The organism is Kangiella spongicola (assembly GCF_003194565.2).
Taxonomy (GTDB): Bacteria; Pseudomonadota; Gammaproteobacteria; order Enterobacterales; family Kangiellaceae; genus Kangiella; species Kangiella spongicola.
The window spans coordinates 403,701-461,371 of record NZ_QICH01000003.1 but is presented as its reverse complement, the minus strand read 5'-3'; the positions used below and the strand labels follow the sequence as shown (position 1 = coordinate 461,371).

The window sequence follows — 57,671 nt, the reverse complement described above, 5'->3', positions numbered from 1 at the left end:
CCCAAATCTGATTATTGTGCCGCCGAACTTTGACAAGTATCGCCATGACTCCAAGGTGATTCGCTCTATTTTTGCAAAGTATACACCGCTTATTGAGCCCCTATCTTTAGACGAAGCTTTTCTGGATGTGACCGAATCTTCGCACTATAAAGGAAGCGCCACTTATATTGCGCAAGCCATACGCCATGATATTTATCAAGAGCTCGAGTTAACGGCTTCAGCGGGCGTTGCGCCGAATAAATTTTTGGCTAAAGTGGCATCTGATTGGAAAAAGCCAAATGGACAGTTTGTTATAGAGCCCTCGGCAGTCGACTCCTTTATGCTCGATTTGGAGGTGAAGAAAATCCCTGGGGTTGGCAAAAAGACCACAGAAAAGCTTCATAACATGGGTATTTATACTTGTAAGGATTTGCAATCGCTTGAGTTATTGGAACTTACGCGAAAGTTTGGCGCTTTTGGTCGCAGTTTGTATTATTTATCGCGCGGAATTGATAACCGAGCTGTGATTACGCATTATCCACGTAAGTCGCTAAGCGTCGAAAATACCTACGATAAAGATTTATACACGCTCGACGATTGTCAGTCTGAAATCCCTAAATTATTGACCACATTAAAGCAACGTCTGGCTCGCTCAAAAGTCGATGCGCCAGTGAATAAAATGTTTGTTAAATTGAAGTTTAGTGACTTTACGGCAACCACTGTGGAGCGAACAAGCTTTGGAGTGAGCGATGAATTATTTTATGAATTAATGGATGAGGGCTTTCATCGTAGGGAGAAATCGGTTCGCTTATTAGGACTCGGAGTTCGCTTCCAAAACGCCGAATCTACTCACTTTGTGCAGCTGCCTCTGGAGTACTTAGACGGGGCTTTTGATGATGAATTTGATGAATAAAGTGACTAGCCAAGCATTTCTCATAGTGGTAAGGTTAGCCGATAATTTTAACTTATAAGTAGCATGGGGAAGATTTTTGGACATTATTGAAACAATTAAGAGTGGACTGGATTATCTAGACGGATTTCTTGGTTCAGCGGATTACTTTCCGTTTTTATTAATTGGCGTCGGTTTATTTTTCACTATTTATCTAGGTTTACCGCAGGTTCGTTACTTCGGGCAAGCAGTCAGAATCGTAAAAGGTAAATACAGCAAGAGCTCAGATCCAGGCGATACGTCTCACTTCGCCGCCTTATCAACAGCGCTATCAGGCACCGTTGGTACGGGTAATATCGGTGGCGTTGCACTGGCTATCTTTATGGGTGGTCCTGCGGCGATTTTCTGGATGTGGGTTACTGCGTTTTTAGGTATGACCACGAAGTTTGTTGAGGTTACCTTATCTCACAAATACCGTGAAAAAACTGAAGACGGCACCATGGCTGGTGGCCCGATGTACTATATGGAAAAGAAACTGAATATGAAGTGGTTAGCGGTGATTTTCGCGCTAGCGACGATTATCAGTTCTTTTGGTACGGGTAACATGCCACAGATTAACAACATTGCTCAGGTAATGAACGATACTTTCTTGATCCCAAACTGGATCACTGGTGTGGTTCTCGCGATTTTGCTAGCGATGGTGATTATTGGTGGTATTAAACGTATTGCTAAAGTGGCGGAAAGAGTCGTACCTTTCATGGCAGTTCTTTACGTTATCGGTGCATTGCTGGTTATTATCTATAACTATCAAAACATCGTTCCTTCTTTCTCAGCTATTATCGGAAGTGTTTTCTCCGGCTCAGCTGCGGTTGGTGGTTTCTTAGGCGCTAGCTTTGCTTACGCCATGCAGCGTGGTGTTAACCGTGGCTTATTCTCGAACGAAGCGGGTCAAGGTTCAGCAGCAATTGCGCACTCAGCGGCGAAGGGCAAAGAGCCAGCGTCAGAAGGTATGGTGTCATTGCTTGAACCGTTTATTGATACGCTGATTATTTGTACTTTGACGGCACTAGTAATTCTTTCGTCGGGGGTTTGGAAAGACAAGCATCAAAATACCTTTGATCGAAACGATATGATCTTTGTCGCAGGCGAGTACTCTGACTCCAGTGAGAGTGACGTAAAACAGTTACAAATATTCCTTGACCGCAAGACTGAGAAAACGTCCGAAGTGAAGCGCTTTAACGGCAGTATCTCTATTCAAGACGGTGTGGCGATCTCAGATGGCTTTACATTAATCAATGCTCGCTCTATTGCTGAAGACGTAACTTATCACCAGTATGAAGATGAAAGTTTAAAGTCAACACCGATTACTGGCGAACTCACCGTCAAAGATGGACGATTGGAAAATCCTGAAATCGTGGTAGAAGGTAAGTCGCTACTCCATTCGGCAAGTTTAACAGCGGAAGCCTTTACACGAGGTTTCTTAGGCGAGAATGGTAAATACATCGTTTCACTAGGGCTATTGCTGTTCGCGTTTACGACGGCTATCGCTTGGTCCTATTATGGCGATAGAGCGGTAACCTATCTGTTTGGCTCTAAAGGTGTTCATGTTTATCGCGTCTTCTACGTTGCTATGTTCGCTTTAGCAGCGGTTGTCGATACGACTGTTGTGTGGGCGTTGGCCAACGTGGCTATTGTAATGATGACGATTCCGAACTTAATAGGAATCATGCTGTTACACAAAGATATGAAGAAAACGGTTAAAGATTATTGGTCTGATTTCCGCAAAGAGAATCCCAAATAATCTTCCTTAACTATTAATAGAAAGCCCTGACAATTGTTAGGGCTTTTTTTATGCAGCGCTATTTATTAGTAATCTAGGCTAGACAAGGGTAAATTATATTTCCTATACTAAGCTGGTCAGACCATAGCTTAAGTTATGGTCTTTATTGAATTCAAATAACCCGCAAGAGTAGGAGAAAGTATGCAATATCAAGCCCCTGTAGATGACATGATGTTTCTTGTTAGAGATGTCTTTTCACTGACAAAACGATTAGGCCATATTGCTGATTTTTCAGACTTTGACGAGGACTTATATCACGCCATTCTAGAAGAGGCGGGGAAGTTTGCCACTGGCGTATTGCAACCAATTAACCGCTCAGGTGATGAAGAAGGGTGTCACTTTGAAGATGGTGTTGTAACTACACCTAAAGGATTTAAAGAAGCCTATCAAGCGTATGTAGAGGGTGGCTGGCAGTCGATTACTGCCGATCCTAACTATGGTGGTCAGGGCTTACCTAAAGCGTTACACGTTCTTATCGAAGAAATGTTCTATTCGGCAAATACTTCATTTTGCCTATACGGCAGTTTAACTGGTGGCGCAACACAGCTCCTGCAAGCTCATGCCGATGATGCGACCAAAGAAAAATACTTACCCAATTTAATCAGCGGCAAATGGTCAGGCTCTATGTGTTTAACCGAAGCACACGCTGGCTCAGATCTGGGGCTGCTCAAAACCAAAGCAGAGCCGAATGATGATGGTAGTTACTCCATTGAGGGCTCTAAGATTTTTATTACTGGTGGCGAGCATGACATGTCAGAAAACATTATTCACTTAGTGTTAGCGCGCTTGCCTGATGCTCCTGCGGGCCCAAAAGGTATCAGTTTATTCTTAGTACCGAAGTTTTTAGTCAACGATGACGGCTCTCTAGGTGAACGAAACGGTATTGTTTGTGGTTCGATTGAGCATAAGATGGGCATTAAAGCATCATCGACTTGTGTTATGAACATGGATAACGCCAAAGGTTGGCTAATAGGCCCGCCACACCGCGGTCTAGCTTGTATGTTTACCATGATGAATCTCGAACGTTTATCTATCGGTATTCAAGGCATCGGTCTTGGCGAAATGTCGTATCAGCAGGCCAATACATATGCCAACGAACGCTTGCAGGGTAAGGCGACTGACGGTGAAGCTCCTGCACCATTAATCAAGCACGGTGATGTACAGCGTATGTTAAACACCATGGAATCTTTTAATAAAGGTGGTCGTGCGCTAGGTGTTTGGTTGGGTAGTTATTTAGATGTTGCTTTCCATAGCGAAGACAAAGAAGCCGTTAAGGTTGCAGATGTAATGTCGGCGTGGTTAACGCCTATTGCCAAAGCCTATTTTACCGATGCAGGCTATGAAACCTGTACCATTGGACAGCAAGTTTTCGGTGGCCACGGTTATGTCAGAGAGTGGGGCATGGAGCAGCATGTTCGCGACTGTCGAATTGCTCAAATCTACGAAGGCACTAACGGTATTCAAGCTTTAGATTTAGTCGGTCGAAAGCTGATTGGCAGTAAAGGTGAGTTTTTAGATACTTTCTTATCGGAAATCAATGCGGATTTAGAGTCGTTGCCAGCATCAGATCATAAAGATAAAGTCATTAGGCATTTAAGCGAGCTTAAAGAACTTTCGACGACTATTATCTCTAAAAGTGCTGATAAACCAGATATGCCACAGTTGATTGCGTGCGACTACTTGCACTATGTAGCACTTGTTACTTACGCCTACCTTTGGTTAAAGATGGAGGTTGCTGCTAAAGGCGAGCTTGACGATAAGTCTGACTTTTTCTTTAAGCGAGTCTTACCAAGAACATTGGGTCTTAAGGCGAGTATTGAAAGCGAACTTTACTAGTAAGCGATCATTGAGAGTTCCAAGTCATAACACTTCTAAAGCCTCACTCACGTGGGGCTTTTTCATGCCTTCATTGCATTTTCCACATTAATTCTGCACAAGAATTAACCTAACAGCTTGAATTACAGCAAAAATTACTAGGATTTATCCCGCACTACTTGAGTGATAAGTCTAAATATGGTGTTATTAGCGGCTAGGATCGGGTTCTAACAAAGATCTGTTACCCACTTTATAAAAAATTCTCGCTACTAAAGCGGGTCATAAAAGAGTTGTTAAATAGTGGTTCTATGAATATAAACGTTAACTAAGCTCGCTAGCGTGTGTCTTGTTTTTGGCTGACTACCCAATTATTGGCCATACTGAACAAGCATCCTCTGGGTTTATTTTCGTTAGCTCATTGTGTCATCGTTGATATCAAGGGCGTGAATAGAGTGTGTAACCGATCTAATAAAATCAAATTAAACGGTAGGCATAATGGCGACAAATAGTAGAGGTCAATTTAACTCTCGCTTAGGGTTTGTATTAGCTGCGGCTGGTTCGGCTGTAGGTCTTGGCAACATCTGGAAATTCCCATTCGAAGTAGGTGACGGTGGCGGTGCCGCTTTCGTAGTTATTTACTTGGCATTCTGCTTCTTGCTGTGCTTTCCAGTTATGATTTCTGAAATAGCAATCGGTCGTAAAACCCAGCTTAATGCGGTTGGCGCTTTTAAAAAGCTTGGCCATAAGAACTGGGCGTGGATTGGATTGCTAGGGATTCTAGCTGGTGTTTTCATTCTGTCATTCTATAACGTTGTTGCTGGTTGGGCTTTTGGTTACTTCCTAGAAATGGCTCAGGGCAACTTCGATTTTCAGTCTCCTGAAAAATTTGGTGCCTTTATTGCCGATTGGCATCATATTTTCCTTTATGGAATAGTGTTCATGGCAGTAACTGCTTTTATCGTTTCTCGCGGTATTAAAGGCGGGATTGAAAAAGCGGCTAAAATTTTGATGCCAAGCTTATTCGCCATGATCATTGGCTTGATGATTTACTCATTCACGCTTGATAACGCTATGGAAGGTATTAAGTATTACTTAGTACCAGACTTCTCAGCGATTACTGGCGAGGTGATTTATTCGGCACTAGGCCAAGCATTCTTCTCGTTATCTTTAGGTATGGGCGCCTTAATCACTTACGGCTCATACGTTTCACGCAAACAAGACATTGTTCGCTCGGCTGCTTTAATTACCATTACAGACGTTTCCGTTGCTTTCTTAGCTGGTCTTATGATTTTCCCATTCGTGGCTTTCTTAAGTGCAGGCAACATGGATGACGTGTCTGGCGGTGCTGGCTTAATTTTTATGACGCTACCAGGTGTTTTTGAAAGTTTAGGGCCATTGCTGGGTAAAGTTATCGGCGCTGTTTTCTTCTTGTTATTATCTTTTGCGGCTCTAACTTCAACGGTATCTTTATTAGAGGTTCCTGTTGCTTATTTGGTCGATGAAAAGAAAATTAAACGACCTGTAGCCGTATGGGGAACAGCTGGTTTTATCTTCTTGTTAGGTATTCCTTCATTACTTGGTCACGGTGCGGTTGATTGGTTGTCGAGCTTTATGACGCTCTATAAAGATGGTCAAGAAGCTAGCGCATCCTTCATGGACTTTGTGGAGTTAATCGCGAGTGATACTTTCCTTCCGCTTGGTGGTACCTTTATTGCTATTTTTACAGCATATATTTGGAAAAAGAATAATTTGAACGCAGAATTGATGGAAGGGCGAGCGACGCAAAGCAAATGGTTATTGAACTACATTAACTTTGCGGTAATGATTTTCTGCCCGCTAATTTTAGGGACTATTACTATAATAACTGTTTTAGAGAGATTCTTTGGAATCCAAGTCTTTTAATTCACTTTAGTTTTGGGATTATGTTTATGAAAGTAATGCAATTCTCAAAATCCTTCTTAGCAGCCTTTGTCGGGGCTGCTTTTTTGGTTGGATGTGGCGAAGATGAGCCAGCATCTCACCCGAAGGATTCTGATAGTCAGGCCTTTGTTTCACAGTATGAGGTACGTGAGTATCATCCTGTCTTAATTAAAAACGCGACCATTCTTACCGCAACCGGTGAAAAAATCGAAAACGGTAGCGTTTTATTCTCAGAGGGTGAAATTGTTGCCGTTGGGACTGACGTTGAAGCACCAAGCGACGATAATCTTGAAGTGATTGATGCTGAAGGTAAGTGGGTGACACCTGGTATTATCGATGTGCATTCGCACCTTGGTGTTTATCCAGCTCCCGGTGTACAGTCGAGTGCCGATGGTAATGAGATGACAGCTCCAGTGACTGCTGATGTTTGGGCTGAGCACTCAGTTTGGCCACAAGACCCGCAATTCCAGCTGGCATTGGCGGGTGGCGTTACGTCATTACAAATTTTACCGGGTTCTGCCAACTTAGTTGGTGGTCGCGGTGTGACTTTGAAAAATGTTCCTGGTCGCTCTGTGATGGAAATGAAGTTCCCAGAAGCGCCATACGGTTTAAAAATGGCCTGTGGTGAAAACCCTAAGCGTGTTTATGGCAGCAAAGGCCAAGCACCGATGACGCGTATGGGCAATGTCGCTGGATATCGTAAATCCTGGATCGCTGCTAAAGACTACATGGAAAAGTGGGATGAGTACGAGTCTGGTTTAGGTAATGGTAAGCCGCCAAAACGCGACCTGCGCTTAGAAAGCTTAGCTGGTGTACTTCGTGGTGAAATCCTTATTCAAAACCACTGTTACCGTGCTGACGAAATGCTGGTGATGATGGAAATTGCGAAAGAATTCGATTTTAAAGTCACAACTTTCCATCACGGTGTGGAAGCCTATAAGATCGCTGATAAGTTAGCTGAAAACGACGTTTGCTCGGCGCTATGGTCAGATTGGTGGGGCTTTAAGCAAGAAGCTTACGACATGGTTGAATCTAACGTTGCACTGGTTGATAAAGCAGATGCATGCGCAGTTGTTCACTCAGACTCTGCTACGGTAATTCAGCATTTGAATAAAGAAGCGGCAAAGGCCATGACTTCAGGCAATCGCCTGGGAATGGATATCAAGCCAGAGCACGCCATTAAGTGGATCACGATTAATGCTGCTAAAGCGATTGGTGTGGAAGAAAAGACCGGCTCACTAGAAGAGGGCAAGATGGCGGATATCGTTCTTTGGGACGGTAATCCATTCAGCGTCTACACTAAAGCTGAAAAAGTCTATGTCGATGGTGCCTTAATGTTTGATCGCAATAACGAGCAATTTCAGCCAGTTAGCGATTTCAAGCTGACCACTATTGATACTGAATCTAACTAACCAGGAGAGTTTATTATGAGCAAGTTATTAAAAAGCTTAGCCATTATGGCGCTGGTTGTTGGAGCAGGCAGCCACAACCAAGCACAGGCAGAAAGTATCCTTATTAAAGGTGCTAAAGTTTACACCATGACATCGGCGGGGACTCTCGAGAACGCTGATGTACTTATCGAAGACGGCCTTATTCGTAACATTGGCGAGGGAATCTCTGCTAGTGGTGCGAAAGTGGTTGATGGTAAAGGTAAAGTTGTTACCTCAGGTATTTTTGCATTAGAGAACCAAATTGGTTTGGTTGAAATTGGTGCGATTGAAGGTACTCGCGACTCAGGCACAGAACTTGAAAACAGCGGTGCATCGTTCAGAGTTAGCGATGTATTTAATGCCAAGTCGACGCTAATCCCAATGAACCGCGAAGGCGGTGTTACTCGTACTCTGATTAAGCCTTATAACGGCAAGTCTGTTTTTGCTGGTTATGGCGCGATCATGGATATGACGGGTGATTATGACTCGCTTATCCTGAGCGACGTTGCTATTTTTGCCACTTATGGTGAGCATGCTGCACACTTGTCAGGTGGTTCACGCGCTAGCGCGTTGCATGAGTTGAACAAATCTTTTGCCCAAGCAAAAGAATACGCTGTAAATAAAGAAGCAGTTAAGCGCGGGGAATATCGCCAACTTGATTATAGCTTGGCCGATTTGGAAGCATTAAATCGCGTTTTGACCAAAGAGATTCCTTTAGTCGTCAGCGTGAATAGAGCCAACGATATTTTAACCATGCTTGATTTCGCTAAGAGTCACAATATTTCACTAGTGCTTTCTGGTGTGGCAGAAGGTTGGAAAGTTGCTGACGAAATTGCTAAAGCAAATGTACCGGTTATTGTTGATCCAATGGACAATATTCCAAGCAGTTTTGAGTCACTCGGTAAGCGTTATGAAAATGCTGGCCTATTAAATAAAGCTGGTGTGAAAGTGATGTTCTCGACCTCTACACACAACGCTGACAACGTCCGTCAAGCTGCAGGAAACGCAGTCGCTTATGGCATGCCATACGATAAGGCACTTGCTGCAGTGACAAGCATACCGGCTAAAGTTTTCGGTGGCGCCAGTAATTACGGTAAATTAATGCCAGGCTTTAAAGCTGAGTTAGTCCTTTGGACGGGGGATCCGTTTGAAGTGACGACTTATGCTGATACCGTCATTATTGATGGGAAAGTACAGGACTTGTCTTCTCGTGCTAAGCGTTTAGAGCAACGCTATAAAGATATTAGCACTGATAACAACACTTTCTACCGAAAATAAGAGGTTTACATGGCTGATTCTTCGACCCGCCAACCGAGTATGCTGCAGGCCCTATTGCCGATAGGGTTGCTAGTAATATTATTAGCATTTTCTGTTTATCTATATGGCAGCGACTCGTCCTATGGCGCTAACCAAATAGCGCTAATTATTTGTGCCGCTGTTGCCTTGTTAGTGGGTTTGAAAAACGGACAAACCTGGCGAGAACTCGAAAAAGGTGTGGTCGATGGCATCAGCATAGCGCTCGGTGCTTTACTAATCTTGTTAATGGTAGGGGCCTTAATTGGTTCTTGGATTCTAGCCGGTACTGTACCGACCATGATTTATTATGGTCTACAGATCCTCTCGCCTGAATACTTTTATGTGGCAACTTGTGCTATTTGTGCCATTGTTGCGCTCAGTATTGGTAGTTCTTGGACCACTGCAGGAACCGTTGGTATTGGCTTAATTGGTGTATCGCAGGGCTTAGGTCTTTCGATGGAAATTACTGCTGGTGCGATTATTTCGGGAGCTTATTTTGGTGACAAAATGTCGCCACTTTCAGATACGACGAACCTAGCACCAGCCGTTACGGGTACAGACCTTTTTACTCATATTCGTCATATGATGTGGACTACAACGCCGGCACTCATTATTTCGTTTGTGATTTTTGCAATTATTGGATTCAATGCCGACGCAAACGAGCAGGTTCTGGTGCTAGAGGATACTTTGCAGTTATTGAATGATAACTTCAATATATCTCTGTGGACCTTAGTGCCAATGTTAGTCGTTTTCGTCCTAGCCTTTAAAAAAGTCCCTGCAATCGCGACAATTTTAGTGGGTGCCTTATTGGCTGCAGTATTCGCCGTTATATTTCAGTCTGATGTGATTGTTACCTTTGTGAATGAGCCAGAGTTGCAGACGGGCTTAGTTTACTTGAAAGGTGTTTGGACATCGCTCTTCTCAGGATTTTCGGTGAGCACGGGTAACGAAGTATATGACGAGTTACTATCGCGTGGCGGTATGACGAGTATGCTCAACACCATGTTCTTGATTATTACCGCTATGAGCTTTGGTGCGGCCATGGAAGTCACTGGGCTTCTACACAAATTGATTAAAACAGTTATTGGCGTAGCGAAGTCGACTGGCGCTTTGATCGGCTCAGTATTAGCGACTTGTATTGGTATGAACGTAATTACTGCTGATCAGTATATCTCGATTGTTTTACCGGGTCGGATGTATAAAGCGGAATTTAAGCGTCGTGGGCTTGATGCTAAAAATCTATCTCGAACGCTAGAAGATTCAGCTACCATCACTTCACCACTCATTCCATGGAACACTTGTGGTGCATACATGGCAGGAACACTAGGCGTAGCTACAGGTGCTTACTGGATTTATTGTTATTTCAATCTGATTACACCGTTTGTTTCCTTCATTTATGCTCTATTCAACTTCAAAATCACTCCTATCGAAGGCGATGAAGCAAGCGAATAGTCTTTTATCCATGCTGCTAAAACTCAGTTTTTTAGCAGCATGCTTCCTAGCTACCACTTCTTTCCTACCGTTTCACCGTTTATGGCAAGTTGACACCTTAAAACCCTTTACCGAATGGTTCCAGATAAACTGGCAGGGGCAGGTCGTTGGTTGGTCGAAATTTACTTTTGATGAAAACCCTACACACTATCTCGTTGGGCATGATGAGTATTTCGAGGGGCGGGTGCGCGGAAAGCGTATGCAGTTTTCCTATCGTTATGACTGGAAGTTCTCAAAGCAAGCACCGTTTAAACTTCTTGAGGGCAGAGCTATCCTACAAGAGCCTGCGCTAACGATGACAACAAGCTTTGAAAATTACGAGCAGCTTACGATCACACAGAAACGAAATCAGCGTCAAAATACCTTTGTAGAGGCGCCAATTAACTACACATTATCCGATGTTTTTGCTCACCGTCAGTTTATCGAATCTCAACCGAACAAAGGCGAGTCTATTGATTATATAAAGCTTGATCCTCACTCACTAGAAGCCTCACAAAACACATTTTCTGTGCTGGCGATTCCAAATAACAGACACCAACGCTACCTCTTAGCCAATCAAGCGCCAAACTCTGAGCTCTCAGCGATGACCTTTGACCTAGCTGGTAATACCTTAAAACAGTCAAGAGGGCGCGGTATCGAGCTAATTGCTAGCAATAAAAAACCAAGCTTTAACCCCGAAATGCAAACAGACTTGTATGCCAGTAATGGCTTAAAGGTGTTGCAACCGATTGGTGAGCTTGAGGCGATAAGCGCACTTAAACTCTCTATGCAGCCCAGAACGATAGATTGGCTACAGGTTCACCCAAGCGCGTCATTAGAAGGGAATATCATAACCACTCAAAGAGCTTCGACCTACAAAGCTGAACTGAATTTAGTCAGTGACTGGAAGTTTAGTCCGGTCAGTGAAAAGGTTAGAGCACTAATGCCTGCGGTGACAAAAGCTCAAAATAGGGAACAAACAGTCAAACAACTGCTAACTTTTACTCACAATTACTTATATTACAAAGCGACACCGACTAATTTTAGTATTGATGAAGTTATTGATAATGGGTATGGCGATTGCACTGAGTATACTCAGCTGATGCTCGCGCTGTTGAATGTCGCCAAAATACCGGCGCGTTCAGTCGGTGGCTATATTTATTTAGGCGATCAAGAGCAACAGTTTGGTGGCCATGAATGGGTTGAAGTGCTCATAGATGGCGAGTGGCGTGGTGTTGACCCAACCTGGAATATGATGCAGACAACAGCGGGGCACCTGCCTATTAGCCTCAGCGGCGAAAAAAATGCCACGGACTTGGTTTTTACTGTTGAACAGATACACTATAACTAATCACACATTAGACAGGTCTTTTTAGGTTTTATATGTCACATTCTTCTAGCTCAAAAACGTTCTATTCGATAAATGGCAATAGCCAGAAACTTGACGGCGGCGCCATGTTTGGTAATGCGCCAAAAGCGCTGTGGCAACGCTGGGTTGAAGTCGATGAGCTAAACCGCATTGATTTAGTTTGTCGTGCCATGTTGGTTCAAGATGGCGACAAAACTATTTTGTTTGAAACAGGGATAGGAGCTTTTTTTGAGCCTAAGTATAAGGATAGGTACGGTGTTCAAGAGTCACATCATGTTTTGCTTGATTCCCTAAAAGAAGCGGGTTTTAGTCATGAAGATATCGATATTGTGGTGCTTTCACACATGCATTTTGACCATGTAGGTGGCTTGCTTACCAGATGGCAAGAAGACAAAGCTCCTGAGCTATTATTTCCTAATGCACAATTTGTCGTAGGACAAGAAGCATGGGAAAGAGCACTAAACCCACATCCTCGGGATAGAGCCTCTTTTATCCCAGGGTTGACCGACTTGTTACTCGACACTAACCGATTACATATTATTAAGACTAATCAGGAAGGAACGGCAGAATCGTGTTCCTTGCTTGGTTCAGACTACAGCTTCCACATTTCAAATGGTCATACTCCAGGAATGCTGATAACTGAAGTTGCCACACCTACTGGCCCTGTGGTGTTTGCTGCAGACTTGATTCCGGGGGCTCCTTGGATGCACCTTCCAATCACCATGGGCTATGATCGCTTTCCTGAGAATTTGATTGATGAGAAGAAACGTTTACTAGATTCACTAAAAGAGCGAAAGGGTAAAGTGTTTCTCACTCACGACCCAGAAGTGGCTTTAGCAGACGTTGGTATTAATGAAAAAGGTAAGTACTTTGCAGACAATCCATTGAAGCAAGTTGTTAAAAAAGCTCTGTAACGCATTGTTATATAAGCAAAGAAGCCGCTTATATTTATAGGCTAAATTTTTTCTGTAATTCCTATAACTTTATGGAACTATTTTCACAAGAAGTGTTCAAAGGTTATACAAGTAGCAAATATGCACATTTTTAAATGCTTGCCTGTTTGTTGACTTGGTTGTCATTGTCACTTCTCTTTGATGAGTAAATTCTCATACCGGGCCATCACAAATGGCCCGTTTTTTATGCGTAAAATATTTTCGTTTGTTGAAGCTTTCTTAAAAATATGTCCAGATGTTAGTAAAAAGAAAGGTTAGATGCTTTTCTAAGTTAGACGCACATAGCGCTTCTTTTAAAAAGCTCAAAACAATCAATAAAATGTTATCATATCGTTATGACTTATCTTGTAAGTAGAATCAGTTAAAACATCATGCACTTTACATTTGATCGTGAGTATCAGTTAGAAATACAGAAAAACAAAATTAGTGTCGTAGAGTGGGGCAACCCGGAAGGCGAGCCTGTTCTGTGTCTGCATGGATGGCTTGATAACGCGGCGACTTTCCACTTTCTAGCGCCTTTGTTGACGAATAATACGAATTACCGCCTCATCGCCATTGAGTTTCCTGGTCATGGCCAATCTGAGCACCTACATCCAGCTGCTGACTACCAATTCATTTCAGGGATTTCTATCATCGACTGTGTGATTGATATTCTGAAGCTAGAGAAGCCTAAATTGTTGGCTCACTCCATGGGCGCAGCCTTATCAACTATCTATGCGGGAGTGTTCCCAGACAAGATCGACAGTATCGTTTCTATTGACGCGCTGGGTGCTCTTGTGACTTCGCCAGAGAATACGATTAAACAACTGGCAAAAGCTCTTGAACAACGCCGAGCAAAGCGTAGCCGCAAACGTTATTTTAAAGATTTAGAAACCGCAGCCAAGGCGCGCGCCCAAGTAAGTGAGTTGCCGGTGGATATCCTCCTGCCGTTAATCGAGCGTGGTGTGACTTTGTGTGAAGACGGTTATCAATGGTCAAGCGATTCACGTTTAAAACATCTGTCGTGGTTGCGATTGACGGAAGCACAGATGAAAGTCATTATGGAAACTATTACATGCCCTGTGCTCGTAATCATGGCGAAAGAAGGGCTGTATGAAGAGTATCCTGAAATTGAAAAGCGATTCGATTATTTAAAGAATGTAAAGCGCGTTGATCTCGATGGTGGGCACCATCTACACATGCAGTTTGCAGACAATGTTGCTGAAGAAATAATCAAATTTTGGTCGAATAGCTAGTTAAATGAAGCAAAGTGTTGGTAACTGGTCGGAATAGTTGCCTTGTGGCTTGGAATCATGTAATTTTCTTGTCCAACACTTAATAACAGATCCGCATACAGAGTAGGTTAGTTCATGGAAAAAGTCTGGTTAAAAAATTATCCCGAAAACGTCAAACATACGATTGATATTGATCAGTATGCGAATCTTAATGAGATTCTGGATGAAACTGTCGCCAATCATGGCGCAAGGCCAGCTGTTACTAACCTTGGTGTTACATTAACCTATGCGGAGTTGAATCAAAAAGCGACCGACTTCGCATCGTATTTACAGAACGATTTAGGCCTCAGTAAAGGCGATAAGCTAGCTTTGATGATGCCAAATCTGTTGCAATACCCAATTGCTTTGTTTGGCGCTTTAAAAGCCGGTTTAGCTGTGGTCAATGTTAACCCTTTATACACACCACGCGAATTATCCCACCAGTTAAACGATAGCGGCGCTAAATCACTGGTGATCCTTGCTAACTTTGCTGACACGCTTGAGGCGTCTTTAAAAGATGTTGAGTTGGATAATATTATCGTGACTCAGGTTGGCGATGTCTGCCCTCAGCCAAAGCGTTTCATCGTAAACTTTGTGGTCAAGTACTTTAAAAAAATGGTACCAAAAGCCACGATACCGACAACGGAAACCTTTGTTGGGGCACTAGAAAAGGGTGCGCAGAAGAAGTTTAAAACGGTTGAAGTGTCGCATTCCGATACAGCGTTTCTCCAGTATACCGGCGGCACTACTGGTGTTGCCAAAGGCGCGGTATTGAGCCACAAAAATATGGTGGCTAACGTTCTACAGACTTTTGCTTGGATGGGGCCTTTCCTTGATGAGGGTAATGAAACCATTATTACGGCATTACCGCTCTATCATATTTTCTCGCTTTGCGTGAACTGCTTGCTCTTCACTAAGGCTGCTGGCCACAATATATATGTCACAAACCCACGTGATATGAAGGATTTCTGTAATACGCTAGAGAAGCACCCGTTTACGGCTTTAACTGGGGTCAATACTTTGTTTAATGGTCTCTTAAACCAAGAACGTTTCCGAAATTTAAATTTTTCGAAATTAAAGCTCTCAGTTGGCGGCGGTATGGCGGTACAAAAAGCGGTTGCCGAAAGGTGGCAAGAGCTAACGGGGACACCTTTGCTGGAAGGCTATGGTTTAACTGAAACCTCTCCGGTTGTTAGTATGAATCCTCTTGATGCTAAGTCATACAATGGAACTATCGGCTTACCGCTACCTTCCACTGATGTGCAAATTCGTGATGAAGACGGAAAAGAGTTACCCTGCGATGAACCTGGTGAGCTTTGGGTTAAAGGTCCGCAGGTAATGGTGCAATATCTTGGCCGACCGAATGAAACCGACGAAGTCTTACAAGACGGTTGGTTAGCCACAGGAGATATGGCGACAATTGATGAAGAGGGTTATTTACGCATCGTTGATCGTAAAAAAGACATGATTCTCGTGTCGGGCTTTAACGTTTATCCGAATGAAATTGAGGATATTGTAGCGTTGCACCCGGGAGTGCTCGAAGTTGCCGCAATTGGCGAGCCGGATGATGTGAAGGGCGAAGTGGTGAAAATCGTTGTCGTTAAAAAGGATCAGTCGATTGACGAAGAAACTTTGATTAAGCATTGCCGTGAACACCTAACAGGCTATAAAATCCCGAAAGTTGTGGAGTTTAGAGAAGAACTTCCGAAATCAAACGTTGGCAAGATATTGCGTAAGGAATTGCGTAAGTAGGTTATATTGAATCGATTTGAATTAGATCACCATTCCGAGTTAGTTTCTGTAGAGCTAGTAACTGACGAGTCCAGATTAGAAGAGTTGTCTCAGCTATGGTTAAAACATGAGGTTTTAGCCATAGACACTGAGTTTGACCGAACCAATACTTTTTTCCATAACTTAGCTTTAATTCAGGTTTTCGATGGTAGCGAAGTCTACCTAATCGATCCTTTGGAAGTTAAGTCTCTTGATTCGTTTGGTGAAGTCTTGTCTTCGGAAAACGTGTTAAAAGTCTTACACAGCTGTAGCGAAGACTTAGAAGCTTTACACAATAGCTATGGCTTCCCTATAAGAGCTGTATTTGATACACAGATTGCCGCTTCTATTGCAGGCGTTGGCTCGATGCTAGGCTATGGAAATATGGTCGATATCTTTTTGGGATTAACTCTTGATAAAGAACATACCAAAACAGACTGGCTCAAACGTCCTTTAAGTGATGAACAGAAGATCTATGCTGCACAAGATGTTCAATTTTTGTTGCCTTGCTACTATCGTTTACGCGATCGTTTGTTGGAGAAGGGCCACTATGGATTCGTTATTGAAGACACAGAGTCGATTTATCAAGCGGTGGCGAACCTAGAAGACTTTGATAAGGTATATTTAAAAGTTAAGGGTGCCTTTCGACTAAGTCAGCAGCAACTCAATCGCTTAAGAAAAGTTACAGTTTGGCGAGAGGCTTTAGCCAGAAAGACTAATATCCCTAAAACCTTTATCTTTAGAGATCACCATCTGCTCGAGGTGTGCCAAACGCAAAACCCCACAACGGGATTACTGCTGAAGCTGGGTTGCAACCGAGGTAGTATTCGAAAATACGGCTCAGAGCTTTTAAATCTGATCGCCGAAGCGGATAAAGGGGATAGCAAACAATGGCCTCAGCAGGTCCTCGCATTCCACAAACTGCCTGAGTCGAAGGCAAAGCTTAGAGCTTTGAAAGAAGAGGCCAGCGCTGTTGCAAAAGAGCAGGATATCCCAGAAGAAGCCTTAAGCAGCAAACGTTTGTTAGAATATGTGATTCAGACTGAGCAAGGCCTAGCAGTGAGGTCGAATCAATTTTGGAATCAATGGCGACGTGAATTGCTTCAAGATAGGTTTGAAGCACGCCTCGCAGAGTTTTCCTAATCTCTAGTGATTAGGTTAGACGACATTAAAGAGACAATCTTAAGAGAGTATAACCGCTATGATGTGCAGTGTTTATAAAAGCGCCAAAAAGCCTGATACCTATTTGTATATCCCCTATAACAGTGATTTTGAAGAGCTTCCTGAGGGCTTGAGAAGCGTGTGGGGTGAGCCTGAGCTAGTGATGCATATTGATTTAGATAAGCGCGAGAAGCTTGCTCTTGTTGATATTACTGAACTTAAAGCACAGCTTGAGAGTGAGGGTTACTTTTTGCAAATGCCACCCACACAAGAGGAGCTGGCAAGTTTAATCGAAGCAAACTCTAAAGCACCTATATCTCGCTAACTCGAGCGTTGAATTGACCAATACAAGTAATAAATTCTGGCTAAATACGCCGTTATATGAGATGAGCCATGAGCAATGGGAATCTTTGTGTGATGGCTGTGGTAAATGCTGTCGCATTCAGTATCTCGATGAAACTGACTCTATGTTAATGCAAACAGATGTCGCTTGTCGTTTGCTTGATACTGATAGTCTCCGTTGTACGGATTATGAGAATCGCTTGAGTAAAGTGCCAGATTGTGTGCAAATTACGCCACAAACGCTGAAAGATTATTATTGGCTACCTGAGAGTTGTGCCTATAAAACCGTCGCACGAGGCGAGGATTTACCTAGTTGGCATCATCTTTTAAGTGGTGATCCTGAATTAATACACAAAGAAGGGCATAGTTTACAAGGAAAGTTAGTCAGTGAGCGCGATGTTCACGAAGAAGAAATTGAAGATCGAATTATCCAGTGGATCGCTATAACTGATTGATAATTAGCCATTTTGTTTGTGTTTTGAACGTTTTTTAAAAAAAGTAAATAAAATTTAAAAAAAGAGTTGACGAGATCTAAGAAGGGCAGTAATATGCGCCTCGTTGACCGATGAGGCCAACACAAAAAAAGCTCTAGCAAACAAGTTTCAGTGACATGCTAGAGAAAGTGGAGCGGTAGTTCAGTTGGTTAGAATACCGGCCTGTCACGCCGGGGGTCGCGGGTTCGAGTCCCGTCCGCTCCGCCACTATTTTAAAAGCAGCCTTATGGCTGCTTTTTTTATGTCAGTATATTTTCTTTCAGTTAATAACGGGGCGAGAACCCGCGAGCGGTGTTCGACAAAATCATCGGGAATGATTTTGAACAACGGAGCGCTGCGACGATGACCACGCAGTGGTCAATAACAAAGATGTTATTGATAGTCCCGTCCGCTCCGCCACTATTTTAAAAGCAGCTTTCGAGCTGCTTTTTTTATGTCTGTAGATTTTGTGTATGTAGAATTTGCGGCAGAAATCCATTCTTACTCCCGCTTTAACTTTTGCCTCATACAAACTGTCTTTCTTAATACTTTTACTTATCTATATTCTTAGATATTTTTATCTTTCCGCTGCCTTCAGGCTATTTATTGAGCGTTTTTATTACACTTTCATTAGCCTAACTTATTAATTTATAAAGAATGCTTTCGGATATGTAATATATAAAATATATCTGAGTGATTTGCGATTATTTTGTTGACCACTGAAATTGTTTTGATTAGAATCCGCGCCACTTATCTACACACCTACACACATGGAGATTTTTAAGGTGAAATTTAAATTACTTACAGCAGCTGCAATTCTATCAACTTCAATGTCAGTATCAGCAAACGAGTACCAATGGTTCTCAGAATTGTCTTACAGCAACATCGACGCTGGTGGCGGTTCAGTTGATGCATTATCACTAGAAGGTCAGTACTTCTTCGATAACAAGAAAGCGTTAGGTCCTTACAACGAGTTTGAGTACATCAACAAAGTTAGCAACATCGAAGCTTCTTACAGCAACATCGGTTTAGGTGATTACTATGTTACTCAAGCTTCTGGTGAGTTCTTTGTTAACAACTTCCTATTAGGTCTTGGTTTATCTGACGACAAGTTTGGTAACAACCCAACAGACTTCACTTTAGGTTACTTGTTCAGCGATAACTTCTTAGTACGCGTTGATGCTGTAGATCCTGAAGAAGGTGACACGGTTTACAACATCTCAGCTGCTTACAACCACCAAATCAACGCTACTGATTACATTGGTTTCACTTTAGCGACTGATGACGACACAGACGTTGTTTCTTTGTCTTCTAAGTACTTCACGCACCTAGGCGATGACAATTACTTAGCTGCTGAGTTCTCGATCGTAGACACAGACGCGGACAACTACTGGTCTTTAGGTGCTAGCTACTACTTCAGCAAAGCAACTTCAGTATTCGCATCTTTAGACGACAACGATTTGTATGAAATTGGTGCTAGACACTTCTTCGACCAAAACATTTCGCTATACGGCGTTTACTCATCACAAGATGACAGCGGTTTTGATATCGACACTTACACTATCGGTCTTACTGCGCAATTCTAAAATTAGTTCGAACTGTTAGTTAGTCATTTAGCCGAGGATTAGTCCTCGGCTTTTTTGTGCGCGAGGGAAATTCACTAAGTAGAACTGTGTTTTTAAATAAAGAGGGAAGTTAAAGGTACTTGTTATACGGGAAGTCCAATGGCAAAAGCCTTAAGGTGCTTTCTAAAAGCAGAAGGTAAAAACCTTATACTTTATAGTTTTCCTGCCTAAACAAAGGCTTATATGGGGCAGTAGGGATCTCCAATGGTTGGAATGCTCAACAGTAAAATACCGGACAGGGTTTCTTTGACACTACTGGGCATTAAAAAAGGCAGCCGAAGCTGCCTTTGGTGTTTCTATGCGTTGAACACTATTTTACTTCACACATACAGTGTAGGTAAGCATGGTTAGGGTCATTGTAGTTGTTAATTAAGGTATACACTTCCTTCAACTGTTGACCTAGAGCATGAATCATCGGGTTAGTTTTAGCCGATAGATTACTCGCAGACTGCATACTTGCTTGTGCTTCTGTGTTTTGCATGATTTCACGGATCATTTGCTCAGTCGGTGAAATTTCACGCTCTACAAAACGCACTTCGTAGTCGCTGATATTTGCCAGCTTCGCAGCAGAATCAATAGCATCATCCAAGTCGCCTAGCTTATCAACCAAGCCTAGACGGTGAGCATCTTCACCAGACCAGACGCGGCCTTGGGCGATTGCATCAACTTCTGCTTTAGTCATATCACGACCTTCGGCTACAAGGCTTAGGAAGTCGTCATATCCTTTTTCGATATTGGTCTGAATCACTTCCTTTAGGTCGTCAGAGATGCCAGACATAACATCGAATGAACGCGCCCATTTAGTAGTGCCAACACCATCACGGTGAATACCGATTTTGTTTAGCGGCTCTTCAAACGTAGGAACCATACCAAAGATACCGATAGAGCCAGTAATGGTAGTAGGGTGTGCCCAAATTTCGTCGGATGTCGCAGAAATCCAATAACCACCAGAAGCAGCCATGCCAGCCATAGAAGTTACAACGATTTTGCCTTCTTTTTGCGCCTGGACTAATTCGCTACGAATAACTTCTGATGCAAAAGCACTACCACCGGGGCTGTCTACGCGCATAACAATCGCTTTCACTGAATTGTCTAGGCGAGCCTTACGGATTAAGCGGGCAGTGCTATCGCCACCAATAGTGCCTTCTTTGCGACTACCATCGACGATTTCGCCTTTGGCGATAATAACTGCAACTTTGTCTTTGCTGCTTGGCATATCAATAAGAGGGCGACGCGCTTTTAAGTAGTCTTTAAAGCCAATAGCTTTGTAAGAGTCTTGCTTATCGTTTAAGCCCACTTGATTAATCATAAGATCACGGAACTCAGCACGGCTAATGAGCTTATCAATAAAGCCACTCTCAACGGCCGCTTTTGCACCATTACCATCATTGGCTTTTAGGATTTCTAGATAGTTCTCAATGAAGTTATCCATGTCTGCAGTAGTCATATCACGTGAAGCAGCGATATCTTGCTTCATGCTTTGCCACAAGTCACCAAGCCACTCGATATTAGCTTCTTTTGCAGCTTCTGACATATCGTCACGAATGAATGGCTCAACCGCTGACTTGAAGGTACCTACTCGGAATACATGAACGTTTACGCCCAATTTGTCTAAAGCTGATTTAAAATAGGTGCCTGTGCGCGCCATACCTTCAAACATCATGCTACCCTGAGGGTTCATATAAATCTCATCGGCAGAAGAGGCTAGGTAGTATTGGCCTTGTGAATACCAATCACCAATGGCTATAACTTTTTTACCCGTAGTTTTGAAGTCTTCAATCGCTTCGCGCAAATCCTGGAATTTACTAATACCGCCATAAGCGCCAGTTAAGTTGTTGGTTTGAAGAACAAGAACGCTAATGCTGTCATCATTTTTAGCATACTCAATGGCATCCAAAAGGTCGTACATAGACGTTTCAGGGCTTTTAGTACCCTGTGCGTCGGCAATAACTTCCTCAATAGGGTCCATATAAGTTGTTTGCTCAACTAAAGTACCAGCTGGGTTTAATATTAAGGCTGAACCATCGGAAACTTTCGGTAAATCTGGACCGCTAACGCAGCCACGAACCATAAATACCAAAATGGTGATTGCTATAAGTCCGATCAGCAAACGACCAGCAACATCAACTGTTTTCCAAATGCGGTAAAAAAATCTACCAATCATTGAATTGGGTTTCGACACGTTTAATTCCTTCTTTTACAAGTTAAATTTTACGAAGTTGAGCTAATTCTAACCAATTTGCTTGATTTATGACTACTAAAGAAATGTAACCAAATAATAACCTGTTGTTTTCGTGCGTTTTTTGGCTGTTGAATTTCCTATTTTTCGGAGGCGTGAAATATTGCACAAGACTGGTTATACCAGTAGACTTGGAGCACGGCTTTTTAATTAGTGATAACTAAGACTGTGAAATACCCAAAATTACTAGAACCTCTTGATCTTGGCTTTACCCAACTCAAAAACCGCGTGCTCATGGGCTCGATGCATACTGGGCTCGAAGAAGAGAAGGGTGGCTTTGAAAAAATGGCTGAATTCTATGCTGCGCGTGCACGAGGCGGTGTGGCATTGATGGTCACTGGCGGTATTTCCCCAAATTTCCGTGGCCGCTTAGCGCCACATTCGTCGCAGTTAAGCAGTCGCCGACACGTTAAAAAGCACAAAATTGTGACCGACGCTGTGCACCAAGCAGGTGGTAAAATTGCCCTACAGATTCTGCATGCTGGTCGTTATGCCTACCACCCATTGTCGGTTTCAGCGTCAAAAATTAAAGCGCCAATTTCACCATTTACGCCAAAAGAAATGTCCGAGCGCATGATCAAGAAGACCATCAAGCACTATGCTCGTTGTGCGCGCTTAGCCAAGGAAGCCGGTTATGATGGTGTAGAAATCATGGGCTCTGAAGGTTATTTGATTAATCAATTCATTGTCACTCGAACTAATAAACGTACTGATCGATGGGGTGGCTCTTATGAAAACCGTATCCGCTTCCCGCTTGAAATTATAAAAGCGGTCAAAGATGCGGTGGGTGATGACTTTATTACCATTTATCGTTTGTCGATGATCGACTTAGTTAAAGGCGGTAGTAACTGGCAGGAAGTTGTGCAGCTAGCAAAAGAAGTCGAAAAAGCCGGTGTGACGATCATCAACACGGGTATTGGTTGGCACGAAGCGCGAGTACCAACCATTACCACGTCAGTTCCTCGCCGAGCTTTTACTTGGGTAACCAAGAAGTTACGTGAAGAAGTTAAAGTTCCACTGATTACTTCGAACCGAATTAATATGCCGGAAGTCGCTGAGCAGGTTCTGGCTGACGATTGCGCCGATATGGTATCAATGGCGCGTCCATTATTAGCCGATCCAGACTTTGTCGTTAAAGCAGAAAACGATCAGCGCGACTTAATTAATACCTGTATTGCTTGTAACCAAGCTTGCTTGGATCATGTTTTTAAGCAAAAACGCGCAACCTGTTTAGTTAACCCGAAAGCGTGCTATGAAACTGAGTTAGTGCCACAGCCATTGAACTTTAAGAAGAAAATTGCCGTAATCGGCTCGGGCCCAGCGGGATTAGCCTTCTCGACTGAAGCTGCAAAACGTGGTCACGAAGTTCATTTATTCGATAAAGCCAATCGTATCGGTGGCCAGTTAAACATTGCCAATCAAATTCCAGGCAAAGAAGAGTTTTACGAAACGTTACGTTATTTTAAGCATTTGCTTGAAGAAACAGGCGTGAACCTCCACTTAGAAACAGAAGCTACAGTCGAAAGCCTCACTGGTGATAATGCTAAGATTAAGTTCGATGAAGTGATTATTGCAGCAGGCGTTACGCCGAGAACCCCGGCGATCCCTGGCATCGAGCATGAAAAAGTATTGTCGTATATTGATGTGCTTTTACATAAAAAGCCGGTTGGTGAGAAAGTCGCCGTAATTGGTGCTGGCGGTATTGGCTTTGATGTGTCTGAATACTTAGTCCACGAAGGTGAGTCTGCAACATTGAACTTGGATGAATGGCTAAAAGAGTGGGGCATCGATCGAATGTATCAAGAAGAAGGTGGCTTGCTTGATGAAGCCGAATTTACACCTCCAGCACGCCAAGTAACCATGTTGCAACGTAAAGAAACAAAGATGGGTAAAGGACTAGGCAAAACTACCGGATGGATTCACCGCACCAGTTTACGACACAAAAAAGTCCAAATGGTTACGGGCGTGGACTATAAAGAAATTAATGATGAAGGTTTGGTCATCGAACATAAATCTTCAGGTAAAACAGAAACCTTGGCTGTAGACAATATTGTGATTTGTGCCGGTCAGGTTCCGAATCGTACATTAGCAGAGCAATTAGAAGCAAAAGGGCAGAAAGTACACTTAATCGGTGGCGCAGATGTAGCCGCAGAATTAGACGCGAAGCGCGCGATTAAACAAGGTACAGAGTTAGCCTTAAGCATATAAATTTGAGAAGTATAAAATAGGTATTTTGGACACCATGAATCAACCAGAAAGCAACACACCTCACGCCAGAGCACATCTAGACGTTGAGCTAACAGAGCATACTTATAGCATTGGTGAAGAAATCGCCAATGCCATGAGCCATGCCATCGGAGCGTTACTCAGTGTCGCCGCCATGACGATGATGATCATGAGCTCGCTAGAACCATTCGACGGCTGGAAGCTGGGCAGTGGAATCGTGTATGGACTGAGCTTAGTCATGCTCTTTACCACCTCTACGCTATACCACAGTTTCCAACCTGAAAATATCAAGAAAACCTTTCAGACAATGGACCACTGCGCGATTTACTTTTTAATCGCCGGAACTTACACACCGTTTGTTTTAATTAGCCTAAACGGAATCTGGGGCTGGTCTTTATTTGGTGTGATTTGGGCGTTAGCAGTGTTCGGCGTCACTTTCAAAGTAAAGTTTAAACAACGCTTCCCAAGAGTGTCATTAATTACATATATCTTAATGGGCTGGGTTATCGTCGTCGCAGCACCAGAAATGCTCGATAAAGTCGCCCCAGGAGCTTTATGGTTACTTCTTGCCGGTGGTTTATCCTACACTTTAGGAACCGTATTCTACGCAGCAGATCGCAAAATCCCCTACAACCACGCCATATGGCATCTCTTTGTCCTTGGCGGCGCCGTGTGCCACTTCTTAGGGATTTATTTGTACGTTTACTAGGAATTATTTAAGTGTTCGAGGGAATAATCGCCACTGTAATAATATGGAAAGGGGTTTAAATTTCCTTTTTTAAAGTAATTTATTACTTTGCAGAAAGTTTCGTCAGTTAATTTTTTCAGAAAACTAGTGGGGTAAACCAGCTCTATCTTTTGAGGTATGAAGTTTTTTTCTTTATCCATCGTTACGATAAACTCATAGAAAGGCTGGTCAGGGATTTGAGTGCCAAGCTCAGTTCCTTTAGATTGGAACTGGTGAACTAAAGAATTTCGCAACTGGTATAATAGATTTATGTGCGTGAAATCATCTAAACAATAATTTATACCTTTTTCTTTATTACTTTTGGACCAATACTCCTGAATCTCTTTTTTTTGAGGTAGATCTTGAATTAACACCTTTCTAAGAGGTTGCTGCTGACTCCACTCTTTTAGCTTGGCTAATACATAAGTCCTTAACTTAGCAAGTTCTGGATCAGAAACTAATGTCACCATCTTTCCTAAGTGTAATAAACAAACCCGTTCTCCGTACTCCCAGTTTGAAAACTCTCTAACTAAGCTTAGAAACCTGGACTTATTGTTGCGGCCTGGATAAATACTTGCTGCTAAAGAATCAAGGAATGACACATAGAGAATTTGCTTATATATACGCCCATTGTTCGTACTTGAGTCAAGCTTATCGATTCCATCTAACCTTCCTTTTAACAACCCTTTGAAATCATCAATAAGTTGTGAATTATCCTTAATAATCAAAAAAACTCCTCATCATTCTAAAGTATGATTCCTGTAACTATACTCAAAAGTTAAAAAAGGCGCCAATCGGCGCCTTTCTTTTATTACGGTATGACTAAAGTCAAAACTTACCAGCCGCAGTTGCGGTCTTTGTTTTGCTCGTCTAACCATGTTTTTAGTGGTGCGTAATACTCAAGTACTGCTGTCGCATCCATTTCACGGCTACCGGTCATAGCTTCAAGCGCGTCAGGCCATGGACGTGATGAGCCCATTTCTAACATCTTGATTAACTTATCGCCGACTTCTTTGTTGCCGTAGAACGAGCAGCGGTGAAGTGGGCCTTCGTTGCCTGCCATGTCACACATTTCACGGTAGAACTGGAACTGTAGGATGTGTGCTAGGAAGTAACGTGAGTATGGTGTGTTTCCTGGAATGTGGTATTTCGCACCTGGGTCGAAGTGATCTTCAGTACGTGCTACTGGCGCTTCGATACCTTGGTATTTTTCACGTAATTCCCACCAGCCTTGGTTGTATTCTTCTGGCGAGATTTCACCGTTGAATACTTTCCAGCGCCATTGGTCAACCATTAAGCCGAATGGTAAGAAAGCGACTTTATCTAATGCCGAGCGCATTAATAGTGCAATATCAGCGCTTGCGTCTGGCTCTTCGTCAATCAGACCAATTTGCTTCAAGTACTTTGGTGTAATAGATAGAGCCACTGTGTCACCGATAGCTTCATGGAAACCGTCGTTCGCGCTGCCTTTATAGAAGATAGACTGATCTTTATAAGCACGCTGATAGTAGTTGTGGCCTAGCTCGTGGTGTACTGTTTGGAAATCTTCACCGTTAATTTCCGTACACATTTTAATACGAATATCTTCTTCGTTATCGATATCCCATGCGCTAGCATGACATTGAACATCTCGATCACGTGGTTTTACGAATAACGAACGCTCCCAGAAAGTTTCTGGTAGTGGCGCGAAACCAAGAGAAGAGAAGAAGTTTTCAGCAGTTTTAACCATTTTCTTAACCGCTACTTCTTTTTCTTCGTGGCTCACTTCGTCTTTATCAACGCCATAGTGTTTACGTAGGATAGGGTCAATATCGATACCTTTACCAGCATTTTTTGGACCAGCGATATCGTAGATATTGCCCCACTGTTGCGCCCACATATTGCCTAAAAGATGCGCTGGAATTGGCTTGTCCGTTGCAACAACGTCATCACCATATTCCTCGTTTAACTCAGCACGTACGTGGCAGTGTAGGGCAGTGTAAAGTGGCTCTACTTGGCCCCATAGACGATCCATTTCGGTCGCAAAGTCGTCAGCTGGCATGTCGTACTTCGAACGCCACATAGTACCTGTGTCGGCGTAACCGAGTTCTTTCGAACCTTCGTTAGCGATTTCGACCATTTGCTGATACAGAGGACGCATTTCTTTAGAAATTTCGCGCCAGCCTGTCCAAGCCTTTAACTGCTCGTCAGCGTCGCGTGATTCACGCAATACTTGGCTTAACTCGCCTAAGCTACGGCCGTCTGGGCTTTTGCCTTTAGCGTAAATGCTGTCTAACTTAGAAGTGATTTGAGCCAGTTTTTTAGTTTTTTCTGCATCAGCTGGTGCTGGCAGTGTTAAACCAAGCTTAATCATTTCAATCTTACGATTAACGTCGTAAGGAAGGTCTAGACCGTTGAATTTTTTAGCTTTATTAGCGAGTTCAACGCCAAGCTTTGTGTACTCTTCGCCAACTTGCGCATTGAGTGCCGTGGTGTCATGAGTAACGAAGTTTGCGTTAACCCATGCAATACGAGCTGCATATTCTGCGATTTCCGTTAATTGCTTTTCTGCATCAGCTACAAAGGTAGCCGCATCTTCAGCGGTGACCTTTTGTTTGTGATCGTCAGCAATAACAGGCTGTCCTAATAAAGCGCCAACCAATACTGCGGTACTGACGGCTTTTTTAAGCGTTATCATAGAGTTACCTTTTATTGTTTAAGTTGATAATAATCATTATCGTTTCATAGTCGCGACTCATTATAGCGACTTGTTTGGAATTGAGAAATCAAATTAAGAATTGGAATTCAGCATGGTCGTTATTTCGATGATCGGTTATCATACGGCATTATTGAATGGAGCTTGTGAATGGAGCTTGCTCCGCAACTGTTAATCAATCATTTCTAGAGCTTCAGGAATGTTAGCTAAATTTTAAATATAGGACACTTTATGGCGATTGGCCCTTTAATGCTGGACTTAGAAGGTTTAGAGATAACTGCTGCTGAGAAGGATATGCTACAAAACCCTTTGCTCGGTGGCATCATTTTTTTCAGCCGTAACTACGCCAGCCCACAGCAAATTGCAGAGCTTTCTCAAGCTGTGCGTGAAACCGCTGGTGAAGACGTATTGATCGCAGTGGATCACGAAGGAGGGCGGGTTCAACGTTTTAGAGAAGGGTTTACGGCGGTTCCGCCAATGGCGACTATCTTAGCCGACTCGAATAACTTTGAAGAAGCCAAGCGCTCAGCGTATCGCTGGGGCAGTTTAATTGCTATAGAAGTCCAAGCGGTCGGCATCGACTTTAGCTTTGCGCCAGTATTGGATTTAGGTAATGAAATTAGCCGAGTTATTGGTGACAGAGCCTTTTCGGCGAAAGTTGATGAAGTGATCGAGCTAGGTCGTGAGTTTATTAAAGGCATGAATGATTTTGGCATGGCAGCTACGGCTAAACACTTCCCAGGACATGGCTCAGTTGAAGCCGACTCACATGTTGATATTCCAGTGGACGATCGTCCGCGTGAACAGATTATCAGCCAAGATATGCGTGTTTTTTCAGAATTAGCAGAACATTATCAAGCAGTCATGCCAGCGCACGTTATTTACCCCAGCGTCGATAAACAGCCTGCAGGCTTTTCAGAGCTTTGGCTTCAGGATATTTTACGCAACCAGTTAAACTTCGATGGTGTTATTTTCAGCGACGACTTAAGCATGAAAGGTGCGGAAGTTGTAGGAGGTTATTACGAGCGAGCAAAAGCCGCGGTCAGCGCGGGCTGCGATATGGTTTTGGTCTGTAATCACCCGAAAGAAGGCCGTGAGTTAATGGAGTCGTTCGACTTTGAGACGGATCTCAAATCAAGCGCAAGACTAGCCAAGATGAAAGGCCAGTCGCTTAATTATTCGCTGACCCAAGTTCGCCAGAGCGATAATTGGTTACAGCTACAGAACGATCTTCAGCTTGATAATTTAGTTTAAATTAATGTATTAACGCATTGTAAATATTAGGTTTGATATGTCTAACGATAAGAAGATTGAAGAATTAACCGAGCAAAAAACAGATAGTTTCACTCAGCTTACACCACGCGAGGAATTGGTCGCGAAACTTAACGGCGAAACGGCTATTGTTGCTTGGAAAGAGATTGAGCGCTTTTTTGCCAAAGGAAATTTGTTGCTAATTGACCAAAGCGTTGACCTGATTAACTGCGCTGCAGATTTGTCATTGGATAACGCAGAAGAAATAAAACCTTTGATCGACTCAGAAAAGATTCAGCGTATGCCGATGGAGTTTGTAAAAGCCAACTGCAAGCCGGAAACCGAGTTCTGGACAGTGGTGGTAGCGCCGTATATTTTGTCGCAATTGAAGAGTTAGTCGTTGACCAGCTTGTATTAATTGCCCCCTATATTGAGCTGGAGACAATATAAAAAATTAGAAATTTGAATCTTGGATGATTCAAATAGCAATTATCAGGACAGGGATGGACTGTTAATTGCGGTTCGTTAAGAATTTTTATGTTGCGGAAGTTTAGTCATGCTCTGCATGACCTCAATATTCGGGGTGGGCTTCTTTTGGTTCCTTTTCTTGCCCAAACAAGAAAAGGAACAGATAAAAACTTACTCTAAATCTAGCTTTTTCGTCAGCTATTAATTCTTGCTCAATGGTTAATTAAAAAAGAATATAAAAAACCATTAACCGTGATGAACCACTGCGTGGATCACGTGGTCATATTCAAAGTAGACCGTATAACCGTTATAAACCCACTTAGTAATTGGTGGATCGCCGACTGGGCCTTCAACGTTGGTAGGAGTACCGAATTTCTTTTCAACGTAAGCTTTGCTAACGCCTCGCTTTGGTACTTGAATATTTTTCTTACCTTGCTGTGCAACTGGAACTTTGACTTCTTCGGCGTTGGCTGTGTTAAGGCCAATCCCCGCACCGAAGCTGAGCGATAAAGCGCATACTGCCGCTGTTATTGTTTTCATGATGTTGACTCCTCAAACATTGTGTAATCCTAAGAATATCAAAAAATTAGCGTTAAATCCTAATCATAATTACGATTAATTCTACTGCATAACTTGACTACAAATTGTGAACCATTCAATATGACGCCAATTTAATTAAATTAGAAAGCTCCATGAAGCTGCCTTTTTCGCTATTTGTAGGCCTTCGTTATACACGTGCGAAGCGTCGCGATCACTTTATTTCATTTATCTCTCTAATCTCCATGATTGGGATAGCTCTCGGTGTCATGGTATTAATCACTGTTATGTCGGTGATGAATGGTTTTGAGCGCGAATTACGCGATCGAATTCTTGGTATGGCACCGCACGTTCTGATCAGTAAATACGACGGGAATATCGAAAACTGGCAAGAGTTAGAAAAAACCGTCAAGCAAAATCCTAGCATCATTGGCGCATCGCCTTATATCAGCTCAGAAACGATGTTTAAGCATCTCGGCTCCGATCAGTTCGGTATGATCCAAGGTGTTTTACCTGAGAAGATAGGGGAAGTGACCATTGTCAAAGATAATATGCGTAACGGTACTTTTGATACGCTGACTGACGGTAGCTATAACATTATCCTAGGCTCTAGCTTGGCTCGAAGCCTTGGCGCAAATGTTGGCGACAAAGTAACTTCCTTATTCTTAAAGCAAACTCGGATGTCGATCGCGGGCATTCAGCCAAGAGCTAAACGTTTTACCGTTACGGGTATTTTCGAAACTCGCTCAGAGGCTGATAAATCCTTAGCTTTTGTGCATCTCGATGATTTAGCGGCCGTGACCCACCAACGTGACGGCGTTTCAGCATTGCAGCTTAAAACTGTCGACGTGATGCAGGTTCACAATGTAACCACGGATATTAGCCAAAACTTGGGTTATGAATATTACGTAACCAACTGGACGCGTCAGCATCAGACGCTATTTAACGCGATTGATATGGAGAAGAAGATTATGTTTATTCTTCTGACCTTTATTATAGCCGTGGCGGCCTTCAATATCGTTACCTCTTTGGTGATGTTGGTTAATGAAAAACAGGCCGATATTGCTATTTTGCGAACTCTTGGTGCAAGCCCCAGCTCGATACTTCGAATCTTTATGACTAGCGGTATTATTAACGGCCTTATTGGTACTGGCGCAGGCGTAATTCTTGGGGTGCTACTGGCCTTAAACCTGCCGGATATTGTGAGCTGGATTGAAGTCACCTTTGAAACTAATGTCTTCCCGAAGAATGTTTATTTTGTCAATTTCTTGCCTACAGAATTGATTTGGGATGATGTTTATAAGATAGCCTTATCAGCCTTTGGTATTAGCGTGCTGGCGACTTTGTATCCATCATGGAAAGCTTCGCGCACCCAACCAGCGGAGGCACTGCGCTATGAGTAATTCTGTTAAGAGAAGTCCTATTATTCAGATTGAGCAACTGAGCCGAGTTTATAGCGATGGCGCTAGCGAAGTTCAGGTTTTAACTGATCTGGATTTGACTGTAGAAAAGGGCGAGCAACTTGCTATCGTGGGCTCGTCGGGTTCTGGAAAAAGTACTTTGTTGCACCTTATCGGTGGTTTAGACAAGCCTAGCAGTGGCAAAGTCACCATCGACGGCACGAATATCCATAGCTTATCAGCAAAAGCTCAGGGAGAATTTCGTAACCAACATATTGGTTTTGTTTATCAGTTTCATCATTTGTTGCCTGAGTTTGAGGCGCAAGACAATGTAGCCATGCCGCTGATTATTCGTGGCATGAAGCGTCAAGAAGCCCATAAAATTGCCAATAAACTGATAGCTAGAGTTGGCCTTGAAAACCGTAAAACCCATAAGCCCTCAGAGCTTTCGGGCGGTGAGCGTCAGCGTATCGCTTTCGCTCGCGCGCTTGTGACTGAGCCTGATTGCGTTTTGGCGGATGAGCCAACAGGTAACTTAGATCATGCTACAGCGAATCAGGTTTATGAACTAATGTGCGAATTAAACCGTGAGATGGGCACAACTTTTATTACGGTGACGCATGATTTGGAACTGGCTGGTAAGATGCAACGTCAGCTACACTTAGAAGACGGTCAATTAAAAGCACTCTAGTATTTATTCAGTCTGTAAATCATAAAAAGGCTTACCACTGGTAAGCCTTTTTTAGTGGAGCAATAGTCTTTAAACAATTAGAAACTGTAAGAAACCGTTGCTTTAATGTTTCTGCCTGGCTCAAAGTCCTGTAAATATAGTTCACCGAAACGTGGGTGGAAAGATACACCTGTTCTCGATGATTGCGAGGCATAGAATTCATCAAAGATATTATCAATACCCAAAATTAGACCTAGTCGATCTGTAGGCTGCCAGTAAGCAGCGATATTATGAACGGTAAAACCATCCTTTGAGTTATCTAAGCTAGCGCCATCTAGATCCAGCCCCGCCGGAATATCTTTTACGGTCATTACTTCCCAGTTCAGTGATACGTTTGCTGAAGGAATCTCGTAGCCTAGATTCGCACTTAACGTATCGCCCTGTTTACGGTCGAGTCGAGCATTTTCTAAGTTAGCGTAATCGGCAAAAGCATCTAACTCACTATCAGCCGAAGAGTAAGATGCAAACAGTTTCCATGGGCCATTGTTAAAGCCAACATAAGTTTCATAACCGTCAATTGTCATGTCACCGATATTGTCTTTCCAAGAACCGCCTGAGGGGTTTTCAGCATAGTCGTAGATGTAATTATCGATTTGGGTTTTAAAAAGCGTTGCCCCAATTGAAAAAGAACTGTTAGCTGAAGTGTTGGTTTGATAAGCGAAGGATAACTCTGTGTTTAAGCCTGTTTCTGCTTCAATTCCAGGGTTTGGTGTATCGAAGAGACCAGCACCGGTAAAGGTTTCTCCAATTTCTGGACCTTTGAATAATTCTGTTGCACTGAGTTTGAATAACAAGTCATTAGTCGCGTAGTATTCGAATGCCAAAGCACCTGACACATTATCGAAAGTGTCATTAATCACAGCAGTTTCGATATCAAAACTGTCGTAACGTAAACCTGGAATAATGGAGAATTGCTCGGAGACTAAGATTTTGTCCTGAATATATAGTGCGGTATTCGTCGCCTTTTCTGAAGAGTTGTCGATACCACCAGTAATATAGTTCGCAGTATATTCTGTATTATATTCAACGATATCAAGGCCATAAGTGAGTTGGTTGGAAATACCTAAGTCTGTTTCTGCTATAAGGTTCACCCCTTTGTTTTCAGCATTACCCTCAACAATCGCAGCCCAGCTTTCGTATGCAGAATTCTGTGCATAGCCACTCTCATCACGTTTTAGTTTACTGTCATTACTAAATAATGTTGCTTTTAGTAGAGAGTTATCACCCCAGTTTAAGTCATAATTAAGGGTATATGTTTCACGGGTAAACTCTGTTGGCCACAACAGTGGAACCTGAAGTGACTCGGTAATAGCTAAGTCGGTTGCTAAGCCCATATCAGGGCGGTAGCTATAATCGCCTTCGTCTTCATACGATTCATAGCCAAACTTTAAACGTTGATCAGGCGAAATATCCCACCCAAACTTAATCAGTGCATCTGAAAGATCACCTTCGAGACCTCTAACTGTACCATCTGTACCAGCTATTTGCTCGCCATTGGCGTCCTTGATAACACCTCCACCGACTTTATAATTATTGCGATCAACGGCATTGTAATACGCTATAAAGTCAAAAGTTTCACTTAGTTGACCGTATGCAGTCGCCGAGTGACTGGCTCCAGAATTATCGCCATAAGAAGTTCTTAAACGTCCACCAAATTCTTGACCGTCTTGCAATAGGTCTTCAGCAGATTTAGTTTCAAAACGTACAGAACCGCCTAAACCGCCGTTTATGACAGAATTGGTACCAACCTCAACGTCTGCTGACTCTAGGATATCTGCATGAATTTGTAAGTTACCCATATGGTGGTACATGTACGTATTTTGATTGGCGCCATCGATGGTGATTTTCAAGTCTTTATCGTCCATGCTACGAATAGTGATGCGCTGGTTTAAAGAGTGTGCACCGCCAACGTCAACGCCAGGGATAGGGCGTAGCAGGTCACTAATGTGATCAGCTTGTTTGACCTCTATTTGTTCATTGTTCAAATAAGAGGTCGATTGTACTTTAGTACCCCAAATCACATATTCCTCAATAACTTCTTCGGAATTTTCCTCAGATGCTATTGCAGATAGATTGATGAGAGAAAGCGCTGATGCCGTAAGTAGCAGGGGAGTTAATTGTCTAGCGTTCATATTGATACCTTTTATTCAAGCAGATCGCATTGCGATTCCGCTGAGTAAGATTTTAAATTTTAGTAAAACGCGTAGAATATAAACAAATAAGCATCTAAATGCAAATCATTATCATTAATATTTGAGGTTGTTTTAGTAGGTGGTCTCAGAGCGTCTGATTAAAGGTTCACCTATCCTGTATAGGTAATGTTAGCTAGAGGAAAAAAGGTTATCGATTGGACTTATCGTTTTGTGCTTGCTCAGGGCTTTTACTGCTAAATGGTGCTTGATCATCTTGCTTATCTATGTTTTCTGTAGCGTCGTCACCATTCAAGTGTAACGTATGCAGGAGCTTTTCTTTCCACTTCTGTTGGCGTGCTTTCCAAGCCATCACCACATGGTAGCGCCAAGACAAACTAATCGCATGGTAACCAATGAATGAAGCGACTGTGGCGCAAATAAAACAACCTAAAAGGAATGGCTGCCAAATATGGACCAATTCGTTACCTAGCCACTCAAAGCTTAATTCAAAATCGAACTCACTTGGTGGCCACGACAAAACCCATGTTCCTACTAGATAAGCAAAGTAAAACATCGGTGGAATAGTGATAGGGTTGGTGACCCAGCAAACAATCAAAGATAATGGTAGGTTTACGCGAAATAATATGGCTAAACCCGCGGCAACAACCATTTGAAAAGGGATTGGCATAAAGCACATAAACAAACCCACCGCGAAGGCGCCTGATGCGCTATAACGGTTAAGATGCCATAGTCCAGGATCATGGATTAACTTACCAAAAATTTTAAGAAAGCGATTTTCGGTCACTTTCTTTGGATCGGGCGTAATTTTTTTTAGAAACTTGCGTGCCATAGAGTTTCGCGGTTACACTCTGAATGAATGACTTGTACTATTACTATAGTACTACATATGTATTAAGCTTGGATAAGGATTATCCCTGAATGTTCAAATGGATTTTGGGCTTATTGGTCGGCTGCTCTGCGTTAGCGATTTTACCGACAATACCACCTAAACTTGTTTGGCTTGGCTTATTAGCCAGCTCAATCGCCAGTCTGTTGTTATCAAGACGGACTGAAAAACCTTTACTGCAAGCTTTCTTGCTACTATTCAGTGGCTTCTTATTCGGGCTAGGCTGGTCATTAACTCATGCCTCATGGCGTTTATCCGCGCAAATCCCGGCGCCTGAAAATAATAGCGTGCACATTATAGAAGCAGTGATCGATTCATTGCCAGTGATTTATCCTGAATACTGCCAGTTTCGTATAAAAGTTGAGCAAACTGACAGCGAAGCACTCCTAAATAAACAGCTGCTACTCAAAGATTACTCTAGTCAGTGTGAATATCAGTTAGGCGATAAGTGGTTGATTCAGGTTAAGCTTAAGCCCATCTATGGGCCCGTCAATCAAGCCGGTTTTGATTATGAACGCTATATTTTCCAGCAGGGCTTAGATGGCAAAGGCTACATTAAAAGTTCCAGTCTTTTAGAACCCGCTAACACTTATTCTATAAGCAGTTTACGCCAAACGCTGTTCGAGAAACTCAAACCTTACACAAACTCAGGGTTGCTTCAGGCTCTAGTGATTGGTGAAAAGTCAGGAATACCTCTTGCTGATAAAGAATTGTTGCGCCAGTTAGGGCTAAGCCACCTGGTTGCTATTTCTGGTTTGCACATCTCAATTATGGCGGGTTTGGGCTTTTGGTTACTCTATCAATGCTTAGGTTTTAGCGTACTCATTACTCGCAAAAAATTTCTCGAACCATATCGAATTGCGCTTCTGGCGAGTTGCCTTGTGGCTGCTTTGTATAGTGCATTAGCAGATTTTTCCATCCCCACGGTGAGAGCCTTAATCATGTGGTGCTGTGTTGCCTTATTAGCTATGAGCCAGCGTCAAGGAGCTTTGCTTTCGGGATTAAAGCTGGCTCTATTTATTATCTTGTTAATTGATCCTTTAAGCGTTCTATCACCTGGCTTTTGGATGAGCTTTACCGCGGTTGTTGTGATCAGCTTTATGCTAGTCGGCCGCGTGAAGCAGCAAGTTCAAGGCTTAAAACGGTGGCGAGACGCTCTGTATCAACTTATCAAATTACAGATTGGGATAACGCTGCTTTTGGTTTTACCCAGTCTTTTGATATTCGGGGAAGCTAATTTTTCAGGGCTTTTGGTCAACATAGTGGTCATCCCCGTTTTTAGCGTGTTGTTACTGCCCGCTATTATTCTTGCTGTTGTGCTCAGCTTAATGGGTTCGGATTGGTTGCTACATATTATTGATAACTTCATGAGTAAATGCCTTGCATGGGCCCGAGATTCGCTAGAGCCGATGAGTCACTTTTTAAAGCTCGATGGCTATTTCGAACCTTGGTTATTAATTAGTTTATTCGTGGTTGGTTTGTTATTGCTGTTACCGCTTGGGCGGTTAAGGGCGCCATTATTGCCGCTGGCTTGTTTATTTGTGTTGCAAGGGTTTGTACCGAATTATTCGCAACAGCCTAGAGCTATAGTATTTGATGTTAGCCATGGTTTGGCGGTGTTACTGACCGATGGAAAGCATCATATCCTCTACGATACAGGCTATGCTGCTAATGAAGGCAGTGCTTTTGAAAGCTATATTTATCCAAGCCTTAAAAAGCTCGGTATTCATCATTTGGACGCTTTAATCTTGAGTCATAAGGATAATGACCACTCTGGTGGCGCTAAAGACGTAGTGACAAAGCTACCGGTTAAAGAACTAGTGGTGGGGCATTGGTCGCAAAGTTCTTGGTTCAGCGGAAAGGCTGCGGTGTGTGAAACTGGTTATTCGCAAACCATTGGCACATTTCATATCAAAGCTATTTATCCTAATAGTTCTAGCGATGGCACTAATAATGACTCTTGCGTGATATCCGTTAAAAGTGCAGATCTAAAACACAGCTTCTCGTTATTACTTACTGGAGATATCGAAAAAGAAGCTGAATATGAATTGGCAGAGCGACTTGGTAAACAGCTTGAGTCGAATATTTTGATAGCGCCACACCATGGCAGCAATAGTTCTTCGACGTATCCGTTTCTAAAAATGGTCAATCCACAAGAGACCATTTACTCAACCGAGCGTTATAGCCGTTATCGTTTGCCACATCATAAAGTGATCCGGCGTTACAGTGACTTTGGGATTAAACAACTTCATACGGGCTGCTTAGGACAGATAACGATAAACTTAGCCGATAATCATCACTCGTATGAGCGCCATAACCAACGAATATGGCGCAAACAAGCTTGCAGCGTGGACACACTAAAGCATATCCAATAGCTATTCTGGGCATGACAAGGAAGTGAACAATTAATGGTCAAATTAAAACAAAGTAGGGGACTCGTTCACACTTGCTTGTAATCAAGACTTGCTCTTATTTTAATGCTACTGCACAATAATTTGATTAAACCGATAATAACTGACTAATAAACAACTCTTTTTTGGTCTTACAGACCACATAATAAGTATTTTAAAGCATTGAGGTATAGGGGACATGGGACTTTCACTCACAGCAGTAGCAACACCAATATTGGCAACATCGACGGGCACCTTGTTTGATTTATTCAAAGCTGGTGGCTGGACGATGATCCCGATTGCCATTTGCTCATTGATTGCCATGGGCATCATAGCAGAGCGTTTATGGGCGCTTAAACGTGAAAGAATCCTACCTAAGCACTTGGTGGCACAAGTTTGGTCATGGATTAAAAACGGTCGCTTTGACAAAAGTAAAATGCGTGATCTTAAAAATAGCTCAGAACTCGGCGAGGTTTTAACGGCAGGTTTGTTAAACCACCAGTACGGTCGAGAATCAATGAAAGCGAGTATCGACGAAGCGGGTAGAGCTGTTGTTGTACGTTTAGAACGATATTTGAATACCCTTGGGTCTATTGCACTGGTTGCTCCGTTATTAGGTCTATTAGGAACAGTTATCGGCATGATCAAGGTATTTACCGTCATGCGCGTCGAAGGTGTCGGTAATGCCGATGCATTAGCAGGAGGTATTTCTGAGGCACTGGTGACTACAGCCGCAGGTATGGCGGTTGCTATCCCAGCTCTAGTTATGCACCGACACTTCATCCGTCGCGTCGAAGAGCTGGTTACAGATATGGAGCAGGAAGCCTTGAAAATGGTGGATGTTTTGCATGGTGAGCGTGAGATTTTCACGTCAACTGCACCAGAATAAGATCACAAGGCCTTCTCATTATGTGGTTAAAAAAGAAAAAAGAAGATATTCAAATCAACCTGACGCCACTGATTGACGTGGTTTTCCTGCTGCTGATCTTTTTTATGGTATCGACCAGCTTTAAAAAAGAAACCAAAGTTAGTATTGAGTTGCCTCAAGCCAATGGTGAGCAGATGGAGTCACCAGAAGAGTCAATTGAAGTAGCAATCTCTAAATCGGGTGACATATTTGTGAATGGCAATGGCCTCGTCAATCGAGAGCTAAACACTATCATAGAAGCCATAAAACAATCGTCCACAGACAATCAAACACCTGTTATAATCAGCGCAGATGCGGCCGCACCCTATCAAGCTGTGATTACAGTGATGGATGCAGCGGGGCAGGCGGGGTTTAAAAACCTGACGCTACCAACGCTTAGGCCAGAAGCTGAAGACAACTAGTGTTTGAAATTATTAATGTCAGATAAACAATCAGAAAAAAATACAGCAATATACAAACGATTATTAGGGTATACCAAACGCTATAAGTGGGTATTCCTAATTGGAGTTCTGGCCAATATAGGCTTCGCTTTGATCGAAGCCTCTTTTGTAAACGCCATTCAATATCTTATAGATGACGGCCTTAAAGAGCGCGATAAATTCTTCTTATTAGTTCAAACCCCATTGTTTATCATTGGCGCCATTTTTCTTCGTGGCATTTGTAACTTCGTTTCGACCTATTGCATGGGTTGGGTGGGTCGCAAAGTGGTTCAAGACTTCCGCGAAAGCCTCTACGAAAAATACATTCGCCAACCCGCGCAATTCTTTTCGCAAAAAGCACCAGGCAATTTATTGTCGACGATGACCTTCAACACTGAGCAAGTTGCCGTCGCAAGCTCTGACGCCATTACTTTGTTGATTCGTACGGGTGGTACCATTTTATTCGTCATGGTTTATTTAACCCTTATCAGCTGGCGATTAACGCTATTTTTATTCCTTGTGGTTCCTGTCATCGCTTGGATTATAAACGTCAGCGCTAAACGCCTTAAAAAAGTCAGTGGTAATATCCAAAACGTGGTCGGTGACGTCACTAAAACTGCTGAAGAAACGATTAAAGGCAACCAAGTCATCAAAATCTTTGGTGGCGCTGAGCGTGAAATTAAGAACTTTAAAGATAAGGCTAACCGCAACCGCCAACAGGATATGAAGCTTATCGCAACGAAAGGGATTGCCTCTCCTGTGATTCAAATTGTCGCAGGTTTTGGATTCGCCGCCATCATGTATTTTGGAAGTTTGGAGCTCTTAGCGGGGCGCATGACTGATGGCGAGCTGATTACTTTTATTACTATGATGGGTGTGATTCTCAAGCCAATGCGTGATATTAGTAACGTCAACACCCACCTACAGCGCGGTATCGCGGGCGCACAGAGTGTTTTTGAAATTTTAGATCTTCCAGACGAGCCTGATAACGGCACAAAAGTTATTGAACGTGCCAAAGGTAAAATTGAGTTTAATAAAGTCGGCTTTGCTTACGAGTCTGATAAAGCAATCCTGCAGGATGTATCATTTACGGCTGAACCAGGGCAAACGATTGCGCTAGTGGGGCGCTCGGGTAGCGGTAAAAGCACCATCGCCAGTTTAATTCAGCGTTTTTATAATCCCGATTCAGGTAAAATTTTAGTCGACGATATCGAAATCGAAGATCTAACCTTGTCTTCTTTAAGGCAGCAAATCGCTACGGTTTCGCAAAATGTGGTGCTGTTTAACAACACCATTCGCCACAACATCGCTTACGGACGACTAGAAGATGCCAGCGACGAAGAAATTATTAAGGCAGCTAAAGATGCTTATGCATGGGAGTTTATTGAGCAACTACCAGAGCAGCTAGATACTCAGGTTGGTGATAATGGCTTGCTTCTTTCAGGCGGCCAGCGTCAACGCTTAGCGATTGCTCGCGCCATGCTTAAAGATGCGCCAATTTTGATTTTGGACGAAGCTACTTCTGCGCTTGATACAGAGTCTGAGCGCCATATCCAAAAAGCGCTAGAAGCGTTAATGGTAGGGCGAACCACCATTGTCGTGGCGCATCGTTTATCGACTATTGAAAGCGCTGATAAGATATTAGTGGTCAACAAAGGGCGTATTGTCGAGGCAGGCTCGCACAAAGAATTGATGGCGCAAAACGGTGAGTACACCCGCTTGCAACAAATGCAGTTTAGCGAGTAACAGTCATGGCAGTGTCAGCCACACAGCAATTTTTCGAGCGTCTTTGGTATCGCCCGACGGTTTGGTGGCTGTGGTTATTATTACCCTTACAATTATTGCTCAGACTTGTGGTGTTTACTCGTCGCAAGCTATACGCTTTGGGTCTATTCAAATCCACGCGATTATCAAAGCCTGTGGTGGTTATTGGTAACATCACGGTCGGTGGTACTGGTAAAACACCTTTAGCCATTTATATTTTAGAGTGGTTACAATCGGAAGGGTATAAGCCCGGTTTAGTCACACGCGGTTACGGTGGCTCTGCTATTAACTTTCCTCTAGTTTTAGTTGGGAATAGCAACCAAAACTCGCTAGAGCCATCAGTTACTGGCGATGAACCTTTTCTTATCCATCAGCGCACCGGTGCTTTAGTCGCTATCGATCCGGTCAGATCTCGAGGCGGTCAAAAGCTCGTTGAGCTCGGTTGCGATATTATAATTTGTGATGATGGCTTACAGCATTACGCACTTGAGCGTGATCTTGAGCTTGTGGTGATTGATGCTAAACGCCAGTTTGGAAATGGTTGGTTAATGCCTATGGGACCACTTAGAGAGCCTAAGTCGCGTCTTAAGTCTACAGATTTAGCGGTGATTAACGGCGATACCATGCGTCTGAAACCAGGCGACATAACTGCGTTATGCCACGATAAAGAGTTGGTTAGCAAAACGGTTAACGCTGTAGCGGCTATTGGAAATCCTCAGCGCTTTTTTGATACGCTAGAAAACTTAGGGTACAAGCTGACTCCGTTGGCTTTTCCAGATCATCATCAATATACTCGTGACGACTTTGCTGCTTTAGATGGCCCCATTGTCATGACTGAAAAAGATGCGGTGAAATGTCAGCGATTTGCTGATGATAGAATGTATTATTTACCAGTAAGCACCGAATTAGAAGCTGCTTTAGCAACTGAGTTAAAGCAGAAAATAACAGCCTTATTGGCGACGAAAGCTTAAATAGTGAGAATAACTATGGACCACAATTTGTTAGATATCTTAGTTTGTCCTTTGTGCAAAGGTGAGTTGTTATACAAAAAAGATGCACAAGAGTTAATTTGTCGTTTCGATAAATTGGCCTACCCAATTCGCGATGATATTCCTGTGATGTTAGAGGAAGAGGCGAGAAAGGTGGCAGCTGAGGAATTAGATTAATGACGGTAGCCGGTAAGACAGACTTTGTCGTAGTTATCCCTGCTAGATATGCCTCTACGCGATTGCCAGGCAAGCCGTTAGCGTTGATTGGCGATAAACCAATGGTTCAGCATGTCTATGAAAGAGCCATGCTGTCAGGCGCAAAGCAAGTCATTGTTGCGACTGACGATCAGCGCGTCGTTGAAGCCGTTGAAGCTTTTAATGGCAAAGTTTGCATGACTCGCGATGATCATGTTTCAGGCAGCGATCGATTAGCGGAAGTCTGTACTATCGAAGGTTTTGCGGAAACGGACATCATCGTTAATGTACAAGGCGACGAACCCTTTATTTCGGCGGAGAACATCAGCCAAGTGGCGCAAAATCTTGCGCAGCATCAGGATTGCGTTATGTCGACACTAAGCACTGATATCAGTAGCGACGAAGAAGTGTTTAACCCTAATGTTGTGAAAGTTGTTAGCGCTGATGATGGCAAGGCATTATATTTTTCACGTGCGCCAATCCCTTGGCAACGCGGGAGTTTCGAGAATAAAGAAGTAGAAATCACCAACTGTTGTCAAAGACATATAGGTATTTATGCTTATCGTGCAGGCTTCTTACAACAATACGTGACGCTAAAACCTGCGCAAATTGAGCAATTAGAGTCCTTAGAGCAGCTTCGAGTCTTAGCTAATGGGTTCCATATCCATGTAGAAACAGCACAGGAAGAGCCTGGTCTCGGCGTTGACACTGAGGAAGATTTACAAGCTGCAAATACCTATTATCGCCAGCACCAGCTCTAATTAGGGCTAAATAAAAAAATTGCATTAACTATCGAGGATCCTATGTATCAGTATTCAGTTTTATTTGTATGCTTAGGTAATATTTGCCGTTCACCAACGGCGGAAGGGGTTTTTCAACATAAAGTTAATGAAGCCGGCCTTGGCGATGTGGTCAAAGTAGACTCGGCTGGTACCAGCGCTTTTCATGTCGGCGAGTCACCTGACGAACGCTCCGTGCAAGAAGCTAAGAAAGCGGGTTACCACTTGTCCTACATTCGCTCACGTAAAGCAGAAGCCAAAGATTTTGTTGATTTCGACTTGGTGGTCGCGATGGATCTTGAGAACTACCACAACTTATCTCTATTAAAAACAAATGGTTATGAGAATAAGCTAAAGTTGTTTATTCGAGACTTTGCGCCTGAACTGGGTATCGAGGAAGTACCAGATCCCTATTATGGTGGCGCTAAGGGATTCACAGACGTACTGAATATGATTGAAGTGGCGAGCGATAATCTAGTGGAGTTCGTTAAAAAAGAGCTCAATAAAACGTAAATTAGTGTCGAATCTATCATCGAATGGGGCGCCATCAAGCCATATTTTATTTATGGCAATAGGCCGTTCTAACATAGCAATTAACAGACTTCTTTTAGTATAATGCGCGCAGTTTATACGACTTATCTTTTAATCAACCTTAAGAATATAAAGCATGTTAACCACCATTGAACACGATTTAAGCCAACTATTTGGTCAAGCATTTGCAGACAACGACTTATCTTTCGATTTCGGCGCAACTGTGCGCTGTACTCGACCAGAGTTAGGCGACTTTCAGTGTAACGGTGCGATGGCGGCGGCGAAACAGGGCGCTGGTAACCCTTTTGTTGCAGCGGAGAAGGTTGTTGCTTCGCTTGCCGATAACGACATTATCAAAAATATCGAAGTGGTTCGCCCAGGCTTTATCAATATTTTTGTTAATGAAGAGTATCTAGCCAACAAGCTTACTACTTTCAGTAAAGACAAGACTTTCGGCAGTGCAGAAGACTTGTCTAGTACCAAGGTTATGATTGATTTTGGTGGGCCAAACGTTGCTAAATCGATGCACGTTGGTCACCTTAGAACAGCGATTATTGGTGATTCACTACAGCGTATTTTCCGTTTTAAAGGCTACGAAGTTGTTTCCGATGCTCATCTAGGTGACTGGGGAACTCAGATGGGTATGTTGATTGAAGGCTTAAAAAAGCGTCAACCAGACTTGCTATATTTCGATGAAAACTTTGAAGGCGAATACCCAAAAGAGTCGCCAGTAACGATTCAGGATTTGGAGACTATTTATCCTGAAGAGTCAGGACTTTGCAAAACTGATGAAGAAGCCGCTGAAAAAGCACGTCAAGCGACGCTAGAGCTGCAAAATGGTCGCCCAGGCTACCGAGCTTTGTGGAAGCATTTCGTAGAAGTGTCGATTGCGACTTTGAAGCGTGACTATGGTGAGCTTGGAGTTACTTTTGATTTGTGGAAAGGTGAAAGTGACGCAGATCCTTTTATCCCTTTAGTGTTAAAAGAACTTGAAGAGAAAAACATCTCGGTCAAAGACCAGGGCGCGTTAATTGTGCCAATTACGGACGAAGAGGGCGAGAAGGTCATGCCTCCGCTTATTCTACGTAAATCAGATGGCGCTGTGATGTATGGTACTACTGATATAGCAACGCTATACGAGCGTATCCACGAAGACAAAGCCGATATTGTTTTATATGTGGTTGATGGTCGTCAGCAACAACATTTCAAGCAAGTGTTTGCAACGGCTGATCTAATGGGTATGGATAAAGTTTGTACCTATGAGCACACTTATTTCGGAACCGTGAACGGTAAAGATGGCAAGCCATTCAAGACTCGTTCTGGTGGCGTTATGAAGCTTCATGACTTGATTCAGATGGCTAAAGACGAAGCTCGCAAGAAACTGGCAGAGTCGAACTTTGGTGTGGATTTTGATGAGGCTGAAAAAGAAGAGATTGCTCATAAAGTTGCTATTTCTACGTTGAAGTTTGCCGATCTAAGAAATTTCCGTATTAAAGACTATATCTTTGACTTAGAGAAATTTAGTGAGTTTGAGGGAAAAACTGGGCCATACTTGTTGATGCAAGTTGCACGTATTAAATCTATTCTGCGTAAAGCAAAAGAGATTGGCGCCGAGCCTGGTGAGTTACTAGAAACTTCTGATAACGAAAGAGCTTTGACCTTTAAGCTGCTGGAATTTAACTCGGCTTTAAACAAAACCGTCGAAAAGCGGGCTCCACACTTTTTGTGTGAGCATCTATACAATCTTGCACAAGAGTTTAGCTCCTTCTATCAGAAGCAACACATACTCAAAGAGGCCGATTCAGCGAAACGTGCCAGCCTATTGAAACTTTCTTCAATCTGTCTAAATCAGTTAGAAGTAGGCTTAGAGCTGCTTGGTATTGAAACGCTAGAGCGCATGTAAAGAATTATAAATATACCGAATGGTTCTTTTGAAAAAAAATTGATGTTCGTTAAGATGGCTCTATCACGGAGCCATTTTTTTGGATGAACACTATTATGAATAAAGAACTACTGAAAGAACGTGCTTATATTGACGGACAATGGGTGTCTGCTGATAAGACTTTTGATGTAGACAATCCTTTCGATAACGGCATTATAGCCTCGGTCGCTGACTGTAGCGTAGAGCAGGTCGAGCAGGCAATAGACTCCGCTAACACCGCCTTTAAATCTTGGTCTAAAACTACCGCAAAAGAACGTTCAAATTTATTGCACAAGTGGTACTCGCTGATTACTGATAATGCAGATGATCTTGCGGAACTCTTAACCATTGAGCAAGGCAAGCCACTTGAAGAGGCCAAAGGAGAAATTTTATACGGAGCTTCCTACATTAAGTGGTTTACCGAAGAAGCGCTTCGCGTTAATGGTGACCTAATCCCTTCGCCAGACGGCGACAAGCAGATTGAAATTCACAAGTTCCCAGTTGGGGTTGTTGGAATTATCACTCCTTGGAACTTCCCACAAGCCATGATCGCGAGAAAAGTTTCACCAGCACTCGCTGCGGGCTGCACCGTTGTGATTAAACCTGCGTCGGAAACACCGCTTTCTGCGTTAGCCATGGCAGCGCTTGCCGATCAGGCCGGTATCCCTAAGGGCGTAGTAAATGTTGTGCCAAGTACTTCTTCAAGCGAGGTAGGGCAGGCCTTAACCTCTAGCCCACTGGTTCGAAAGATTTCGTTTACCGGCTCGACGCCGGTGGGGAAAAAGCTCATCGCCCAATCGGCAGAAAACGTGCAAAAAGTTACCATGGAATTGGGCGGTAACGCTCCTTTCATAGTATTTGATGATGCCGATATCAATGCGGCGGTAGATGGGTTGATGGCGAGCAAGTTCCGCAATTCAGGGCAAACCTGTGTTTGTGCGAATCGTGTGTTTGTTCATGAGAACCTTTATCAAGAATTTATAAAGCACCTGGGAAATCAAGTTAATGACTTGAAGCTAGGAAACGGACTCTCTAAAGGCGTAAAAATTACCGCACTGATTAATCAAAAAGGTATCGAGAAAGTATTAAGGTTGATTAAACAAGCGACTGACTCTGGTGCTGAAATTTTAGCTGGTGGCAGTCAAAGCAAAGAGTTTAAAAATATCATACAACCAACGATTCTCTCCAATGTTACTCAGGATATGGATATAGTGAGCGAAGAGATATTTGGCCCGGTTATTGCGTTAATACCATTTAGCGATGACGATGAGATTATTGAAGCCGCTAATAACACAAGCGCAGGCCTTGCGTCTTACGCTTATACCCAAGATAGAAAGCGTATTAAAAGACTCGTACGTGACCTTGAATACGGCATGGTTGGGATCAATACGGGAATGCTTTCTAACGAAATGGCGCCTTTTGGCGGCGTAAAAGAATCAGGCATGGGGCGTGAAGGATCTAAATATGGAATCAGCGATTATCTAGATATTAAATACGCCTGTATCGATTAAATTTAAGGCGAGAAGTCTGATATAAAAAAAGCCCCAGAAGGGGCTTTCTTACTTTTTCAATTAGATTGGAAATAATGACTATTATTTCAATACTTTCCCTTTGTAATTCAGGTTATACGCCGACCTTAGCCCTAAGAATAGACTGACGCACATTAATAGAAGCACCACAGAGAAGGGCAGACCAACAGTAACCGCTGCTGATTGCAATGCACCTAGCGCATTGGCACCGCCACCAAAGAGCAACACAGCCGCAATGACACCTTCCATTACAGCCCAAAAGACTCGCTGAGTAACTGGCGCATCAACTTTACCACCAGCCGTAATGCTATCTATCACTAAAGAACCTGAGTCTGACGATGTAATGAAGAAGACCAACACTAGGATGATAGCTATAGTCGATGTAATCGTAGTTAAAGGTAAGTTTTCAAGCATTTGGAACAAAGCAAGAGAGCTATCTTTAACGCCATCAGCCAGAGCTCCGACTTCATTCTTGACTTGGTTAATACCTGAACGGCCGAATATCGTCATCCACACTGCCGTCAACAGGGTTGGAATAATTAATACTGCCGCTAGGAACTGTCTTACTGTTCGACCTTTAGAAACGCGAGCAATAAACATCCCGACGAATGGTGACCATGAAATCCACCAAGCCCAATAGAAAATTGTCCAGCCTTTGTAATAACCTTCGTCTTCACGACCAATCCAGTTACTAAGCGGTAAAACGTTTTCCGCATAGCTCATAAGAGTAGAGCCTATTCCATTAAGCAACATCACAGTAGAGCCAGCAACCAATACAAAAATCATCAATATTGCCGCTAATGACATATTAATGTTGCTGAGAACTTTTACACCACCATCCAAGCCTCTGACAACCGAGAATAGGGCTACGACGGTCACACCAAAAATAATCGCTAGCTGTGTCGTAATGTTATTTGGAATTTCATCATATAAGAAGTGTAAACCACCAGCGGCTTGGCTTGCGCCGTAACCCAGAGAGGTGGCAAGGCCGAAGATGGTCGCTAATACTGCGACAGTATCAATTATATTGCCAGTCGTGCCCCAGACCCTTTCACCGAATATAGGGTAAAAAGTCGATCGAATCGTTAGCGGAAGATTACAGTTATAAGTAAAGAATGCTAGCGACAAACCAACGACCGCATAAATTGCCCAAGGATGCAGTCCCCAGTGGAACATTGTGCCGCCCATGGCAAGAGCTTGAGCTTCTTCGGTTCTAGCTGGCACATTAAACGGAGTAGCGTTTTCGCTAGTGAAATAACCTACAGGCTCTGCTACACCAAAGAACATCAATCCGATCCCCATTCCGGCTGCAAAAAGCATTGCAAACCAAGACAATAAAGAAAAGTCAGGATCGGCTTCTTTACCACCGATTCGAACTTTGCCGTAGGGCGAGACCAGTAGAAATAAGCAAAACAGCACAAAGATATTACTACTAATCATGAACAACCAGTCGAAGTTGCCGATAGACCAATCCTTGGCTGCACCGTAGTAGTTGCTTGATTTTTCGGGGAAAAGTAGTGTCAGTATAACTAAAAGACAAACAAAAAACGCTGAGGCGAAAAAGACAGGGTTATGTAAATCCATACCCATTATTTCCACGTTGTTATCGCCGACTTCGTGGTCAGTATCGTATTTATCGTGTAATGGATTGTGTATTGCGCTCGACTCTTTATCAGAGACGCTCATAAGTCCTCCTAGAAGTAGTAACCAATATTAATATTTAGGCGTGAGTGCCACTTTTCTGGACCGTTGTAGATACCTATACCAGGGCCTCCTGCGAACCACATATTCTTGCCAGCGATCCAATCCACGTAGGTATAGAGCCCGTCTTTGATTAAAGTACAGCCGGTAACATTTTGGATAGAATCCGTTAATCCTGGCTTATTATTAGTTGCGGTATAGGTGAAATCGTTATAACAGACTACTTTATCTAAAAAGTCATTGCCGACTTTGAAAGTTTTAGCGACGTTGAAACTGGTAACGTTAGCCTCAGTAGCGATTTCGAAAGGGAAGTCGAACGCTGACATTGCTATGCGGTTGTTGTCTGTTTGTAATTCTGGTGCAGCTTCGTAATCGTAATAAATATGCTGTAACTGAATATTCCAGCTATCAAAGTGTCCGTCAAAATGAACCGCTGCAGCGGCATGATCGCCTTGTGCGTTGGTTGTACGGTTGCGGAATTTACCAGCTTGCAATGATGCACCTACAACATGATCACCCCACTGATATTGGGCACGGAAGTTGGCTTGGCCATCTTCCTTATTATCGCTAACATCAGTACTGGCAATATCAAAAGAGTAGCGTCCATAACGCGCCGAGTCATCGTACTCACTATTGAAAAAGTAAGCCGTATCGAAAGTCCAGTCACCAGATGTTTTTGTCCACTTTACGCCTGCGTCATAATCATCTTCGAAGCCCAAGTAGTAGGTGCCACCGAACCAAAAACCATGAGAAGCGTAGGGACTAATACCAAAAGGAACTTGGGAGACACCAACCGCTAAACGATTATCATCGTCGAAGTTGTATCCGACCTCGGCGTGATGAATGGCATTGAAAGTTTGATAGAAGCGAAACTGTGAATCTACGAACCATTTGCCTTTGGTAATATCCACATCAACTGCAAACAATTCGAAATCAAAAGCACCATCACTATCGTTGTCATAATCTTTCCAACCATAGTTTAAACGAACGGCGCCACCAATATTGACTTCAGTTTCATCATTATTTGCGAAGGACTCGCAGGGGAAAACAATTAAACTACCCAGCATCAAAACAGATAAGCCCGATAGAAATTTAGACATGTCTTATTCCTCAGTCAAAATAAGGGTGTAACCCTAACCCTTACCAATGAACAAAGCAAATTTGCCGTGGCTACATAAGAATTAGTAATCAACACCATCTTGTTGAAGTTAAGCAAAGTAATGTGATTTTGCGTTTTGATGAAAAAACAACCATTAGCGCAAATAATCACAATCAAACTAGGCCCCAAAAAAACATAAATGTAGAATCAAATAAAAGTATACCTTGTAGTTCCGCTTATCTGATTATATTTAACAGAATTTTCCATTCTTAGGTGACCTTAATTCGTAAAGAAAGCCTGCCCACATAGCATTAGATTATATTATTAAAGCGCATTAGAAAACATAGTGTTAATTCCTAAATAAATCCTGTCATGCCCTAACATAGCTCACTATAATTACGCCTCATCATGGTTTATATGGATTATTAAACGTTGAATTCACTCAAAAAAATTCTAACATTCTTGTTATTAACTCTTCCTTTTCAAGCAGTTGCATCTGAAACCTCAAGTAGCGCAGCGGTTGATTTGACACATCACTGGGTTGGGTTTTTAGCAATCGGTATTTTTGTACTTTCATACTCTTTAGTCATTTTCGAGGAAAAGCTTCACCTTAGAAAATCTAAACCAATTTTGGTTGCCGCTGGGTTGATATGGCTAGTTATCGGTATTGTCTATAAGCAATACGGTTTGTCGGATGTTGCCGCTGAAGCGGTAAGGCATAACTTTCTTGAGTATGCTGAGCTCTTTTTCTTTCTACTAGTGGCTATGACCTACATCAACGCCATGATTGAGCGGGATGTGTTTGATTCGCTAAGAGACTGGCTAGTAAACAAAGGGTTTAGCTATAAGCAGCTTTTTTGGATGACAGGAGTCTTTGCGTTTTTTATATCAACCATTGCAAACAACCTAACCACTGCATTGATCATGTGCTCAGTGATACTCGCTGTAGGTAAAGATAATCCCAAATTTATAGCAGTCAGCTGTGTAAATATCGTGGTAGCGGCTAATTCTGGCGGTGCTTTTAGCCCGTTTGGGGATATTACGACGCTGATGGTCTGGCAAAAAGGAATTGTTGAGTTTTCTGAGTTCTTTGCACTATTTATTCCTTCTGTGGTTAACTTCCTTATCCCGGCAATAATATTTCAACTGGCGCTGACTAACGGCCAACCAAAGGCAACAGAAGAGGGTGGTCAAGCTAAAGTAAAGGAGGGCGGCATTATTATCGTCGGCCTCTTCTTAGTAACAACGCTTACTGCGATTGCTTTTCAAAACTTCCTGGGATTACCACCAGCGATGGGCATGATGCTTGGTCTAGGCTTTTTAAAAGTTTATGGTTATTTCCTTCGCCAAAAGCAAAAGAAAGTTACCGAAGAAAACCCTACAAGCGTGTCAGTTCAGCGACCCTACGATATATTTGATCGTATCGCACAGTCCGAATGGGATACCTTATTTTTCTTCTACGGTGTCATATTAGCAGTTGGTGGTCTGGGTTTCTTGGGATATTTAGGCATGGCCTCAAGCTATCTATATGGCGAATTAGGCGCAACACCAGCAAATATACTCGTAGGTGTTTTATCATCACTTGTCGATAATATCCCTGTAATGTTCGCCGTTCTTACAATGCATCCAGAGATGCCACATTGGCAATGGTTGTTGGTTACTTTAACGGCAGGTGTTGGTGGAAGTTTGTTATCCATTGGCTCGGCTGCAGGTATTGCACTTATGGGACAAGCGCGTGGGCACTACACATTCATGACGCACTTAAAATGGACTCCAGTTATTGCGCTTGGATACGCGGCCAGTATCTGGGTACATATTTTAATTAACGGATCATAATTAGTAAGAAAGCTGTGCAGTCACAAACACCAAAAGAGCGGTCTTTCTAGGCCGCCTTTTTGATTACCATATTTCTTCACCTTACACATCTATATTCGCATAACTTATATTATGTTAAATTAATGATATTGCATATAATCCGGTTACAAAAAGTCACCAGACACTACGCTTCTTTCCAAAAGTCTACATCTGAGTTCTTTTCTTGAGGTACGGCCACGATTCGTGATAAATCGACCAAAAAATAGTTTAACCATATGAAATATATTGAATATCTCAACGAACTAACAGCAGACTTTGCGCTATTGATACACTGTTTGTTATATTCGTACTTTCAACTTAGAATTTTACTACCCACTTCAGTACCGACAATACGGTTAAATTATGTATGTAATTGGTCAACTTGCCAAATTGGCAAGCGTAAACGTTGAGACCGTTAGATATTATGAACGGTGCGGCTTAATTGAACAGCCCCAAAAACCCGTTAAAGGTTATCGTCGTTATCCTGAGACGACTTTGAATCGCATTCGGTTTATCAAACGTGCTCAAGAGTTAGGGTTTTCCTTGGATGAGATCGCTAACTTGCTGATGCTGGAAGAGACTTCTTGCCAAGAAGTACAAAGTATAGCAAACCACAAACTTGCCAGTGTTCGTGCAAAAATGGCTGATCTACGCCGCTTAGAAACCAGTCTTAATGATTTACTGAAACAATGTGCAAGCAACACTGAACAGGCACATTGCCCGATTATTACTTCCCTTCTCCCAGAAAACAACTAATAACAATCGCTAAACCCCTTGACTCCGTACTTGGATACGGAGTTTATACTGTTTTCTATCAGAACATTTGAAGTGGAGTAAGCCATGGCAAAAAACGATACCAGTTTACCGCTAGTTGGTGGTATTGCTGCTGCTATTGGTGCTGGGCTTTGTTGTGCTGGGCCCTTAGTCTTGTTACTACTAGGCGTTAGTGGTTCTTGGATTGGCAATCTGACCGTATTGGAGCCATACCGCCCTTTTTTTATCTTGCTGGTACTGGTTTTATTTAGTTTTGCCGGTTGGAAAGTTTATCGACCTATAGAAGAGTGTGAGCCTGGAACCGCTTGTGCAATGCCACAAGTACGTAAGCGCCGGCAGATCATTTTCTGGGTAACCGCCTTCATTGCATTAATATTAGTCACTAGCAATTACTGGATTATCTGGTTTGCTTAATTATATCGTTGAGAAATAACCCTTGGAGAAGAAGATGAAAAAAATTGCACTATTATCCCTACTATCAATACTTAGCTTGGGTGCGTTTGCCAAGCAGCAAACAGTCATGCTTGAAGTTCCCACGATGAACTGCGTAACTTGTCCGATTACGGTGGAAAAAGCATTGCAACAGGTTGAGGGAGTTACCAAAGCTGAAGTGACCTTCGAAGATAAGTTAGCCGTGGTCACTTTTGATGATGAAAAAACTACGGTGGAAAAGCTGACCGAGGCCACAAAAAATGCCGGCTATCCATCTGTGGTAAAGCAATAAAGGACGAATACTAATGAAGAACCTGCTGAGTCTTTTTACCCGCATTGGCGACAAAGCCAGCTCATTAGGTGCCGTGGTGTCTGCCATGGGTTGTGCCATGTGCTTTCCGGCCATCGCCAGCTTGGGGGCAGCCATCGGGCAGGGTTCCTCAGTCAGTGGTAGTGGTTCTTTATCAATACACTCTTGCCTATATTGGCTTGGGTTAGCCTAATAGTTAACGGACTTGGCTGGATTGGTCACAAGCAGTGGCATCGTAACCTGCTTGGTATGCTAGGGCCTATTCTGTTGTTGCTATCACTTTATCCGTTCTTTCAATATGCCTGGAGCACTTATGTGACGTACTCAGCCTTGGCACTGATGGTAGCGGTATCAATCTGGGATATTTTTTCGCCAGCGAATAAACGCTGTGACAATGAAAGTTGTGTGCTTCCTGCCGACAACACTCACTCAAATCCATAAGGAGGTCTTTATGCGTAAATTCTCCATCTCTGGAATGACTTGTGAAAGATGCCCTCAGCAGATCGAAGATGCCTTGATCGTCATGCCTGGCGTCAGAAATGCCACCGTTTTTTATACGAAATCCAGTGCAGTCGTCGAAGCAGAATCTGATGTCAATGAACAGACGCTAATCAATACCATCAAAGCTCTTGGCTACACGGCTCAACCTGTCGCGTTAGATGGCTGCGATAGTGAAGATGTGACTGACAAAAAGTCGCTGCATGTCGCTATCATCGGTACTGGCTCGGCTGCTTTTGCTTGTGCTATCAAGGCAGTGGAAAATGGAGCACAAGTCACACTCGTTGAAGCTGGAGATGTGATCGGAGGTTGTTGTGTTAATGTCGGTTGTGTACCTTCGAAAATTCTGCTCCGGGCTGCCCAGCTGGCTGAACAGCAGCGTAACAATCCTTTCGACGGTCTAGAAAATCATGAACCTTCTTTGGATCGTAGCTTGTTAGCGAAACAACAAACTGCACGCGTGGAAGAGTTACGTGCCGCCAAATATCAGCATATTCTGGATACCAATCCAGCATTGTCATTGGTACAAGGTTATGCATCTTTTAAAGATACTCATACCTTAACTATTCGCAACAAAGATGGTTACGAGCAAGAGCTGGTTGCAGATCGCTTTTTGATTGCCAGCGGCAGTCAGCCATCTATTCCTCCTATTCCAGGCCTGGTTGATACCCCTTATTGGACTTCGACGGAAGCTTTATTCGAAACTGAGCTACCTGAGCACTTGTTAGTGATAGGCTCTTCAGTTGTGGCTGTCGAACTTGCTCAAGCTTATCGTCGGCTGGGTGCAGAGGTCACTATCTTGGCTCGCAGTACTTTATTGCTCCGTGAAGACCCACTGTTGGGAGAAGGCTTAACCGTAGCTTTTGAACAGGAAGGCATTCGCGTACTGGAACATACCCAAGCCAGTCAGGTGTCTTATGAAGATAATAAGTTTATCCTTGATACCGAGCAAGGAGAAATTCGTGGCGATAAATTGCTGGTCGCCACCGGCCGTGCACCCAATACAGCTAACCTTAATCTAGGCGTTGCTGGTGTCGAAACAGAAGCCAATGGAGCGGTCGCTGTGGACAATCAGATGCGCACATCACAGCCACATGTTTATGCTGCTGGTGACTGTAGCAACATGCCGCAATTAGTTTACGTTGCAGCTGCTGCTGGGAGCCGTGCTGGGATCAATATGACTGGCGGTGAAGCACAATTGGACCTGTCCACCATGCCTGCCGTGATTTTTACCGAACCGCAGGTAGCAACGGTAGGGTTGTCAGAACAAGAAGCTCATGCACAGAATATTGAGACCGAAAGTCGAGTATTGCCACTGGAAAACGTGCCTCGAGCACTGGCTAACTTCGACTCTCAGGGTTTCATCAAACTGGTGGTTGAAGCTGGCTCCCAACGCCTGATCGGAGCCCAAGTATTAGCTCATGATGGCGGCGAGATTATCCAGAGCGCGGCACTGGCGATTCACAACCACATGACAGTGGATGACTTAGCGGATCAATTGTTTCCTTATTTAACTATGGTGGAAGGCCTGAAGCTTTGTGCACAAACTTTCAGTAAAGATATTAAAGAACTGTCTTGCTGTGCTGGGTAAGCTTTATCTTTCGTCAGAAAAGATATTTATGAGTCTGCTTTTGGTTTCCAGTGATACGGTACTACCAATTTACTGCATATTTCTTCGTGGAAAGTTTCTTCAGTAACTGTTTGAGAGCTAGCCTCAAGCAAGATATTTGGCCACAATAGGAGATGTGATCATCTGAATTACTGCAAAGAATGTGGCTGGTATTACTATTTCTGATGGCAACCGGGATGCAGCCACAAAAGCCGCTGCAATGCTAAATTCTTTTTTGCTGACAGTAAATAGGTATGCGATGACTTCCGGTCGGTCTGTCGTTATAAACCGTGAAGCCATTCCAATTAAGTAGCCACAAAGATTTAGACTTAAAGCTGCTCCAGCAATTACAAAAGCATACTATCCATAACCAATGATGGTTTCTGCATTGGAAGCCACTACCGCAAGTAATATTACAAGATAGAAGACTGACCCAATTCCTGCGTAAGTCGAATCATGCTTTGAAATAATCGTCGGAAAGTTGGTGCGTAAGGTTACACCGAGAATTGTAGGAACTAAAACAACTAGAGCTAACTCCAGGATGATGGAAACGAGAGGGACTTCTAGCTGTATCCCTGTCAGCCATAGAAAAAGGAGCGGAACTACGAAAGGAGAAAAGGCTGTATTGACCGCATTGAAAAAGGCGACCAGTCAAGAAGCCTGCAATTGAATCGGGCCATAGACGAGCCCCATTGCCAAAAACTGTCTTGACGGTTTGCGAAAGACTATTCGTACGGCATGTGCATCAAATGTAAGGCTGATCACAAACATCAGAATCACAAGTAAAGGGGCTATTGAGGAGTCGAGGTACTTCCCGGATTCGGGCAATATCAGGCCAACTCCAGCTACAATAATCACAAACCAAACAAGATTTGATTCAACGAAATAAATTAATCGACGCATAAGTCAAGGGTACCAGTTACTGTGCGGCCACAATATAAATTATAGCTGTACTCTCCCAATTACAAAGCTTCAGAAGCATCGCGGCATTGCTCGTCAGTCATTTCAAGCTCAATAGTCGTATGCTCTAAATTAAATTTACTCAATCGTTCTGCTATAGATTTTTTTAACTCCAGCTGTTGCTGCATAGATAGTGCATCCTGTAGAGCTAGATGAGCAGTAAGTACGTGATGCTCTCCATCCAATGACCACAAGTGCAGGTGATGGATACTGTCCACTTCTTCAAGTTCTATTAAGGTTTTGTATACTGATTTTGACAGTTCTTTGTCAGGGATTGCCTGTAAAAATAACCTTATAGTGTGCCAAAGGTTTTTAGCAACATTAATTAAAATATAGAGAGTGAAAAGAAACGACAAAGCTGGGTCAAGAATGGGCCAGTCAACAAAAAGAAGTACGATGGAAACGATTAAAACTGCAACCCAACCAAGTACATCTTCCAGTAAATGCCAGTTGAGTATACGCTCATTAAGAGTTTTACCTTTACTTAATTTATAAGCCGCAAAACCATTAACTAGCACCCCAAACACGGCTAACGCGATCATGCCCTCAACCATAGGCATTTCTGGTTGCAGGAGTTTAGGGATAGCTTCTGTCAGAACCCATGCAGAACCAATAATCAGGACTAGGCCATTAATAAGAGCTCCAAGCAGTGATAATCGGCGATAACCATAGGTGAACTCTGAATTTGAACCTTTCTCACTAACTTTACTAAGGAACCAAGCAAATCCAATGGATAAACTGTCGCCAAGATCATGGACTGCATCGGCCATGATGGCGGTACTATTGGTTAAGATACCTCCTATAAACTCGATAATGGTAAAGGTGACATTCAGAAAAAATGCCCAACCTATACGAGTATTTGAACCATGTGAGTGCGAATGATCATGCATTTAAGATTACCTCTTGTGGAGCTTTATTCTTACTTTAGGATTTGATCTTCAATATGCGAAAACCACCAGTTAAAACAATTGAGCCAATGATAAAGCCAATGATTAAGTCTGGGTATTGCGACCCCGTCCATGCTACCAACCCCCCAGCAATAATAACACCAAGGTTGGCGATGACATCGTTAGCAGAAAAAATCCAACTTGCTCTCATGTGAGCGCCGCCATTTCGCTTTTTGGCAATTAAGATTAAGCACCAGACATTTGCTACCAAGGCAATTAAGCCAAACACCATCATAAGGTTTGACTCAGGCTCACTCCCTTGAACCAGTCTCCTCACAACTTCTGTTAATACACCCAGAGCTAAAATAACCTGTAACCAACCTGATATATGCGCTGCACGGAGTTTTTTTCGGACGCCATGCCCAACGGCGTATAGTGCCACCCCATACACTGCTGCATCGGCAAACATATCCAATGAATCAGCTATCAATCCGGTCGATTGTGCCCACCAGCCGATAACAAGCTCTGTAATAAACATCACTGCATTAATAGCTAACAGCATTTTAAGTATGCCAGCTTCCTCTGCTTCTTCATTTTGTGCCGTTAACCTTGCCTTATGGATAATCTCGCTGTCCACAGCGCTGGTTGACTCTAATCTCGCGCCAAGTCCAAGAGATGTTATCCGATTTTCTACCATGTCACTCACATCAGGATGATGAAACACTCTGACTTTACGTTGTGGCGTATCAAATTCAAGGATTACACCTGGCTCAAGACTGTCCAGAGCCATCCGGATCATGCCCTCTTCTGATGGACAATCCATTTTAGGCACGTGGTATTCGCTTATATATGCCCCTTCAAATAACTTGTCGTTGCTAGCAATATCTTGCGTTATATCAGTAGCATCTGCTTTGCAGTCACGGTTACATTTCTGGCTCATAGGTATACCTTGCATTTTTTGATATTGGCTTTCCCCCTCCCCGGCGGAAAGTCCTCGATACGAAAATGGGCGAGCTTTCAGCATTAATGGGGTGTTGGTTCAAACCATCTTGCTATTATAAAGTATTGCCGACTCCAAAATAGAGCCGGCAGATTGCTAGTTAGTGTTTCTCCTTCAACTTACCTTTTGAAAACCAGGCAAACAAAACGGGCAACACAAACAATGTTAAAAATGTGGCTGTTATCAGCCCGCCTACGATAACACT

48 protein-coding genes, 1 tRNA gene and 1 pseudogene (2 of these 50 cut by a window edge) are annotated in these 57,671 nt (G+C 43.0%); 38 read left to right on the top strand and 12 right to left on the bottom strand.

Translation table 11 applies throughout. The features are described 5' to 3' along the window. From dinB to DL796_RS10825, 16 genes are all read left to right on the top strand, one after another. Positions 1 to 892 carry the 3' portion of a DNA polymerase IV gene (gene dinB / locus DL796_RS10900; protein WP_110201728.1) on the top strand. The gene continues 227 nt to the left of window position 1, outside the view, so only the last 892 of its 1,119 coding nucleotides appear in the window; its start codon lies off the left edge, out of view; its stop codon occupies positions 890 to 892. A gap of 85 nt (positions 893 to 977) precedes the next feature. Next, a complete protein-coding gene (locus DL796_RS10895) occupies positions 978 to 2,669 on the top strand; it encodes an alanine/glycine:cation symporter family protein (protein WP_406946427.1) in 1,692 nt (563 codons plus the stop codon). 180 nt (positions 2,670 to 2,849) lie between these two features. Further along, positions 2,850 to 4,544 carry an acyl-CoA dehydrogenase family protein gene (locus DL796_RS10890; RefSeq protein ID WP_110201726.1) on the top strand — a complete coding sequence of 565 codons (1,695 nt, stop codon included), beginning with the start codon at positions 2,850 to 2,852 and terminating at the stop codon, positions 4,542 to 4,544. A gap of 474 nt (positions 4,545 to 5,018) precedes the next feature. After that, complete coding sequence (locus DL796_RS10885; RefSeq protein ID WP_110201725.1) at positions 5,019 to 6,425, top strand: sodium-dependent transporter; 1,407 nt, start codon at positions 5,019 to 5,021, stop codon at positions 6,423 to 6,425. Between the two features lie 26 nt (positions 6,426 to 6,451). After that, the gene (locus DL796_RS10880; RefSeq protein ID WP_196598001.1) at positions 6,452 to 7,855 is read left to right on the top strand and encodes an amidohydrolase; all 1,404 of its coding nucleotides are present in this window, start codon (positions 6,452 to 6,454) and stop codon (positions 7,853 to 7,855) included. 15 nt (positions 7,856 to 7,870) lie between these two features. Then, positions 7,871 to 9,151, top strand: coding sequence for an amidohydrolase family protein (locus tag DL796_RS10875; protein ID WP_110201723.1), 1,281 nt, complete (start codon positions 7,871 to 7,873; stop codon positions 9,149 to 9,151). A gap of 9 nt (positions 9,152 to 9,160) precedes the next feature. Beyond that, positions 9,161 to 10,621, top strand: coding sequence for a Na+/H+ antiporter NhaC (gene nhaC, locus DL796_RS10870; protein ID WP_110201722.1), 1,461 nt, complete (start codon positions 9,161 to 9,163; stop codon positions 10,619 to 10,621). Next, a complete protein-coding gene (locus tag DL796_RS10865; RefSeq protein ID WP_170114252.1) occupies positions 10,605 to 11,990 on the top strand; it encodes a transglutaminase-like domain-containing protein in 1,386 nt (461 codons plus the stop codon). Before nhaC ends, DL796_RS10865 begins: the two co-directional genes overlap by 17 nt. 32 nt (positions 11,991 to 12,022) lie before the next feature. Further along, complete coding sequence (locus DL796_RS10860; protein ID WP_110201720.1) at positions 12,023 to 12,922, top strand: MBL fold metallo-hydrolase; 900 nt, start codon at positions 12,023 to 12,025, stop codon at positions 12,920 to 12,922. Between the two features lie 410 nt (positions 12,923 to 13,332). Continuing rightward, positions 13,333 to 14,196, top strand: coding sequence for an alpha/beta fold hydrolase (locus tag DL796_RS10855; RefSeq protein ID WP_110201719.1), 864 nt, complete (start codon positions 13,333 to 13,335; stop codon positions 14,194 to 14,196). Positions 14,197 to 14,310: 114 nt separating this feature from the next. Beyond that, positions 14,311 to 15,966 carry an AMP-binding protein gene (locus DL796_RS10850; RefSeq protein ID WP_110201718.1) on the top strand — a complete coding sequence of 552 codons (1,656 nt, stop codon included), beginning with the start codon at positions 14,311 to 14,313 and terminating at the stop codon, positions 15,964 to 15,966. 6 nt (positions 15,967 to 15,972) lie between these two features. Continuing rightward, positions 15,973 to 17,127, top strand: a complete 1,155-nt coding sequence (gene rnd, locus DL796_RS10845; protein WP_110201717.1) for a ribonuclease D — start codon at positions 15,973 to 15,975, stop codon at positions 17,125 to 17,127. A gap of 58 nt (positions 17,128 to 17,185) precedes the next feature. Further along, positions 17,186 to 17,470, top strand: coding sequence for a YcgL domain-containing protein (locus DL796_RS10840; RefSeq protein WP_110201716.1), 285 nt, complete (start codon positions 17,186 to 17,188; stop codon positions 17,468 to 17,470). A gap of 13 nt (positions 17,471 to 17,483) precedes the next feature. Next, on the top strand, positions 17,484 to 17,942 hold the full coding sequence (locus DL796_RS10835; RefSeq protein WP_227593063.1) for a YcgN family cysteine cluster protein: 459 nt from the start codon (positions 17,484 to 17,486) through the stop codon (positions 17,940 to 17,942). Between the two features lie 169 nt (positions 17,943 to 18,111). Then, positions 18,112 to 18,188, top strand: a tRNA-Asp gene (locus DL796_RS10830). 557 nt (positions 18,189 to 18,745) lie between these two features. Then, entirely contained in the window at positions 18,746 to 19,546 is an 801-nt protein-coding gene (locus DL796_RS10825) for a putative porin (RefSeq protein WP_110201825.1), read from the top strand. Between the two features lie 349 nt (positions 19,547 to 19,895). On the opposite strand, the gene sppA is transcribed toward DL796_RS10825, so the two are convergent. After that, positions 19,896 to 21,767, bottom strand: a complete 1,872-nt coding sequence (gene sppA, locus DL796_RS10820) for a signal peptide peptidase SppA (protein WP_227593062.1) — start codon at positions 21,765 to 21,767, stop codon at positions 19,896 to 19,898. 225 nt (positions 21,768 to 21,992) lie between these two features. Here sppA and DL796_RS10815 point away from each other — a divergent pair, with 225 nt between their 5' ends. Beyond that, positions 21,993 to 24,032 (top strand): NADPH-dependent 2,4-dienoyl-CoA reductase, encoded by a 2,040-nt coding sequence (locus tag DL796_RS10815; protein ID WP_110201713.1) that lies wholly within the window; start codon positions 21,993 to 21,995, stop codon positions 24,030 to 24,032. Between the two features lie 34 nt (positions 24,033 to 24,066). Beyond that, entirely contained in the window at positions 24,067 to 24,759 is a 693-nt protein-coding gene (trhA, locus tag DL796_RS10810) for a PAQR family membrane homeostasis protein TrhA (RefSeq protein ID WP_110201712.1), read from the top strand. Here the strand turns inward: trhA and DL796_RS10805 are convergent. Together DL796_RS10805 and DL796_RS10800 are read right to left on the bottom strand one after the other, a co-directional pair. Further along, entirely contained in the window at positions 24,756 to 25,505 is a 750-nt protein-coding gene (locus DL796_RS10805; RefSeq protein ID WP_110201711.1) for a hypothetical protein, read from the bottom strand. The two genes, trhA and DL796_RS10805, sit on opposite strands and share 4 nt — an antisense overlap. Before the next feature lie 107 nt (positions 25,506 to 25,612). Then, positions 25,613 to 27,454, bottom strand: coding sequence for a M2 family metallopeptidase (locus DL796_RS10800; protein ID WP_110201710.1), 1,842 nt, complete (start codon positions 27,452 to 27,454; stop codon positions 25,613 to 25,615). Positions 27,455 to 27,709: 255 nt separating this feature from the next. Here DL796_RS10800 and nagZ point away from each other — a divergent pair, with 255 nt between their 5' ends. Together nagZ and DL796_RS10790 are read left to right on the top strand one after the other, a co-directional pair. After that, positions 27,710 to 28,726 carry a beta-N-acetylhexosaminidase gene (nagZ, locus tag DL796_RS10795; protein ID WP_406946426.1) on the top strand — a complete coding sequence of 339 codons (1,017 nt, stop codon included), beginning with the start codon at positions 27,710 to 27,712 and terminating at the stop codon, positions 28,724 to 28,726. Positions 28,727 to 28,763: 37 nt separating this feature from the next. Continuing rightward, positions 28,764 to 29,120, top strand: coding sequence for a DUF2288 domain-containing protein (locus tag DL796_RS10790; protein ID WP_110201708.1), 357 nt, complete (start codon positions 28,764 to 28,766; stop codon positions 29,118 to 29,120). 317 nt (positions 29,121 to 29,437) lie between these two features. Here DL796_RS10790 and DL796_RS10785 read toward each other — a convergent pair whose 3' ends face one another. After that, complete coding sequence (locus tag DL796_RS10785; protein ID WP_227593061.1) at positions 29,438 to 29,731, bottom strand: hypothetical protein; 294 nt, start codon at positions 29,729 to 29,731, stop codon at positions 29,438 to 29,440. A 152-nt stretch (positions 29,732 to 29,883) separates the two neighbouring features. Here DL796_RS10785 and DL796_RS10780 point away from each other — a divergent pair, with 152 nt between their 5' ends. Both DL796_RS10780 and lolD read left to right on the top strand, forming a co-directional pair. Beyond that, positions 29,884 to 31,131, top strand: coding sequence for a lipoprotein-releasing ABC transporter permease subunit (locus DL796_RS10780; protein ID WP_110201707.1), 1,248 nt, complete (start codon positions 29,884 to 29,886; stop codon positions 31,129 to 31,131). Next, positions 31,124 to 31,819, top strand: a complete 696-nt coding sequence (lolD, locus tag DL796_RS10775) for a lipoprotein-releasing ABC transporter ATP-binding protein LolD (RefSeq protein ID WP_110201706.1) — start codon at positions 31,124 to 31,126, stop codon at positions 31,817 to 31,819. Before DL796_RS10780 ends, lolD begins: the two co-directional genes overlap by 8 nt. A gap of 77 nt (positions 31,820 to 31,896) precedes the next feature. Here the strand turns inward: lolD and DL796_RS10770 are convergent, their stop codons facing one another. Both DL796_RS10770 and DL796_RS10765 read right to left on the bottom strand, forming a co-directional pair. After that, positions 31,897 to 33,990, bottom strand: a complete 2,094-nt coding sequence (locus DL796_RS10770) for a TonB-dependent receptor domain-containing protein (RefSeq protein ID WP_110201705.1) — start codon at positions 33,988 to 33,990, stop codon at positions 31,897 to 31,899. A 208-nt stretch (positions 33,991 to 34,198) separates the two neighbouring features. After that, positions 34,199 to 34,840, bottom strand: a complete 642-nt coding sequence (locus DL796_RS10765; protein WP_110201704.1) for a DUF2062 domain-containing protein — start codon at positions 34,838 to 34,840, stop codon at positions 34,199 to 34,201. Between the two features lie 89 nt (positions 34,841 to 34,929). Here DL796_RS10765 and DL796_RS10760 point away from each other — a divergent pair, with 89 nt between their 5' ends. The 10 genes from DL796_RS10760 (at position 34,930) to DL796_RS10715 (ending at position 46,324) form a co-directional block, all read left to right on the top strand. Beyond that, positions 34,930 to 37,272: a DNA internalization-related competence protein ComEC/Rec2 gene (locus tag DL796_RS10760; protein ID WP_110201703.1), complete on the top strand. Its 2,343-nt coding sequence runs from the start codon at positions 34,930 to 34,932 to the stop codon at positions 37,270 to 37,272. Between the two features lie 214 nt (positions 37,273 to 37,486). Next, positions 37,487 to 38,176: a MotA/TolQ/ExbB proton channel family protein gene (locus tag DL796_RS10755; protein WP_110201702.1), complete on the top strand. Its 690-nt coding sequence runs from the start codon at positions 37,487 to 37,489 to the stop codon at positions 38,174 to 38,176. 20 nt (positions 38,177 to 38,196) lie between these two features. Continuing rightward, the gene (locus DL796_RS10750; RefSeq protein WP_196598000.1) at positions 38,197 to 38,616 is read left to right on the top strand and encodes an ExbD/TolR family protein; all 420 of its coding nucleotides are present in this window, start codon (positions 38,197 to 38,199) and stop codon (positions 38,614 to 38,616) included. Positions 38,617 to 38,631: 15 nt separating this feature from the next. Beyond that, positions 38,632 to 40,380 (top strand): lipid A export permease/ATP-binding protein MsbA, encoded by a 1,749-nt coding sequence (gene msbA, locus DL796_RS10745; protein ID WP_110201700.1) that lies wholly within the window; start codon positions 38,632 to 38,634, stop codon positions 40,378 to 40,380. Positions 40,381 to 40,385: 5 nt separating this feature from the next. Beyond that, entirely contained in the window at positions 40,386 to 41,369 is a 984-nt protein-coding gene (gene lpxK / locus DL796_RS10740) for a tetraacyldisaccharide 4'-kinase (RefSeq protein WP_110201699.1), read from the top strand. A 15-nt stretch (positions 41,370 to 41,384) separates the two neighbouring features. Then, positions 41,385 to 41,564 (top strand): Trm112 family protein, encoded by a 180-nt coding sequence (locus DL796_RS10735; RefSeq protein WP_110201698.1) that lies wholly within the window; start codon positions 41,385 to 41,387, stop codon positions 41,562 to 41,564. After that, entirely contained in the window at positions 41,564 to 42,343 is a 780-nt protein-coding gene (gene kdsB, locus DL796_RS10730; RefSeq protein ID WP_110201697.1) for a 3-deoxy-manno-octulosonate cytidylyltransferase, read from the top strand. The genes DL796_RS10735 and kdsB overlap by 1 nt, the downstream gene beginning before the upstream one ends. A gap of 42 nt (positions 42,344 to 42,385) precedes the next feature. Next, positions 42,386 to 42,874 (top strand): low molecular weight protein-tyrosine-phosphatase, encoded by a 489-nt coding sequence (locus DL796_RS10725; protein ID WP_110201696.1) that lies wholly within the window; start codon positions 42,386 to 42,388, stop codon positions 42,872 to 42,874. 154 nt (positions 42,875 to 43,028) lie between these two features. Continuing rightward, positions 43,029 to 44,795, top strand: a complete 1,767-nt coding sequence (argS, locus tag DL796_RS10720; protein ID WP_110201695.1) for an arginine--tRNA ligase — start codon at positions 43,029 to 43,031, stop codon at positions 44,793 to 44,795. Between the two features lie 95 nt (positions 44,796 to 44,890). Continuing rightward, entirely contained in the window at positions 44,891 to 46,324 is a 1,434-nt protein-coding gene (locus tag DL796_RS10715) for an NAD-dependent succinate-semialdehyde dehydrogenase (protein ID WP_110201823.1), read from the top strand. Between the two features lie 81 nt (positions 46,325 to 46,405). Here DL796_RS10715 and DL796_RS10710 read toward each other — a convergent pair whose 3' ends face one another. Continuing rightward, positions 46,406 to 48,028: a BCCT family transporter gene (locus DL796_RS10710; protein ID WP_110201694.1), complete on the bottom strand. Its 1,623-nt coding sequence runs from the start codon at positions 48,026 to 48,028 to the stop codon at positions 46,406 to 46,408. Positions 48,029 to 48,036: 8 nt separating this feature from the next. Beyond that, positions 48,037 to 49,143 (bottom strand): hypothetical protein, encoded by a 1,107-nt coding sequence (locus DL796_RS10705; RefSeq protein WP_110201693.1) that lies wholly within the window; start codon positions 49,141 to 49,143, stop codon positions 48,037 to 48,039. 431 nt (positions 49,144 to 49,574) lie between these two features. Here DL796_RS10705 and nhaD point away from each other — a divergent pair, with 431 nt between their 5' ends. The 6 genes and pseudogenes from nhaD to merA all read left to right on the top strand — a co-directional run bounded on the left by nhaD (position 49,575) and on the right by merA (position 54,601). Next, positions 49,575 to 50,978, top strand: a complete 1,404-nt coding sequence (nhaD, locus tag DL796_RS10700) for a sodium:proton antiporter NhaD (RefSeq protein ID WP_110201692.1) — start codon at positions 49,575 to 49,577, stop codon at positions 50,976 to 50,978. Positions 50,979 to 51,359: 381 nt separating this feature from the next. Continuing rightward, positions 51,360 to 51,752, top strand: coding sequence for an Hg(II)-responsive transcriptional regulator (gene merR / locus DL796_RS10695; RefSeq protein WP_012801204.1), 393 nt, complete (start codon positions 51,360 to 51,362; stop codon positions 51,750 to 51,752). A gap of 84 nt (positions 51,753 to 51,836) precedes the next feature. Beyond that, a complete protein-coding gene (locus DL796_RS10690) occupies positions 51,837 to 52,184 on the top strand; it encodes a mercuric transporter MerT family protein (RefSeq protein WP_110201691.1) in 348 nt (115 codons plus the stop codon). 34 nt (positions 52,185 to 52,218) lie between these two features. Next, positions 52,219 to 52,494 carry a mercury resistance system periplasmic binding protein MerP gene (gene merP, locus DL796_RS10685; RefSeq protein WP_110201690.1) on the top strand — a complete coding sequence of 92 codons (276 nt, stop codon included), beginning with the start codon at positions 52,219 to 52,221 and terminating at the stop codon, positions 52,492 to 52,494. Positions 52,495 to 52,507: 13 nt separating this feature from the next. Next, positions 52,508 to 52,953 (top strand): annotated as a pseudogene (gene merC / locus DL796_RS10680) (organomercurial transporter MerC). Positions 52,954 to 52,963: 10 nt separating this feature from the next. After that, complete coding sequence (gene merA, locus DL796_RS10675; protein WP_018624874.1) at positions 52,964 to 54,601, top strand: mercury(II) reductase; 1,638 nt, start codon at positions 52,964 to 52,966, stop codon at positions 54,599 to 54,601. Positions 54,602 to 54,979: 378 nt separating this feature from the next. Here merA and DL796_RS11845 read toward each other — a convergent pair whose 3' ends face one another. From DL796_RS11845 to DL796_RS10655, 4 genes are all read right to left on the bottom strand, one after another. Then, positions 54,980 to 55,270: a bile acid:sodium symporter gene (locus tag DL796_RS11845; protein WP_197047990.1), complete on the bottom strand. Its 291-nt coding sequence runs from the start codon at positions 55,268 to 55,270 to the stop codon at positions 54,980 to 54,982. Positions 55,271 to 55,581: 311 nt separating this feature from the next. Further along, entirely contained in the window at positions 55,582 to 56,469 is an 888-nt protein-coding gene (locus DL796_RS10665; protein WP_018624875.1) for a cation diffusion facilitator family transporter, read from the bottom strand. 34 nt (positions 56,470 to 56,503) lie between these two features. Then, complete coding sequence (locus tag DL796_RS10660) at positions 56,504 to 57,406, bottom strand: cation transporter (protein ID WP_110201689.1); 903 nt, start codon at positions 57,404 to 57,406, stop codon at positions 56,504 to 56,506. Between the two features lie 160 nt (positions 57,407 to 57,566). Next, a protein-coding gene (locus DL796_RS10655; RefSeq protein WP_110201688.1) for an efflux RND transporter permease subunit crosses the window boundary here: on the bottom strand, positions 57,567 to 57,671 show its 3' portion. It continues 3,090 nt past the right edge of the window; 105 of the gene's 3,195 nt are visible here — the last part of the coding sequence; the start codon falls outside the window, past its right edge; it ends in the stop codon at positions 57,567 to 57,569.

Coding starts and splice junctions, on each gene's coding strand:
- DL796_RS10890 (WP_110201726.1), top strand. CDS start 2,850: ATGCAATATCAAGCCCCTGTAGATGACATGATGTTTCTTGTTAGAGAT.
- DL796_RS10885 (WP_110201725.1), top strand. CDS start 5,019: ATGGCGACAAATAGTAGAGGTCAATTTAACTCTCGCTTAGGGTTTGTA.
- DL796_RS10880 (WP_196598001.1), top strand. CDS start 6,452: ATGAAAGTAATGCAATTCTCAAAATCCTTCTTAGCAGCCTTTGTCGGG.
- DL796_RS10875 (WP_110201723.1), top strand. CDS start 7,871: ATGAGCAAGTTATTAAAAAGCTTAGCCATTATGGCGCTGGTTGTTGGA.
- nhaC (WP_110201722.1), top strand. CDS start 9,161: ATGGCTGATTCTTCGACCCGCCAACCGAGTATGCTGCAGGCCCTATTG.
- DL796_RS10865 (WP_170114252.1), top strand. CDS start 10,605: ATGAAGCAAGCGAATAGTCTTTTATCCATGCTGCTAAAACTCAGTTTT.
- DL796_RS10860 (WP_110201720.1), top strand. CDS start 12,023: ATGTCACATTCTTCTAGCTCAAAAACGTTCTATTCGATAAATGGCAAT.
- DL796_RS10855 (WP_110201719.1), top strand. CDS start 13,333: ATGCACTTTACATTTGATCGTGAGTATCAGTTAGAAATACAGAAAAAC.
- DL796_RS10850 (WP_110201718.1), top strand. CDS start 14,311: ATGGAAAAAGTCTGGTTAAAAAATTATCCCGAAAACGTCAAACATACG.
- DL796_RS10840 (WP_110201716.1), top strand. CDS start 17,186: ATGATGTGCAGTGTTTATAAAAGCGCCAAAAAGCCTGATACCTATTTG.
- trhA (WP_110201712.1), top strand. CDS start 24,067: ATGAATCAACCAGAAAGCAACACACCTCACGCCAGAGCACATCTAGAC.
- DL796_RS10800 (WP_110201710.1), bottom strand. CDS start 27,454: ATGATAACGCTTAAAAAAGCCGTCAGTACCGCAGTATTGGTTGGCGCT.
- DL796_RS10790 (WP_110201708.1), top strand. CDS start 28,764: ATGTCTAACGATAAGAAGATTGAAGAATTAACCGAGCAAAAAACAGAT.
- DL796_RS10785 (WP_227593061.1), bottom strand. CDS start 29,731: ATGAAAACAATAACAGCGGCAGTATGCGCTTTATCGCTCAGCTTCGGT.
- DL796_RS10780 (WP_110201707.1), top strand. CDS start 29,884: ATGAAGCTGCCTTTTTCGCTATTTGTAGGCCTTCGTTATACACGTGCG.
- lolD (WP_110201706.1), top strand. CDS start 31,124: ATGAGTAATTCTGTTAAGAGAAGTCCTATTATTCAGATTGAGCAACTG.
- DL796_RS10770 (WP_110201705.1), bottom strand. CDS start 33,990: ATGAACGCTAGACAATTAACTCCCCTGCTACTTACGGCATCAGCGCTT.
- DL796_RS10765 (WP_110201704.1), bottom strand. CDS start 34,840: ATGGCACGCAAGTTTCTAAAAAAAATTACGCCCGATCCAAAGAAAGTG.
- DL796_RS10760 (WP_110201703.1), top strand. CDS start 34,930: ATGTTCAAATGGATTTTGGGCTTATTGGTCGGCTGCTCTGCGTTAGCG.
- DL796_RS10755 (WP_110201702.1), top strand. CDS start 37,487: ATGGGACTTTCACTCACAGCAGTAGCAACACCAATATTGGCAACATCG.
- DL796_RS10750 (WP_196598000.1), top strand. CDS start 38,197: ATGTGGTTAAAAAAGAAAAAAGAAGATATTCAAATCAACCTGACGCCA.
- msbA (WP_110201700.1), top strand. CDS start 38,632: ATGTCAGATAAACAATCAGAAAAAAATACAGCAATATACAAACGATTA.
- lpxK (WP_110201699.1), top strand. CDS start 40,386: ATGGCAGTGTCAGCCACACAGCAATTTTTCGAGCGTCTTTGGTATCGC.
- DL796_RS10735 (WP_110201698.1), top strand. CDS start 41,385: ATGGACCACAATTTGTTAGATATCTTAGTTTGTCCTTTGTGCAAAGGT.
- kdsB (WP_110201697.1), top strand. CDS start 41,564: ATGACGGTAGCCGGTAAGACAGACTTTGTCGTAGTTATCCCTGCTAGA.
- DL796_RS10725 (WP_110201696.1), top strand. CDS start 42,386: ATGTATCAGTATTCAGTTTTATTTGTATGCTTAGGTAATATTTGCCGT.
- argS (WP_110201695.1), top strand. CDS start 43,029: ATGTTAACCACCATTGAACACGATTTAAGCCAACTATTTGGTCAAGCA.
- DL796_RS10715 (WP_110201823.1), top strand. CDS start 44,891: ATGAATAAAGAACTACTGAAAGAACGTGCTTATATTGACGGACAATGG.
- DL796_RS10710 (WP_110201694.1), bottom strand. CDS start 48,028: ATGAGCGTCTCTGATAAAGAGTCGAGCGCAATACACAATCCATTACAC.
- DL796_RS10705 (WP_110201693.1), bottom strand. CDS start 49,143: ATGTCTAAATTTCTATCGGGCTTATCTGTTTTGATGCTGGGTAGTTTA.
- merR (WP_012801204.1), top strand. CDS start 51,360: ATGTATGTAATTGGTCAACTTGCCAAATTGGCAAGCGTAAACGTTGAG.
- DL796_RS10690 (WP_110201691.1), top strand. CDS start 51,837: ATGGCAAAAAACGATACCAGTTTACCGCTAGTTGGTGGTATTGCTGCT.
- merP (WP_110201690.1), top strand. CDS start 52,219: ATGAAAAAAATTGCACTATTATCCCTACTATCAATACTTAGCTTGGGT.
- merA (WP_018624874.1), top strand. CDS start 52,964: ATGCGTAAATTCTCCATCTCTGGAATGACTTGTGAAAGATGCCCTCAG.
- DL796_RS10665 (WP_018624875.1), bottom strand. CDS start 56,469: ATGCATGATCATTCGCACTCACATGGTTCAAATACTCGTATAGGTTGG.
- DL796_RS10660 (WP_110201689.1), bottom strand. CDS start 57,406: ATGAGCCAGAAATGTAACCGTGACTGCAAAGCAGATGCTACTGATATA.